The organism is Thiomicrorhabdus cannonii, from assembly GCF_013391695.1.
Lineage (GTDB): Bacteria > Pseudomonadota > Gammaproteobacteria > Thiomicrospirales > Thiomicrospiraceae > Thiomicrorhabdus > Thiomicrorhabdus cannonii.
In genome coordinates, this window is record NZ_JACBGH010000001.1 from 518,844 (window position 1) to 576,514 (window position 57,671).

At 52.2% G+C, this 57,671-nt stretch carries 51 protein-coding genes, 3 tRNA genes and 1 pseudogene (2 of these 55 cut by a window edge); 25 read left to right on the forward strand and 30 right to left on the reverse strand.

Annotation, left to right across the window (positions count from 1 at the left end; all coding sequences use genetic code 11):
• The 8 genes from HZ297_RS02525 to HZ297_RS02560 all read left to right on the forward strand — a co-directional run.
• Nucleotides 1-281: the 3' end of a calcium/sodium antiporter gene (locus HZ297_RS02525; protein ID WP_178861397.1), read on the forward strand. 706 nt of this gene lie to the left of the window's left edge; the window shows 281 of its 987 coding nt (coding positions 707-987); its start codon lies beyond the left edge, outside the window; it ends in the stop codon at nt 279-281.
• Between the two features lie 18 nt (nt 282-299).
• The gene (locus HZ297_RS02530) at nt 300-839 is read left to right on the forward strand and encodes a KdsC family phosphatase (protein WP_178861398.1); all 540 of its coding nucleotides are present in this window, start codon (nt 300-302) and stop codon (nt 837-839) included.
• Nucleotides 840-947: 108 nt separating this feature from the next.
• Entirely contained in the window at nt 948-1,544 is a 597-nt protein-coding gene (gene lptC, locus HZ297_RS02535) for an LPS export ABC transporter periplasmic protein LptC (RefSeq protein WP_178861399.1), read from the forward strand.
• 15 nt (nt 1,545-1,559) lie between these two features.
• Entirely contained in the window at nt 1,560-2,078 is a 519-nt protein-coding gene (lptA, locus tag HZ297_RS02540; RefSeq protein WP_178861400.1) for a lipopolysaccharide transport periplasmic protein LptA, read from the forward strand.
• Nucleotides 2,079-2,090: 12 nt separating this feature from the next.
• Nucleotides 2,091-2,813 carry an LPS export ABC transporter ATP-binding protein gene (gene lptB, locus HZ297_RS02545; RefSeq protein WP_178861401.1) on the forward strand — a complete coding sequence of 241 codons (723 nt, stop codon included), beginning with the start codon at nt 2,091-2,093 and terminating at the stop codon, nt 2,811-2,813.
• A 248-nt stretch (nt 2,814-3,061) separates the two neighbouring features.
• Nucleotides 3,062-3,382 (forward strand): ribosome hibernation-promoting factor, HPF/YfiA family, encoded by a 321-nt coding sequence (gene hpf, locus HZ297_RS02550; protein ID WP_178861402.1) that lies wholly within the window; start codon nt 3,062-3,064, stop codon nt 3,380-3,382.
• A 184-nt stretch (nt 3,383-3,566) separates the two neighbouring features.
• Nucleotides 3,567-4,925, forward strand: coding sequence for a magnesium transporter (mgtE, locus tag HZ297_RS02555; RefSeq protein WP_178861403.1), 1,359 nt, complete (start codon nt 3,567-3,569; stop codon nt 4,923-4,925).
• A gap of 209 nt (nt 4,926-5,134) precedes the next feature.
• Nucleotides 5,135-5,782, forward strand: coding sequence for an OmpA family protein (locus tag HZ297_RS02560; protein WP_178861404.1), 648 nt, complete (start codon nt 5,135-5,137; stop codon nt 5,780-5,782).
• 141 nt (nt 5,783-5,923) lie between these two features.
• On the opposite strand, the gene HZ297_RS02565 is transcribed toward HZ297_RS02560, so the two are convergent.
• A complete protein-coding gene (locus HZ297_RS02565) occupies nt 5,924-7,507 on the reverse strand; it encodes a peptide chain release factor 3 (protein WP_178861405.1) in 1,584 nt (527 codons plus the stop codon).
• Between the two features lie 294 nt (nt 7,508-7,801).
• Here HZ297_RS02565 and HZ297_RS02570 point away from each other — a divergent pair, with 294 nt between their 5' ends.
• From HZ297_RS02570 to HZ297_RS02580, 3 genes are read left to right on the forward strand one after another with little or no spacing between them, the layout of a single operon-like run.
• Nucleotides 7,802-8,683, forward strand: coding sequence for a PhnD/SsuA/transferrin family substrate-binding protein (locus tag HZ297_RS02570; RefSeq protein WP_178861406.1), 882 nt, complete (start codon nt 7,802-7,804; stop codon nt 8,681-8,683).
• Entirely contained in the window at nt 8,653-12,459 is a 3,807-nt protein-coding gene (locus HZ297_RS02575) for a response regulator (RefSeq protein ID WP_178861407.1), read from the forward strand. Before HZ297_RS02570 ends, HZ297_RS02575 begins: the two co-directional genes overlap by 31 nt.
• 25 nt (nt 12,460-12,484) lie before the next feature.
• A complete protein-coding gene (locus HZ297_RS02580) occupies nt 12,485-14,578 on the forward strand; it encodes an EAL domain-containing response regulator (protein ID WP_178861408.1) in 2,094 nt (697 codons plus the stop codon).
• Between the two features lie 146 nt (nt 14,579-14,724).
• On the opposite strand, the gene secF is transcribed toward HZ297_RS02580, so the two are convergent.
• The 6 genes from secF to HZ297_RS02610 form a co-directional block, all read right to left on the reverse strand.
• Nucleotides 14,725-15,780 (reverse strand): protein translocase subunit SecF, encoded by a 1,056-nt coding sequence (gene secF / locus HZ297_RS02585; protein WP_439333567.1) that lies wholly within the window; start codon nt 15,778-15,780, stop codon nt 14,725-14,727.
• 21 nt (nt 15,781-15,801) lie between these two features.
• Nucleotides 15,802-17,685: a protein translocase subunit SecD gene (gene secD / locus HZ297_RS02590; RefSeq protein ID WP_178861409.1), complete on the reverse strand. Its 1,884-nt coding sequence runs from the start codon at nt 17,683-17,685 to the stop codon at nt 15,802-15,804.
• Between the two features lie 130 nt (nt 17,686-17,815).
• A complete protein-coding gene (gene yajC / locus HZ297_RS02595) occupies nt 17,816-18,145 on the reverse strand; it encodes a preprotein translocase subunit YajC (protein ID WP_178861410.1) in 330 nt (109 codons plus the stop codon).
• 130 nt (nt 18,146-18,275) lie between these two features.
• Nucleotides 18,276-19,394 carry a tRNA guanosine(34) transglycosylase Tgt gene (gene tgt, locus HZ297_RS02600; RefSeq protein ID WP_178861411.1) on the reverse strand — a complete coding sequence of 373 codons (1,119 nt, stop codon included), beginning with the start codon at nt 19,392-19,394 and terminating at the stop codon, nt 18,276-18,278.
• Between the two features lie 56 nt (nt 19,395-19,450).
• A complete protein-coding gene (gene queA / locus HZ297_RS02605; protein WP_178861412.1) occupies nt 19,451-20,506 on the reverse strand; it encodes a tRNA preQ1(34) S-adenosylmethionine ribosyltransferase-isomerase QueA in 1,056 nt (351 codons plus the stop codon).
• Nucleotides 20,507-20,653: 147 nt separating this feature from the next.
• Nucleotides 20,654-22,582: an EAL domain-containing protein gene (locus HZ297_RS02610; RefSeq protein ID WP_178861413.1), complete on the reverse strand. Its 1,929-nt coding sequence runs from the start codon at nt 22,580-22,582 to the stop codon at nt 20,654-20,656.
• A 239-nt stretch (nt 22,583-22,821) separates the two neighbouring features.
• Here HZ297_RS02610 and HZ297_RS02615 point away from each other — a divergent pair.
• Nucleotides 22,822-22,908, forward strand: a tRNA-Leu gene (locus tag HZ297_RS02615).
• Between the two features lie 40 nt (nt 22,909-22,948).
• Nucleotides 22,949-23,025: transfer RNA gene (locus HZ297_RS02620), tRNA-Val, on the forward strand.
• Between the two features lie 666 nt (nt 23,026-23,691).
• On the opposite strand, the pseudogene HZ297_RS12230 reads toward HZ297_RS02620, so the two are convergent.
• Nucleotides 23,692-23,808 (reverse strand): annotated as a pseudogene (locus HZ297_RS12230) (IS3 family transposase); the annotation flags it as partial.
• Between the two features lie 119 nt (nt 23,809-23,927).
• Here HZ297_RS12230 and HZ297_RS02625 point away from each other — a divergent pair.
• The 6 genes from HZ297_RS02625 (at nt 23,928) to HZ297_RS02650 (ending at nt 33,219) form a co-directional block, all read left to right on the forward strand.
• The gene (locus tag HZ297_RS02625) at nt 23,928-26,288 is read left to right on the forward strand and encodes a DUF4062 domain-containing protein (RefSeq protein ID WP_178861414.1); all 2,361 of its coding nucleotides are present in this window, start codon (nt 23,928-23,930) and stop codon (nt 26,286-26,288) included.
• Nucleotides 26,289-26,305: 17 nt separating this feature from the next.
• Nucleotides 26,306-27,826: a hypothetical protein gene (locus HZ297_RS02630; RefSeq protein WP_178861415.1), complete on the forward strand. Its 1,521-nt coding sequence runs from the start codon at nt 26,306-26,308 to the stop codon at nt 27,824-27,826.
• Nucleotides 27,827-28,161: 335 nt separating this feature from the next.
• Nucleotides 28,162-28,476: a hypothetical protein gene (locus HZ297_RS02635; protein ID WP_178861416.1), complete on the forward strand. Its 315-nt coding sequence runs from the start codon at nt 28,162-28,164 to the stop codon at nt 28,474-28,476.
• 306 nt (nt 28,477-28,782) lie between these two features.
• Nucleotides 28,783-30,339 (forward strand): NADH-quinone oxidoreductase subunit L, encoded by a 1,557-nt coding sequence (locus HZ297_RS02640; protein WP_178861417.1) that lies wholly within the window; start codon nt 28,783-28,785, stop codon nt 30,337-30,339.
• Nucleotides 30,336-32,807, forward strand: a complete 2,472-nt coding sequence (locus tag HZ297_RS02645) for a YbcC family protein (protein WP_178861418.1) — start codon at nt 30,336-30,338, stop codon at nt 32,805-32,807. Before HZ297_RS02640 ends, HZ297_RS02645 begins: the two co-directional genes overlap by 4 nt.
• 112 nt (nt 32,808-32,919) lie before the next feature.
• Nucleotides 32,920-33,219: a hypothetical protein gene (locus tag HZ297_RS02650; protein WP_178861419.1), complete on the forward strand. Its 300-nt coding sequence runs from the start codon at nt 32,920-32,922 to the stop codon at nt 33,217-33,219.
• A 113-nt stretch (nt 33,220-33,332) separates the two neighbouring features.
• On the opposite strand, the gene HZ297_RS02655 is transcribed toward HZ297_RS02650, so the two are convergent.
• The 20 genes from HZ297_RS02655 to rfbA form a co-directional block, all read right to left on the reverse strand.
• Nucleotides 33,333-34,277, reverse strand: coding sequence for a LysR family transcriptional regulator (locus HZ297_RS02655; protein ID WP_178861420.1), 945 nt, complete (start codon nt 34,275-34,277; stop codon nt 33,333-33,335).
• A gap of 13 nt (nt 34,278-34,290) precedes the next feature.
• Nucleotides 34,291-34,914, reverse strand: coding sequence for a BMC domain-containing protein (locus HZ297_RS02660; protein WP_178861421.1), 624 nt, complete (start codon nt 34,912-34,914; stop codon nt 34,291-34,293).
• The gene (gene rdgB, locus HZ297_RS02665) at nt 34,911-35,516 is read right to left on the reverse strand and encodes an RdgB/HAM1 family non-canonical purine NTP pyrophosphatase (protein ID WP_246261573.1); all 606 of its coding nucleotides are present in this window, start codon (nt 35,514-35,516) and stop codon (nt 34,911-34,913) included. Before rdgB ends, HZ297_RS02660 begins: the two co-directional genes overlap by 4 nt.
• A 4-nt stretch (nt 35,517-35,520) precedes the next feature.
• Nucleotides 35,521-35,928 (reverse strand): hypothetical protein, encoded by a 408-nt coding sequence (locus HZ297_RS02670; protein WP_178861423.1) that lies wholly within the window; start codon nt 35,926-35,928, stop codon nt 35,521-35,523.
• 243 nt (nt 35,929-36,171) lie between these two features.
• The gene (locus HZ297_RS02675; protein ID WP_178861424.1) at nt 36,172-36,519 is read right to left on the reverse strand and encodes a hypothetical protein; all 348 of its coding nucleotides are present in this window, start codon (nt 36,517-36,519) and stop codon (nt 36,172-36,174) included.
• Between the two features lie 10 nt (nt 36,520-36,529).
• Nucleotides 36,530-36,790 carry a 4a-hydroxytetrahydrobiopterin dehydratase gene (locus HZ297_RS02680; protein WP_178861425.1) on the reverse strand — a complete coding sequence of 87 codons (261 nt, stop codon included), beginning with the start codon at nt 36,788-36,790 and terminating at the stop codon, nt 36,530-36,532.
• Nucleotides 36,787-37,335 (reverse strand): ferritin-like domain-containing protein, encoded by a 549-nt coding sequence (locus tag HZ297_RS02685; protein WP_178861426.1) that lies wholly within the window; start codon nt 37,333-37,335, stop codon nt 36,787-36,789. The genes HZ297_RS02680 and HZ297_RS02685 overlap by 4 nt, the downstream gene beginning before the upstream one ends.
• A 65-nt stretch (nt 37,336-37,400) precedes the next feature.
• Nucleotides 37,401-37,709: an alpha-carboxysome major shell protein CsoS1 gene (csoS1, locus tag HZ297_RS02690; RefSeq protein ID WP_343034755.1), complete on the reverse strand. Its 309-nt coding sequence runs from the start codon at nt 37,707-37,709 to the stop codon at nt 37,401-37,403.
• 62 nt (nt 37,710-37,771) lie between these two features.
• Nucleotides 37,772-38,065, reverse strand: a complete 294-nt coding sequence (gene csoS1 / locus HZ297_RS02695; protein ID WP_178861428.1) for an alpha-carboxysome major shell protein CsoS1 — start codon at nt 38,063-38,065, stop codon at nt 37,772-37,774.
• A gap of 26 nt (nt 38,066-38,091) precedes the next feature.
• Nucleotides 38,092-38,382, reverse strand: a complete 291-nt coding sequence (csoS1, locus tag HZ297_RS02700; protein ID WP_178861429.1) for an alpha-carboxysome major shell protein CsoS1 — start codon at nt 38,380-38,382, stop codon at nt 38,092-38,094.
• Nucleotides 38,383-38,413: 31 nt separating this feature from the next.
• On the reverse strand, nt 38,414-38,668 hold the full coding sequence (locus tag HZ297_RS02705) for a carboxysome peptide B (RefSeq protein WP_178861430.1): 255 nt from the start codon (nt 38,666-38,668) through the stop codon (nt 38,414-38,416).
• Nucleotides 38,649-38,921: an alpha-carboxysome shell vertex protein CsoS4 gene (gene csoS4 / locus HZ297_RS02710; protein ID WP_178861431.1), complete on the reverse strand. Its 273-nt coding sequence runs from the start codon at nt 38,919-38,921 to the stop codon at nt 38,649-38,651. Before csoS4 ends, HZ297_RS02705 begins: the two co-directional genes overlap by 20 nt.
• A 13-nt stretch (nt 38,922-38,934) precedes the next feature.
• A complete protein-coding gene (locus tag HZ297_RS02715) occupies nt 38,935-40,518 on the reverse strand; it encodes a carboxysome shell carbonic anhydrase (RefSeq protein ID WP_178861432.1) in 1,584 nt (527 codons plus the stop codon).
• Between the two features lie 28 nt (nt 40,519-40,546).
• Nucleotides 40,547-42,523, reverse strand: coding sequence for an alpha-carboxysome scaffolding protein CsoS2 (csoS2, locus tag HZ297_RS02720; protein WP_178861433.1), 1,977 nt, complete (start codon nt 42,521-42,523; stop codon nt 40,547-40,549).
• Between the two features lie 66 nt (nt 42,524-42,589).
• Entirely contained in the window at nt 42,590-42,931 is a 342-nt protein-coding gene (locus HZ297_RS02725) for a ribulose bisphosphate carboxylase small subunit (protein ID WP_178861434.1), read from the reverse strand.
• Between the two features lie 47 nt (nt 42,932-42,978).
• On the reverse strand, nt 42,979-44,394 hold the full coding sequence (locus tag HZ297_RS02730) for a form I ribulose bisphosphate carboxylase large subunit (RefSeq protein ID WP_178861435.1): 1,416 nt from the start codon (nt 44,392-44,394) through the stop codon (nt 42,979-42,981).
• A gap of 325 nt (nt 44,395-44,719) precedes the next feature.
• Nucleotides 44,720-45,757 carry a dTDP-glucose 4,6-dehydratase gene (gene rfbB, locus HZ297_RS02735; protein ID WP_178861436.1) on the reverse strand — a complete coding sequence of 346 codons (1,038 nt, stop codon included), beginning with the start codon at nt 45,755-45,757 and terminating at the stop codon, nt 44,720-44,722.
• Nucleotides 45,754-46,650 (reverse strand): dTDP-4-dehydrorhamnose reductase, encoded by an 897-nt coding sequence (rfbD, locus tag HZ297_RS02740; protein WP_178861437.1) that lies wholly within the window; start codon nt 46,648-46,650, stop codon nt 45,754-45,756. Before rfbD ends, rfbB begins: the two co-directional genes overlap by 4 nt.
• Nucleotides 46,643-47,218 (reverse strand): dTDP-4-dehydrorhamnose 3,5-epimerase, encoded by a 576-nt coding sequence (gene rfbC / locus HZ297_RS02745; RefSeq protein WP_178861438.1) that lies wholly within the window; start codon nt 47,216-47,218, stop codon nt 46,643-46,645. Before rfbC ends, rfbD begins: the two co-directional genes overlap by 8 nt.
• Nucleotides 47,218-48,102, reverse strand: a complete 885-nt coding sequence (gene rfbA / locus HZ297_RS02750) for a glucose-1-phosphate thymidylyltransferase RfbA (protein WP_178861439.1) — start codon at nt 48,100-48,102, stop codon at nt 47,218-47,220. Before rfbA ends, rfbC begins: the two co-directional genes overlap by 1 nt.
• A 178-nt stretch (nt 48,103-48,280) precedes the next feature.
• Between rfbA and HZ297_RS02755 the strand changes: the two genes are divergently transcribed.
• From HZ297_RS02755 to HZ297_RS02770, 4 genes are all read left to right on the forward strand, one after another.
• On the forward strand, nt 48,281-49,006 hold the full coding sequence (locus HZ297_RS02755) for an ABC transporter ATP-binding protein (protein ID WP_343034756.1): 726 nt from the start codon (nt 48,281-48,283) through the stop codon (nt 49,004-49,006).
• Nucleotides 49,007-49,011: 5 nt separating this feature from the next.
• Nucleotides 49,012-51,375, forward strand: coding sequence for an ABC transporter permease (locus HZ297_RS02760; RefSeq protein ID WP_178861440.1), 2,364 nt, complete (start codon nt 49,012-49,014; stop codon nt 51,373-51,375).
• A gap of 3 nt (nt 51,376-51,378) precedes the next feature.
• A complete protein-coding gene (locus tag HZ297_RS02765) occupies nt 51,379-52,590 on the forward strand; it encodes an efflux RND transporter periplasmic adaptor subunit (protein ID WP_178861441.1) in 1,212 nt (403 codons plus the stop codon).
• A 189-nt stretch (nt 52,591-52,779) separates the two neighbouring features.
• Nucleotides 52,780-52,855: transfer RNA gene (locus HZ297_RS02770), tRNA-Asn, on the forward strand.
• An 86-nt stretch (nt 52,856-52,941) separates the two neighbouring features.
• On the opposite strand, the gene HZ297_RS02775 is transcribed toward HZ297_RS02770, so the two are convergent.
• Together HZ297_RS02775 and HZ297_RS02780 are read right to left on the reverse strand one after the other, a co-directional pair.
• Complete coding sequence (locus HZ297_RS02775) at nt 52,942-53,967, reverse strand: LPP20 family lipoprotein (RefSeq protein ID WP_178861442.1); 1,026 nt, start codon at nt 53,965-53,967, stop codon at nt 52,942-52,944.
• Nucleotides 53,957-54,958 (reverse strand): CsgG/HfaB family protein, encoded by a 1,002-nt coding sequence (locus tag HZ297_RS02780; RefSeq protein WP_178861443.1) that lies wholly within the window; start codon nt 54,956-54,958, stop codon nt 53,957-53,959. Before HZ297_RS02780 ends, HZ297_RS02775 begins: the two co-directional genes overlap by 11 nt.
• A gap of 180 nt (nt 54,959-55,138) precedes the next feature.
• On the opposite strand from HZ297_RS02780, the gene HZ297_RS02785 reads away from it, so the two are divergent.
• Together HZ297_RS02785 and HZ297_RS02790 are read left to right on the forward strand one after the other, a co-directional pair.
• Complete coding sequence (locus HZ297_RS02785; protein WP_178861444.1) at nt 55,139-55,765, forward strand: hypothetical protein; 627 nt, start codon at nt 55,139-55,141, stop codon at nt 55,763-55,765.
• Between the two features lie 433 nt (nt 55,766-56,198).
• Nucleotides 56,199-57,671, forward strand: partial view of a bifunctional diguanylate cyclase/phosphodiesterase gene (locus tag HZ297_RS02790; protein WP_178861445.1) — the 5' portion only. 1,542 nt of this gene lie beyond the right edge of the window; 1,473 of the gene's 3,015 nt are visible here — the first part of the coding sequence; its start codon is at nt 56,199-56,201; the stop codon falls past the right edge of the window.

The following is a 57,671-nucleotide window of genomic DNA, read 5'->3' on the forward strand; positions in this document are numbered from 1 at the left end:
CCCGCAAGAACGAAGCGGATTTGATGATCGGCAACATCGTCGGATCCAACCTGTTCAACATCCTCGCCGTTCTGTCGGTTCCCGCTCTGCTCGCCCCCTCCGTGCTCGAACCGGCTACGCTGTATGAAGACCTGCCGGTAATGCTGGGCTTTACACTGGCCATGCTGCTGTTTGCCTTTTCCCGTAAAGGCGATGCCGTGATTCACACAGGCAAAGGATTGCTGCTCCTGGGGGCCTTCGCAGCCTATCTTGTGCTACTCTACTTCCGCACTCAAGCCTAACAGACCGGAGAGTCACGCATGTTTTCAGAAGAACTCGTAAACCGCGCCAAAAACATCAAATTGCTGCTGTTGGATGTCGACGGGGTATTGACCAACAATTACCTCTACTACAGTGATGACGGTCAGGAACACAAGTCGTTCTACACCCGCGACGGCCACGGCATGGTCATGCTGCAGAAGTCGGGCGTGGATATCGGCATTATCACCGGCAGAAAATCGCAACTGGTCAGCAACCGCATGCGCGATCTCAAGGTCAAACACGTCTACCAAGGTGTTCCCGACAAACTGCCGACCTTTCTGCAGCTTATGGGTGAACTGCAAATCGACTTTTCCGAAGTCGCCTATATCGGCGACGACATTCTCGACCTGCCGATTCTGGCCCGCGTCGGTCTCTCCGCCACGCCGGCCGACGGCGATCCGGAAGTCAAACAGCGCGTCAACCACATCTCCGCCTTCAAAGGCGGCCAGGGCTGCGTGCGCGAAATGTGCGAACTGATTATGAAAGCACAAGGCAGCTGGCAGAAACACATGGATTTTTATTTGCGCGAAAACCTCTGAAATAAACTCAACAGGCCGGGTCTGCCGGCCGTTGCAACGATGTCTCTTTTGCATTCAAAAAATAAGCCCTATAATGGGCTTTTATTTTGACCGGACTTGCACCCTGCCATGCTCAACAGCCGCTTTGTACTATTTGCGCTTCTGCTCGCCGCCCTGGCGCTGTGGTTCAGTTTCGAGCAAACCCGGCAACCCGCCGGCATACAAGACTCCAGCCTCAAAACTAGCGGCTACAGCTGGCAGCTTTTTAACGGCACCACCTGGCAATATGACAAACAGAACGAACATCGCCTGACCATCACCCAATCCAAAAGCGTTTTTTATCAGGACAGCAACAAGCAGGCCGATTTCGACTCCCCCAGGGTGACGGTCATCGAACCGCAACAAACCCTGACCCTGCACAGCGTGAAAGGCCAGAGTTTCGACGACAACCGTTTTGAACTCAACGGACAGGTCGACATCCGCCAGTTCAACCACCCTTTCAATGACATTGAAACAGACCACCCCGATAAAACCCTAAAGAGCGAACACATCGCGTATGATGTCCGCCAACAGCTTTTGTCAAGCGATGAGGACGTAACCATTACACACCAACAGGGCGTGACCAGCGGAACCGGCCTGATGGCCGATTTGAAAACCCGCCACATCCAACTGTTATCCAATGTCCGCGGCGACTATAATCCTACAAACAGCAACATCGGCAAATAAGTAACGAGGCCTTTCATGCTACGCACCCTCTCTTTCACCTGGCTTATGATGAGCTCTCTCCTGGCACTACCCGCTGCAGCCTCTGCCGCCGCGCCGGATGAAGAACAACCTATCCATATCACCGCGGACGCGCTCGACATTCAGGACAATCAAGGCATCAGCGTCTATACGGGCCATGTGGAAGTCACCCAAGGCTCGCTGACCCTGTTTGGCGATAAAATCACCATCCGCCACCCCAAGCGTCAGGTCGAGTCCATCAAAGTCGTCGGCACCCCGGCCAAATTCAAGCGCTTTGATGCCGTCGAGCAGCGCTGGATCAACGGCGAAGCCAAGCAGATCGACTATCAGGCCGGCGCCAAAACCGTTCTACTGACCGGCGACGCCAAGGTGGAACAGCCCGGCAAAAACCTGATTACCGGCCCACAACTGTTCTACGATCTGCAAAACAAAACCCTGCAGGCTCAAAGCACCCCACAGGAAAAGAAACGTATTTCGGTGACTTTGATGCCGGAAAAAGACGCCAAAAAACCGTAACAGGAAACCATCGTGTCCCACTTCTACGCCCGCAACCTTGCTAAAAGCTATAAAAAACGCACCGTGGTCACCTCCGTGGATCTGGACGTCTACGACGGTCAGGTCGTTGGCCTTCTCGGCCCCAACGGCGCCGGTAAAACCACCACCTTCTACATGATGACCGGCCTGATTGAAAACGACGGCGGCCAGATTTATCTGGGCAATGAAGAGATCAGCCAGTTGCCCATCCACGAACGGGCCAAGCGCGGCATCGGCTATCTGCCGCAAGAAGCCTCGGTTTTCCGCAAGCTCACCGTGGCCGAAAACATTCGCGCCATTTTGGAAATGCGCCCCGAACTTTCGGAAGACCAGCGCAACCGCCTGTTCGAACATCTGGTCGATGACCTGCAAATCGGCCATATCCTCGAACAGCCCGGCCAAGCCCTGTCCGGCGGCGAACGCCGCCGTGTCGAAATCGCCCGCGCCCTGGCAATGGAACCCAAATTCATTCTGCTTGACGAACCTTTTGCCGGTGTCGACCCGATTTCAGTCAAAGACATTCAGCACATTATTCTGCACCTCAAGCAAAAAGGCATCGGCGTGCTCATCACCGATCACAACGTACGCGAAACCCTCGGCGTCTGCGATCACGCCTATATTCTCTACTCCGGCACCATCCTCGCCTCCGGCAAACCGGACGAGGTGCTCAACCACCCGGAAGTCAAACGCGTCTACCTCGGCGAGGACTTCATTTAAGCCATCCAGCCCCGGTCGTTCGGCTTTGCGCTTGATGCCGATCAATTGCCTCGACGGTGCGCCAAATTTTGTTGCGGTCGCCCCGAGGGTTGGTGTTATACTGGAGGCGACTTATTGAAATAGCCTTGATCCTAAAATTGCCGAGATAGCGGCATAAAAATGCAACGGAAAAGCTGCACGCAAGGAATAAAAAGCCCCTATTTCAGACCGAATTCTTGATCGCATAACAGAAGAAAAGGAGCGACAAAATGCAAATCAACATCACTGGTCATCACATCGACATCACAGATCCACTGCGTGATTACGTTACTGAAAAAATGAGCAAATTGAAGCGTCATTTTGACCACGTTACCAACGTTCATGTTATTTTGACTGTTGAAAAACAGCTGCAAAAAGCGGAAGCCACTGTTCACGTTTCAGGTGCGGATCTGTTTGCACATCACGAATCTGATGACATGTATGCGTCAATTGACGGCCTGATCGACAAACTGGATCGTCAGATCATCAAGCACAAAGAAAAAATCAACGACCACAAGCAAAAATCCGGTGGCGTAAAAAACATGGCTTAATGGCATAATCATCGCGCCAGCAAGTTACCCAACGCCCGCTTCTGCGGGCGTTTTTATTGGGTAAACTTTCACCCCAAAAAAACACCTAAATATTCCCGCCCGGCAGCGTATTTTCATTTAATCGCCACATTAGCCTGCTACAATAAACAGCGTTTATCACTCTCACCGTACGAAAGGAGGCGCCATGGTTCAAAGCTCAACTGTCATTGACAAAGCCCAGCTCACCGCGCAACTCCTGGCTGCCGTACAAGAACAGAACGAAGCGCAAACCCACGAGCTTTGCGGCCAGCTATTTGCCGAAGATATTGCCGAACTGCTCGAATCCATGCCGCCCAAGGGGCGTCATTTCCTGTGGCAGCAGGTCGATGCGGAAATCCAAGGGGAGATACTGGCGCACACCAACGACGAAGTGCGCTCCAGCCTCTTGGAGCAACTCGCTCCGCACGAAATCACCGAAATCACCGAATACCTCGAAACCGACGATATCGCCGATATTGCCCAATCGTTGGATGAAGAAAACCAGCAAACCCTGCTGGAATCGCTGGATGAAGAGAGCCGTACCGCCGTTGAAATGGCGCTCTCCTACCCCGAAGACACCGCCGGCGGCTTGATGAGTACCGACTTTGTGGCGGTTCGCGCCGATGTCACGCTTGACGTTGTGCTGCGCTATCTGCGCAAACTCGGCGAACTGCCGCGCTCAACCGTGGCACTGTTTGTGCGCGACCGCGAAGAAAACTATGTGGGCACGCTCAAAATCGACGCCCTGTTAACGCATGACCCCGATACCCTGGTTTCCGACCTGGTGAATCACGAAACGCCGACCATTCGCCCGTTCACCCCCAAAAAGGAAGTGGCGCACCTCTTCGAGAAACAGGATTTGATCGCCATCGCCGTGGTCAACGACAGCCATAAGATTCTCGGCCGTATCACCATCGACGACGTCGTCGACATTATCCGTGAAGAAGGCGAACACGCCCAACTCGCCTCGGCCGGTCTGCACGAAGACGAAGATATTTTTGCGCCCGCCACACGCTCGGCCAAACGCCGCACCTTCTGGCTAGGCATCAACCTGCTCACCGCGATTTTCGCCTCTATCGTCATCGGCCTGTTTGACGCCTCCATTGAAAAAGTGGTGGCTCTCGCCGTGCTTATGCCGATTATTGCCAGCATGGGCGGCATTGCCGGCACCCAAACCGCCACTATCGTGATTCGCGCACTGGCCACCGGCAAGCTCGGCAGCCAGAACAGCCGCTCGCTGCTCATCAAGGAAACTACCGTCGGCGCTCTAAACGGCATGATCTGGGCCTTTTTGACCGGTATGGCCGTGCTGCTGTGGTTTCAGGACATGGCGTTAAGCCTGATCTTTGCCACGGCGATGCTGATCAACCTGATTGCGGCGGCCCTGGCCGGCGCCTCCATCCCGCTGGTGCTGCAGCGCATGCGCATTGACCCGGCATTGGCCTCCGGCCTGATGCTGACCACCGTCACCGACTCGCTAGGCTTCTTCGTGTTTTTGGGGCTGGCAACGGTGGTACTGCTTTAACCTCAAACACCTGCAAACATCGGCTACTGAATTCAGATAATAAACCCAACAGGCCGGCTTCCACAGCTCTGCGCACCCCAACGATAAACTATGCAAACAGTGTGAATCCGGCTACGGCGCACTTGCATCTGCGCGACAAAGGCTTATAGTTAAACCTATAACGCAGGCAAACTGCCTCAACGCCAGAACCTCAATATGGAGAGCGCCACATGAATAAGAAACTGATAAACGCCCTTATCGCCACCACCGCGCTGGGCGTACTCGCGGGCTGTAGCAGCACCCCCAAAACCGGCGCGGAACGCGAGCAGGAGAAAAATATCGTGACCGCCGCCGCCGCGATCGGCGGCATACTGGCCGCCAACGCATTGGGCGTTGACAACAATGTCGGCAAAGTCGCCGTCGGCGCCATTACCGGCTTGACCGCGCGCGCCGTCTACGATGAAGTTAACAAGGAAACCGCCAGCGATCCGAATACCACCGTAGAAGCGGTTAATATCGGCGGCCAGGAATACATTCAGGTGAATGTGCAGAACGTTAACTTCCGCTCCGGTTCGGCCGAACTGGATCCTTATGAGCTGTCGCGCCTGCAGCCGGTCATCAACGCCTTGCAGAATCACCCCAACACGGTGGTGCATGTGGAAGGCCATACCGACTCCGACGGTTCCACCGCGTTTAACCAGCAGCTCTCTGAAAACCGCGCCAAAACGGTGGCTTTGCACCTGATGAACAACGGCATCGCCAACTACCGCATTAAAACCTACGGTTACGGTGAAGACCGCCCCATCGCCTCCAACGATACCGCGGAAGGCAAACGCCAGAACCGCCGCGTGACCTTCCTGATTAGCGAAGTGCAATAATCCGCACGCAAATCAGCAAAAATAAACTCAACAGGCCGGGTGTGGCAATCCTACCCGGCCTGTTGAGTTTTTAAAGCGTCAAAAAACAAAAAGCCCGAACATGATGTGTCGGGCTTTTTGCTAAAAGGAAACCGCGCAGGATCAGTGTTCGCGCGTCGCCACAAACTTCAGGTTCGGCCAGCGCTCCTCGGTCAACGACAGATTCACGCGAGTCGGCGCAATATACACCAGCTGGTCGGCGGCATCGTACGCGACGTTTTCATGCACCTTGTTGAGGAACTTGTCGATCTCTGCCGGCTCGCCAATCACCCAGCGTGCCGTGGTGACATTCACCGGCTCGAAAATACAGCTGACGTTGTATTCGTCTTTGAGGCGCTGCGCCACCACTTCGAATTGCAGGATACCGACCGCGCCCAGAATCAGATCATTGTTGTTGATCGGGCGGAACAACTGGGTCGCCCCCTCTTCCGAAAGCTGCGTCAGCCCTTTCTGCAAGGCTTTCATCTTCATCGGGTCTTTCAACTGCGCACGACGGAACAGCTCCGGCGCGAAGTTGGGGATACCGGTGAATTTCAAGTCCTCGCCTTGCGTAAAGGTATCGCCGATTTTGATCGTGCCGTGGTTATGCAGACCGATAATATCGCCGGCAAACGCCTCTTCGGCATGCTCGCGCTTGTTGGCCAAAAACGTGATTGCCTTGGAAATCTTGACCTCTTTGCCGGTACGCACCTGCTTGAGTTTCATGCCCGCTTCATACTTACCGGACACGATGCGCATAAAGGCCACGCGGTCGCGGTGCGCCGGGTCCATATTCGCCTGGATTTTAAACACAAACCCCGTCATCTTGTCTTCATTGGCCTCGACAAAACGGCTTTCGGTTTCGCGGCCGTGCGGCGGCGGCGCATAAAGCGCAAAGCCGTCCAGCAGTTCCTGCAAACCAAAGTTGTTGACCGCCGAGCCGAAAAACACCGGCGTAATCTCGCCTTTCAGGAAAGCGTCCAAGTCAAACTCGTGGCTCGCGCCGCGCACCAACTCGATCTCTTCACGCAGCTCTTCCGCCTGAGCGCCTAACAGCTCGTCCAAACGCGGATTGTCCAGACCGGCAATCAACTCGCCTTCCGACGCACGCTGCCCGTCCGCCTTCTCGAACAGACGCACCGTATCGTTGTAAAGATGGTAAATCCCTTTGAAACGCTTGCCCATGCCGATCGGCCAGGTCATCGGCGCACAGGCGATTTTCAACACGTCTTCAACTTCATCCAGCAAGTCGATCGGCTCCTTGCCTTCGCGGTCGAGTTTGTTGATAAAGGTCAAAATCGGCGTGGTACGCAGACGGCACACTTCCATCAGCTTGATAGTACGCTCCTCGACCCCTTTGGCGACGTCGATGACCATCAACGCCGAATCCACCGCCGTCAATACGCGGTAGGTGTCTTCCGAGAAATCCTCGTGACCCGGCGTATCCAGCAGGTTCATCATCACGTCTTTGTAAGGGAACTGCATCACCGACGAGGCGACCGAGATACCGCGCTCCTGCTCCATCTTCATCCAGTCGGAGGTTGCGCCGCGATCGGTCTTGCGGCTTTTCACCGCGCCGGCCAGCTGAATGGCACCGCCGTACAGCAGCAGTTTTTCGGTGACCGTGGTTTTACCGGCATCCGGGTGCGAAATAATGGCAAAGGTGCGACGCTTGGCCACTTCCAAAAGGTTGACTGAATGAGACATGAAACTTAATCTTCTTGGTAACGTGCGCCACCGCCTAACGGGACTGGCAGACACACTCTATGAACGCGTTTAAAATGGGGGAATATTTTCGCCGAATTTCCCTTTAGAAACAATCAAAAGTCGGATAAATTGTCGGCATCGTCCGCTTATCTGAAAATACCGCAGCGGATTTGACATGAATCAGGCAAAAGTGCGCCGACTCAACGCCGAAATCATGCTATAGTTTAAGCTGCAAACCTGCCATATAAATAGACAGCTATTCGCCGAACAGCCATCGTGCGGATACCACCTGAAATGCTGCAACGGGACTTGTCGAGTTACATGATTTTACGCCGTTTAATCCTTACGTTTTTGCTGCTGGCTCAACTTGCTCCAAGTCAGGCCGAAGACAAAATCCGTTTTGCCCCCTTGCCGATGGAAAGCCTGGAAACCATGACGCGGGAATACCTGCCGTTTATGGACTATCTGGAAAAAGGCATGCAACGTCCTTTTGAAATGGTCTACCACAAATCCTATGAGGCGCTGCTCGAAGGCTTTATGGCAGGCAAAATCGATATCGCTTATCTCGGGCCGCTGCCCTACGTGGCGTTAAAAAGCAAATATGACGCAACCAAGCCCATTGTTGAATTCCTCGACGAAAACGCGCAGACCAGCTATACCTGCGCGCTGGTTAAATTTGCCGGAGACCCGCTCGATTTAAACGCCCCCGCAACCAAAAAGGTTGCCCTCACCCAAGCGCTGTCAACCTGCGGTTACCTGTCGGTGGAAAGCCTGCTGCAGAACCATCATCAATCTTTGGAATCCCCCAGTTTCAGCTACGACTATGTGGACAGTCACGACAAGGTGGCCTTAAAAGTCATTTTGGGAGAGTACCGGATAGGCGGCTTGAAAACCCAAATCGCCAAAAAATACCAGCATCTCGGCCTGCGCATTATAGAAGAGACCGGTCCCATGCCTGGTTTCCTGTTAGTGGGCAACAGTAAAACGCTCGACGAGGCGACACTGCAAAAAATCCGCGACCTGATCCTGCGGATGAATCCGCAATCGAATCCGCAAGCCAAGGAAATCACCAAAAGCTGGGGGCCTAAAATCAAAAACGGGGCCATCCCAGCACAAGACAGCGACTACGACAGCGTAAGAGAAAAATGCCAAGCTACCAAGATAAAGCTCCTGTAAGCCTGTTTAAACGCCGTTTATTCCGTCTAACCCTGCTTGTATTTGTGGTGTTGTCGGGCACGGCCATTTTTGCGGTCAACTTTTTTGTCGGACACGAACTGGAAGAGCAGTTGGAGTCCAAATTGAAGCAGCAGGACGTGGCCTATCACGCCGTCATCAAAGGCCTCTACCAATCCACCGAAACGCTCTTTGAAGAGACCCTCAACAAGCCGGATATTCTTGCGCTGTTTGCCGACGGGCTTTCCTGCTACGGCGAAGAACAGGATATTGCCCGGGGCTTGCTGCTGCGCGCGCTCTATCCCTCTTACGAACGTCTTTCCCAAAAAGGCATCCGCCAGCTGCACTTCCACACCGCCGAAGGAATCAGTTATCTGCGCTTTCACAGCCCGACCAAGTTCGGCGACCCGCTTTTCGAAGCCAGGGACTCTGTTAGGCTTGCCAATACAGAGCATCGTCCCGTCATGGGATTTGAATCGGGCCGCCTGTTTCATGGCTTTCGTTTTGTCTATCCATTATTTCTCAACGAGAAACATCTAGGCAGCGTTGAAACCAGCGTCGGTTTTCACACCATCGAGAAAAACCTCAACGAACTCGTTAAGGAAGAGCACTTTATTTTCGTGCTGCACAAGCAGTCCACTTTCTCAAAACTCTATCCCAGCGAGCGCTCCATCTATAAGGACTTTTCACTCAATAGTGATTTTGTGATTGAAGACGTCGGCGCCAAACTGGGCAACCCCGCACCGGTACCCGAAATTCAGCAAAAACTCGAAAAGGTGCTGCTCTCCCAAAGCGCCCAAATTCGCAGTAAAATGCTGCGAAGCGAAAGCTTTGGCATCAACGACAAAATAGACGGCAAAACCTATTCAGTCCTGTTTTTGCCGGTTGAAAACGTCAGTAAAAAAGTCGAAGCCTACATCATCGCCTACACGGCCGCCCCCGAAGCGGACGCCTTTGAGCTGGTTGGCAATATCATCCAAATCATCCTCGTCGCGCTGATCGGCATTCTGATGCTGGCATTTTATAAAAAGCGCGATAATGAACAGCTCATCTCCGAAGAGCGTCAAAAACTCAAAGCCATCACCCAAACCATGGCGGAAGGGATGTTTGTGCAGGATGCGGACGGTTACATTACCTTTATCAACGCGGCGGCCGAGCAAATGCTGCAGCTAAAACCCGGCGAAGCGCTCGGCAAAATCGCTCACGACCTGATTCATGTGCACTATAGTGCCGACGGCCATGCTGTGACCAAGGAGGAGTGCCCCATCCGCGTACAAACCCAGCAAGGCCGGGTGTACCATAGTGAAAACGAGTTTTTCCGCACCCGCAATGACCAACTGATACCGGTACAGGTCACCAGTGCCGCATTTCAAGTGAACGGCGGCGAACGTGGTTCCGTCACCATTTTCCGCGACATCACCCAGCGCAAAGCGGACGAACAGGAACTCAAACTGGCGGCCAACGTCTTTGAAAACAGTCTCTCCGGGATTGTGATTACCGACATCAATCTGACCATTTTGACCGTCAACCAGGCTTTTACAGCCATTACCGGCTTCGGCAAAGAAGAGGTCATCGGCCAAAATATCCGCGTGTTAAAGTCCGGACAGCATAGCAGAGAGTTCTACAAACAAATGTGGGATGACATCACCCAAAAAGGCCACTGGGAAGGTGAAATCTGGGATCGCCGCAAAAACGGTGAGATCTACCCGCAAATGCAGACCATCAGTGCCGTCTACGACGACCACCACAAAATATCGCACTATGTCGCCACCTTCAGCGACTTTACCGAGCGCAAACGCTACGAAGAAGACCTGCAACTGGCGCGCATCGAAGCACTGGAAAGCGCCCAGGCCAAATCCGAATTCCTGGCCAATATGAGCCATGAAATCCGCACACCGATGAATGGCGTGCTCGGCATGCTCGAACTGGCACTGGAAACCGACCTGACCGAAGAGCAGCGCGAACTGCTGCGCATTGCACATAGTTCGGGGGGAACCCTGCTGGCGCTGCTCAACAGCATTCTCGATCTGGCCAAAATCGAAGCCGGCAAAATCGAGCTGGAAACCCTGGATTTTGCCCCGCGCCAGGTGCTCGAGGATATCGTTAAATTGTTTGCGGCACAGGCACAGAGCAAATCGCTGGAGTTGGCCCTATTAGTGGACGAACACGTCCCTGACTACCTCAACGGCGACCCTACCCGCCTGCGGCAGATTGTATCCAACCTGCTCGGCAACGCCATTAAATTCACCGAAGAGGGTGAAGTCAGCGTCCGCGTTAAAACCCTTTCGCAAGAGGACGGTTGCCTGTTGCAGATTGCCGTCAAAGACAGCGGCATCGGCATTTCCGAAAGTGCGCAGCAACGTATTTTTGAAGCCTTCAGCCAGGCGGACGGCTCCACCACACGCAAATACGGCGGCACGGGACTGGGCCTGACCCTGAGCAAACAGATCGTCGAAACCATGGGCGGCGAAATCGGGGTTGAATCGGTTCCCGGTGAAGGCAGCACTTTCTGGTTCACCATCCGCTTAAGCCCTCCGCAGGAGGTGCATAGCGCATTCAATCACAACCCCGAACTGTCGGGACTGCGAGCCCTGATTGTCGATGACAATGCGACCAACCGCCTCATACTGGAACGTTACTGCGACATGTGGAAAATCTACCATCGCAGTGTCGACAATGGACTGACCGCATTGGAAGAATTGAAGCAAGCCGAACACAAAGGTCGCGCTTACGACCTGTTATTGAGCGATATGATGATGCCGGGCATCGACGGGCTGCAGCTGGCGCGTGAAATCCGCAAAATCCCCGCTTTGGACTCACTCAAAATGGTGCTGTTGACCTCCTATGCCGGCCGCACCTTGCGCGTGGATGCGATGGAAGCGCATTTTGACCTGCTTATCCCCAAACCCATCGGCATGCTGGAACTGCATGACGGTCTGGCACGGATTCTGACGACCTCCAAGCAAATGGTCAAAGCGCCTTCCCAGCAAGCCAAAGAGGCCGACCTGTCGGTTCTGCAAAACAAACGCGTCCTGCTGGCCGAGGACAACGAGGTCAACCGCAAGGTCGCCATTGCCAATCTCACCAAATTAGGGCTCAAGGTAGACTATGCCGAAAACGGCCTGCAGGCGGTTGAGGCCTACGAGAACAGCGATTACGACCTGATCCTGATGGATTGCCAGATGCCGATTATGGACGGTTCCAAAGCCACACGCGAAATTCGTAAATTTGAACAACAAACCCGGCACCGCCGCACCCCGATTATCGCCCTGACCGCGTTTGTGACCCCCAACGAAATCGATCACTGTATGAAGGCCGGCATGGACGGTCATCTGGGCAAACCTTTCACCCGCGATGCCCTGATTAATACACTGATGACCCATATCACACCGCAAACCGCCACAACCGACACCACACAGGCACCCACGGAGGAAGAGATGAACAGCCCTGCAACACTCGATACGACAGTACTAGACGGCCTTAAAGAGTTGCTGGACGGTGACTTAAGTGTCATATTGGAGCCGTTTATGGAGCAGCTGCCGACCATTATGAATGACATTCAAATGGGTCTGCACAAAGCCGATGTGCAACAGGTTTATCGCGCCGCGCATACACTCAAGAGCAGCGCCGCCAATGTCGGCGGGCTACAGGTTTCGGAAATCAGCAAACAGCTTGAGGCGCTGGCCAAACAGAACCAGCTGCCTCAGGTACAGGCGGAACTCGGCAAATTGGAGCACGCCATCAAGAACCTCACGCGCGCCTTAGAGCCTTATCTATGAGTGTTGAGAAAACAAGGACACCTGCATGGTTATGAACCAGCCCAACCTGCCAATGGACACCGATCAACCGACGGCGCATCCCATCAGAATCCTGGTGGTTGACGATGATATGAGCACGCGCCTGACGCTGGTCAAAATCCTGCAAAAATCCGGCTATGCGGTTGAACAGGCAGCCAATGGCGAAGCCGGCTTGGACTGCTTTAAACGCTTTAAGCCCGACCTGGTGCTGCTTGACGTTGTCATGCCGATTATGGACGGCTATGAAACCTGCCAGGCCATTCGCCAACTGCCCGGACAGGCCGCTACCCCGGTTTTGATGCTGACCGGACTGGATGATGTTGAAGCCATCGACAGCGCCTTTGCCGCCGGAGCGACCGACTTTATCACCAAACCGATAAACTGGCCGTTGTTGATCAGACGGGTGCGCTATGCTTTGCGTACCTTTGCAACCGCGCAGGCCCTGAATCGTGCGCAGCTCAGACAGCATCAGGCGCAAGAGATCGCCCGCCTCGGCTTCTGGGAGTGGCAGGTTGATGATGATCGCCTCTACTGGTCCAGCGAACTGCTCAAAATGTTCGGACTCCCGCCCAGCCCGCAGGAGGGGCATCTAAGCAATTACCTGGGGTTTATTCCGCAACACGAACATGCACGCATTACCGCCATCCTCAATGAGGTCTATAGCGGCAAACAAGCGCGGGCCGTTTTCCAGCACCCCTTCATGGTCGGTAAAAACGCCTTTATGTTGCGCGTTATCGCCGAACGCGATGGCAAAGAGACCGTTTTCGGCGTTATTCAGGACATTACCGACGTTTATGAAACCAAACGTAAACTCGAGTTCCAGCACTACCACGACGCGCTCACCAACCTTGCCAACCGCCGCATGTTTACCGAACAGCTGGAAGATGTGCTGGCACGCAACGAAGCCTTTGCGGTCATCTCGCTGGATATCGACCGCTTCAGCCTGATTAACGATACGCTCGGCCACAAGGAGGGCGACAAGCTGTTGCAGATGAGCGCTTCGCGCATCAGCGGCGCGCTTGAGGGGCAAGGTTTGGCGGCGCGCATGGGCACCGACGAATTCAGCATCCTCATCCCGCAACAAAACGACAGCACCCAGATCAGCCAGATCATTACCCAGGTTCAAGCGGCGCTGGCGCAGCCCTTCCGTCTGGGCGACCAGCAGATCCACATTGAAACCAGTGCCGGCATTGCGCTGGCCCCGCAGGACGGTCAAAGCGTAGCCGATCTGCTCAATGCCGCCGTCAAGGCCCGCCTCAACGCCAAAAAAATCGGCGGGATCCGTTTTGTGTTCTTCGATCCCGAACAGCAGCAGGACAACTCGCAGCGCCTCTATCTGGAAAGCGAATTGCGCAAGGCCTTGGGACTCAACCAGTTCCGTCTGTTCTATCAACCGCAGGTCGATGTGCAAAGCAATCGCATCATCGGCGTGGAGGCGCTGATCCGCTGGCTGCACCCGGAAATGGGCATGGTGCCGCCGGACCGCTTCATTCCGATTGTCGAGGAGCTCGAACTGGTACATGAGATCGGCGACTGGATCGCCGAAGAAGCGGTGCGCCAGGCCAAGGAGTGGCATGACAAAGGGCTCAATATCCGCGTCGGCGCGAATCTCTCGGCGCAACAGTTCACCAAAAACAATCTGGCGCAGACCCTGCACAACATCATTCTCAAGCACGAGCTGCCGCCCAGCTGCCTGGATTTGGAAATTACCGAAAGCATCGCCATGCAAAACCCGGAATCGGCATTGAGCACCCTCAACCAGCTCAAGAGCACCGGCGCCTCGCTGGCGATTGACGATTTCGGCACCGGCTACTCCTCGTTGGAATACCTGCAGAAGTTCCCGGTCGATCTCATCAAGATCGACCGCGCTTTCATCAAGAACATCCTTGTCAATCCGTCCGACCAGGCGATCGTGCGCGCCATTCTGGGGATTGCCGAAAGCATGGGCATGCGTGTCATTGCCGAAGGCGTTGAACAGGCCGAGGAGATGGCTTTGTTAAAGGAACTCGGCTGCCACGAAGTGCAAGGCTACTTTGTTTCGCGCCCTCTGGATGCCGAGGCGGCGGAAGCCTTTATTGTCGCCTATAACAACGCCCAATAAAGCCCAATAAGCGAGATACAACAACCAACCGTTCTTCTGCCCATAAAAAAACCGCGTTTGTCTGTAAAAACAAACGCGGTTTTTTGTGCTTTTCAAAACTGAACAGGCCGGGTACATACCCGGCCTGTTCAGTTTGACAAACTCGATCAGTCTGGCGAGTTCTGCGCTTCTTTCTGGGCGTGCTTGCTGGCCTGGGCGCGTTCTCGCGCCTCACGCTTGCTCTCCTGCTCCAGGAAAATCCGCTGCAGTTCCGCCTCTTCGGCTTCGCGATCCGGCCCCTCTTTCGGCGCTTTCATCAAGTCCTCCTTGGAGACGCCCATGTACAGCGCCACCGCACTGGCCACATAGGTAGAAGAGTAAGTCCCCACAACAACCCCCACAATCAAGGCCATCGCAAAACCGTGGATGATCTCCCCGCCGAGGAAGAACAGGGCGATCAACACCAGCAACGTCGTCAGCGAGGTCATAATGGTACGCGCCAGCATATCGTTGACCGCGTCGTTGACCACCTTGACCGGCGTGCCTTCACGCATGATGCGGAAGTTCTCGCGCACGCGGTCGAACACCACGATGGTATCGTTCAGCGAGTAACCGATGACGGCCAGTATCGCCGCCAGTACGGTCAGGTCAAACTGCGTCTGCGTCCAGGCAAACACCCCGATGGTGATCACCACGTCATGGATCAGCGCCACCACCGAACCGACCGCAAAGCGCCATTCAAAGCGCAAAGCCACATAGATCAGAATCCCGATCAAGGCATACACTACCGCCAAAGCGCCGTCCTCGGTCAGCTCGCTGCCCACCTGCGGGCCCACGAACTCGACACGGCGCAGGGTGATGTCACCCGCCGCACCGGCGTGCAAAGCCTCCATCACCTGATTGCTCAACTGCGCGGAGTTCATCCCCTCGCGCGGCGCAATGCGGATCAAGACATCGGTGGCCGAACCGAAGTGCTGCGCCACCGCTTCGTCATAACCGGCGCTCGCCAGCTGGCTACGCACCTCACCCAGATCCACCGCCTGCGGATAGGAGACCTCGATGATCGTCCCGCCGGTAAAGTCGATACCGAAGTTCAACCCTTTGACCCACAGCCCCAGCAGCGAGGCGACAATCATCAGAATCGAAAACGCCACCGCCAGATGGCGTTTACCCATGAAATCAATCTGTTTCGGCATGGCGGCCTGTTCAGTTTGCATTGTCATTTCACTCATTGCGCCATACTCCTAAATAGACAGTTTTTCGACACGCTTGTTGCCGTACATCAGGTTGATGATGGCGCGCGTGCCCAAAATCGCGGTAAACATCGACGTGGCGATACCGATCGACAAGGTGATCGCAAAGCCTTTAATCGCGCCGGTTCCAAAACTGAACAGTACAATCGCCGCCAGCAAGGTCGTGATATTGGCATCGGCAATGGTCACAAACGCCTTTTCATAACCGGCGTAGATGGCGCTTTGCACCGAACTGGTTTTCAGCTCCTCGCGGATACGCTCAAAAATCAGCACGTTGGCATCGACCGCCATCCCCACGGTAAGGACGATACCGGCAATCCCCGGCAACGTCAGTGTGGCCTGCAGCATCGAGAGCACCGCAACAATAATCACCAGGTTCAACGCCAAGGCCAAATTGGCCACCATGCCAAAGGTTTTGTAACGCCAGGCCATCAGCACCAATACCAGCAGGAAGCCGACCACCACCGACATAAAGCCCTGGTCAATATTATCCTGACCGAGACTCGGCCCGACGGTGCGCTCCTCGACAATCTCCATCGGTGCGGCCAAGGCACCGGCACGCAGCAACAGCGCCAAATCCTGCGCTTCCTGCGGCGAATCCAGACCGGTGATCTGGAAGCGGTTGGCAAACTGGCCACGAATCACCGCCGCGTTGATGACATCGCGGGTGGTGATGCGTTTCTTGACCTTCTCGCCGTTGACTTCAACGGTTTCCACGCGGTTCTCGATATAGACCACCGCCATGCGGTTGCCGACATTCTCTTTGGTGGTCGCCAGCATCTTGCGTCCGCCCGCGCCGTCCAGCGTCACGCTCACCATCGACGAGCCCTGCTGCGGGTCGATGCCCGACTGCGCGTTGATGACGTTCTCACCGCTGACAATCACACTGCGCTGCAGCAGAATCGGCGTGCCGTCACGGAAGTGGTACAACTTGGCGCCGTGTGGCGCATAACCGGTTTTCTCGGCCTGCAGCGCATCGCCGCGCTCTTCCACCAAACGGAATTCCAGCGTGGCGGTCGCCCCCAGAATCTCCTTGGCACGGGCCGTATCCTGCACACCCGGCAACTGCACCACAATTCGGCGCTCACCCTGCTGCTGGATCACCGGCTCGGCAACCCCCAGCTCGTTGATACGGTTACGCAAGGTGGTGATGTTCTGCTGCAACGCAAACTTCTTGGTATCGGCAATCGCCTTGGGCGACAACGTCATCGCCAGCATCGGCGCGGCGCTTTCGGTATTGGGGAGAATGTTCAGATCTTCGCCAAAATTTTCGCTGAGAACGCCCTGCGCCTGCTGCATGGATTCAACATCGCGGAATTTAACCAACAGCTCTTCCGACTCGTACTCCACGCCCAGATAACGTACCTTGCTTTCACGCAGACGGCCTTTGATCTCGTCGACATAACGCAGATACGCTTTTTCGACCGCCGCGTCCATATCGACGTCCATCAAAAAGTGCACCCCGCCGCGCAAATCCAGGCCCAGATACATCGGCTGGGCGCCCAGATCACTCAGAAAGGCCGGTGTCGCCGGCGCCAGGTTCAACGCCACCACCGCCGAACGGCCCAGCGCATCCTTCAGCAGCGACTTGGCCTTGAGCTGGTCTTCGGTGTTGTCAAAACGGATGAGGAAACGGCCGTTCTCAAATTCCGTGGATTTAACCGCCAACTGGGCTTCACTGAGGATTTTATTCACCTCCTGCTCGGTCGCCGTATTGAAAGTCACCGACTTGGCCGGCGAAATCTGCACCGCCGGATCATCACCGAACAGATTCGGCGCGGCGTAGATCAGACCAATCACCGTGACCACCACCAACAACAGGTATTTCCAGGCGGGATAACGGTTTGCTATCACTTTTTGTTGTGTTTGAAACATAGTTGCATGTCCATTTCTAGGAAGACCCCGGGAAACCTCTTTTGTAAAAGCCGCAAACACTTTTAGGGTCATTACACAGGGTATTTAAACAACAAAAGGGGCAAAAGCCCCTTTTATTAACGTTTGACGATCATTCGCCTTTTAGCGTGCCTTTTGGCAACAAGCGCGCAATGTTCTGACGCTCGATTTTCACCACGACGTTATCGGCGATTTCCACATCGCAGAAAGTGTCGCTCAAGTCGCGGATTTTTCCGCCCATACCGCCGTAAGTCACGACTTCATCGCCTTTTTTCAAGGCTTCAACCAGGGCTTTGTGTTCTTTGACCTTTTTCTGTTGTGGGCGAATCAACAAGAAGTAGAACACCACAAACAACAGGATCAACGGAATCAATCCTTCCCATCCGCCGCCTTGGGCCGCTGCAGTTCCTTCTGCCATTGCATCGCTGATAAAAAAGCTCATAGTTTTCTCCTAATCGTATAAAACGTGTCTATTAAATCCCGCCTATTGTGGCACAGCTTTTGGCAAAAATCTGCTAAAAATGCCGCAAAAAAATCTCAACAGGCCACCCCTGCCAGGGCTTTAGGCGCCGTCAGCCTTCCAACGCTGGCATGGGCTGACCGATTCCCTCGTAGAATTCGGCCACAAACGCCTCCAGACGGTGCTCGGCAATCGCGTCGCGCAAGCCTTTCATCAGCGTCTGATAATAGTGCAGATTGTGGATCGTATTCAGTCGCGCCCCCTGAATTTCGTGACACTTGTCCAGATGGTGCAGATAGGCGCGCGTATAGTTCTGACAGGTGTAGCAGTCGCATTTGGGATCGAGCGGCAGCAGACTGGTCTTGTGTTTGGCGTTGCGGATTTTAACCACCCCTTCGGAGGTGAACAGAAAACCGTTTCGCGCATTGCGCGTCGGGATCACGCAGTCGAACATATCGATACCGCGACGCACCGCCTCCACAATGTCTTCCGGCTTGCCGACACCCATCAGATAGCGCGGTTTGTCCTTGGGCATATGCGGCTCGGTATAGTCCAGCGTCGCCATCATCTCCTCTTTGGGCTCACCCACCGACAGGCCGCCGATGGCGTAGCCGTCAAAACCGATGGCCTTGAGTTTGTCGATCGATTCGCGACGCAAATCCTCGTACATGCCGCCTTGGACAATGCCAAACAAAGCCGCCGGACTGTCGCCGTGGGCGTCTTTGGAGCGCTTGGCCCAACGCAGCGACAGCTCCATCGACATCTTGGCCACTTCGTGGCTGGCCGGATACGGGGTACACTCGTCAAAAATCATCACGATGTCCGACCCGAGTTTGCGCTGCACCTCCATCGACTCTTCCGGCCCCATGAAGATTTTGGCGCCGTCTACCGGGCTGCTGAAGGTCACGCCCTCTTCCTTGATTTTGCGCATTTTGCCGAGGCTGAACACCTGAAACCCGCCGGAATCCGTCAGGATCGGACCGTCCCAATGGGTAAAGTCGTGCAGGTCACCATGCAATTCGATAATGTCGGTGCCCGGACGCAGCGCCAGATGGAAGGTGTTACCCAAAATAATCTGCGCGCCGGTCGCCTTGATCTCCTCCGGCGTCATCCCTTTGACCGAACCGTAGGTGCCCACCGGCATAAACGCGGGCGTTTCCACATTACCGCGGGCGAATTTCAAGCGGCCGCGGCGCGCACGGCCGTCAGTTGTATCTAATTCAAATTCCATCTGTGTTCCTTAAGGGCGTTTGCAGACCGGCGCTTATGCACCCGGCCTGCTGAGTTTTAATCGGGCTGTTTCGGCAAAATCAACATGGCATCGCCGTAACTGAAAAAACGGTACTCTTGGGCCACGGCGTGGGCATAAGCGTGCATGGTGTGCTCGTAACCCGCCAGCGCGGACACCAGCATAATCAGCGTCGATTCCGGCAGGTGGAAGTTGGTGATCAGCCCGTCCACTTCCTTGAACTGATAGCCCGGCGTGATAAAAATGTCGGTTTCCCCCTGATAGGGTTCAATTTCGCCGGAAGCGCTGAAGCTGGCAGCACTCTCCAGACAGCGCACACTGGTGGTGCCCACGGCAAATACGCGTCCACCTTTGGCACGCGTCTGTCTGATCTGCTCCACCACTTCGGCGCTGACTTCCAGATATTCGGAGTGCATTTTGTGTGCGGCGATATCGTCCACCTGTACCGGCTTGAAGGTGCCGGCGCCGACATGCAAGGTCACAAAACCGAGCGTAACCCCTTTGGCCTTGATCTCGTCCAGCAAGGCTTCATCAAAATGCAGTCCGGCGGTCGGCGCGGCGACCGCACCGGGCTTGGCAGAATAGACCGTCTGGTAGCGTTCCATGTCCTCCGCCTGGTCTTCGGCGCGTTCAATATAAGGCGGCAACGGCATGTGGCCGTATTGCTCGATCAGACTCAAAGCGGGCGTATCGCTTAGCACCTTGAGCACAAACAGCGCGTCTTCCCGTCCGAGCACTTCCACCTCAAAGGCATCCTCGATCCTCAGCACGGCACCCGCCTTGGGCGACTTGCTCGAACGCACATGGCTTAACAGCGTATGTTCGTCGAGCACGCGCTCGATCAGCAGCTCGACCTTGCCGCCGGTCGCCTTCTGCCCGAACAGGCGCGCCGGAATGACCTTGGTATTGTTAAACACCAGCATATCGTTGGGCTGCAGGTAATCCAGCAGATCGGGAAACTGGCGATCGTTGAGGCTTTGAGGGAGAGGCAGGTTCGGATCGAGCACCAGCAAACGGCTGCCGCGTCGCTGAGCGGTGGGCTGCTGGGCAATCAGATGTTCGGGTAGATCAAAGAAAAAGTCTTGTCGTTTCACGCGGAAGCAGCGCCAGGGACTGCAAAACTGCAATCCGAAAGCGTCCATACAATAAAACGCGCTATTTTCGCTTAAAAAGCACTTGCATTCAAGCGCTTAGACAAAGGGAATAAAGAGAGCATCGCGCCGATGAAAACGGCAGCGGCGCTATTGCAGGCAGGCCCCGTTGGGAATACAACTGCCGGCTCCGAGTTTTGACAACGAAATATGTTCCGGCCCAACCGGACGGCTGAAAAGGTAGCCTTGGCCGATATCGCACCCCAAGTCCATCAACAACTGACGCTGCTCTTCGGTTTCGATGCCTTCCGCCACCACCACCAAATCCAGATCGTGCGCCAGGTTGATAATGGATTTGGCAATCGCATACTGACGTGAATCCTCCAGAATATTGACCACAAACGCACGGTCGACCTTGATGGTATCCAGCGGGAACATCGTCAGATAGTGCAACGAGGCAAAGCCCGTGCCGAAATCGTCCAACGCAATCGAAAAACCTTCCGCCTTGAGGAGTTGAATCTTTTCGATACTGCGTTCGATATTGTTCAACAGCACCGTTTCGGTCAGTTCGATCTGCACAGAAGCCGGGTTGACCCCCAAGCGTTTGAACTGGTTGATGGCCTGGTCGCAGAAGTTATCGTCCGCGAACTGGCGCGCCGACACATTGATGGAGTATTTCAGTTCAATCCCTTGGTGCTGCCATTTGGCGATTTGTCGTCCTGCCTGCGAAATCATGGATTCACTCAACATCCAGATCAGCCCGGTTTCTTCGGAAACCGGAATAAACACCGCCGGAGACGGCGCCAATTCGCCATCCGGCGAAATCCAGCGGGCCAATACCTCCAGGCCGATTGTCTGGCCGCTCTTCAAATCCACCAGCGGCTGATAGTGCGGCTGAATCAAACCGTCATGCAAGGCGTGTTTGAGCCTAGTCTGCAACCCGATCATCTGCGAGGCATGATCGGCCATCTCCTGAGAGAAAAATTTGAAATTCAACCCCTGATTTTTCGCCTGAAACATCGCCGCATCGGCGCTCTTGATCAAGGTTTCCGGTTCAAGCCCATCTTGAGGATAAATCGCAACTCCGGCACTGACGCCTACACTCAAATGGTGCCCGCTAACCACAAACGGCTCCTCCAGCAAGCGGTTAAACTGGGACACGCATCCCTGAATGGCTGCGGCTGAAACATCGCCCTTTTTAACAATGACAAACTCATCCCCGCCAAAACGGCTGATAAGGCCCTTGCTACTGTCCAAACAACTTTGCTGAAAACGCAGCGCCACCTGTCTGAGCAACTCATCCCCCATGGTATGGCCGTAGGCATCGTTGACATATTTGAAGCGGTTTAAATCCAAAAACATCACCGCAAACTTCTGCCCCCCTTCAGCGCCGCGATCCTTTTCAATCAGCTCATTCATATAATCGGCGATATAGCGGCGATTCGGCAATTCGGTCAGCGGGTCGTAAAACCCCATTTTTTTCAGTTTGTCCTCGGTCAAATGACGTTCAGTCACATCGATATTGGTGGAGCGCACCCCGATGATCTGCCCTTTTTCATCGTGGATAGGGCCGCATAAATGTTGCAGCCAGCGCACCGACCCCGATTTGGTGACAATGCGAAACTCAATATGCTCCGGATGACCGTTGCCGTTAACGTGGTGCAAATGCCCGTTCCATAACTCACGATCATCCGGATGAATAATACGATCCATAAAATTCGGCTGTGCATAGAACACGTCCGGTTCATAACCGGTCATTTCGAGCACCGCCGGCGAGACATACTCGTACTGCCCGGAAATGCTGCGGATGTAGGTGAACTCCAATGCAAAATCGACCGCCGCCTTGAAAAGCGAACTGTCACGCGCGGCCTTCGCCTTAAGCAGGTTAAGCTTGGTCAATAAAAAAGCCACCAAAAGGGCCGCCAACGCAGGCATGACAAAATACGAAAGCTTCATGTCGGCCTGCACCTGGCTGAACTGGATATAGGCAAATGGCATAATCAACAACAAACCGATGGCCACGGACTTTAAATAGATCAGCCACTTGTCTTTTGGATTAATGGTTTTGAATACGACCACTTATTACCCCTTGCTAGTGTTTCTTATTATCGGTCATAAAATTTTTAGAACTCGCATTATTAACAATTCCTATAAATGCGTCAAAACACTTAATTTTATCTGCACCCTAATTTTGTAAATACCGTGGTTGCGCGCCCAACGCAATAACAGATGACTATTTTGGGATTTTTTTAAATCAAATTGCATAAGCCGCTTGACACTTCCTAAAACCCTCTCTATAATCCGCATCCACAAACAGTGCCAGTGTGGTGAAATTGGTAGACACGACGGATTCAAAATCCGTTGCCCTTAAAAGCGTGGCGGTTCGAGTCCGCCCACTGGTACCATCCTTTAAGCTCCGCTTAATTGACACCCAACCCCTTATATACGACCGTAGCTCAGCTGGTTAGAGCATCACCTTGACATGGTGGGGGTCGGTGGTTCGAGTCCACTCGGTCGTACCAATTTTTACTTCAAAATCAATAAGTTACAAACTTGTTAATTCTCTTGATTCATAGCATACTCGACCTAGGAACCTGTATAAAAATAGGTTAGTAGCTCATATCCTCTTACATACTATCTTCTAAATATTTTTCAAAATCACAAAGCACTGGCTTATTACTCGAAAATTCGTCAGCCTCAGTTGAGACTACAGACCTTTTTGAATTTTTTATTGAGACCTGAAAACATATTCATCAGCGGTGTTGTGGATATTCAAGTCCCTTATCCAAACTTGAGGCAGCTTCAACGGGTTTTGCCCCCTTAAACTCTTTAGACCCCTTTGTAAGAATCCTCTTAATAAGATTTTGGAGGCCAACTCCAATTCCATTCGGTTGCCCCCCACAGAACTTATTCCCAGCGTTACTCCCACGTTTAGCTGTACGTAAGATCATAGGCTACCGCACTTAGGACAACTAGGAGAAATGTTTATAGGCTCTTCTTGCCTTACAACCCTCAGATTCTCGACATATTCTCTAGTCGTCTGCAATGAGCGCTCAAGCTTCCCTGACCCTATCGCCCCTGTGATTCTTCTAATGTCCTATTCAGACAGCACAGGCGTTTTCTTTGATTTGAGATATCTTACATAGCCCATGCCGTAAATCACATTAGGAGGCATATCAGTCACCTATATGCACCTTTCGTTTAATCCGCCATCGCTTGAGAAGTTGAGAGAAGCACTCAGCGATTGAATTGTCATTACAAGTGCTACAACTACTCATACTAACTTCTAGTCCATGATGTTTTAAGCGTTAGTTTTTATATACGTACAACAAACAATTAGATAAGATTGTTGGCCATAAAATCATTGCAGTGAGTGCCCTTGGATAAGGTGCCTTGTATTTTTTATTTTTTATACGGGTTGTGTATGGCGTTATTAAAAACAGCGGTATTTTTAGCATCAAGATTTTCAGAGTTTGAGTCCTTACGGTCAAAGTTGAATTTACTAATAACTAATTACCCCCATTTGCAGATGACTGCGTTAGATTTAAATAATGGAAGTGTTAGCCATCGTCCGCCATTAAAAGAGTGTTTAGGCTATGTGAAACAATCTGAGTTTATGATCTTGCTGATTGGAGACTCTTACGGAACCTTAGCACCAGACTCTAATGAATCATTTACCCATCTTGAATATCTTGAAGCAATTAAGGAAGAAAATAACACGCGTGTATTGGTATTCGGAATCGGGAGTTGCTATTCCGGTAACCGCATGCATTATTCGGATGATCCAAAGTTAGCCGCATGGCAAAGGCAAGTTGAAGAAAATCACACTATTGGCTTTTTTGAGCAAGGTATTTGCGAGAATGAAATCGCAGAAGAAATATTCAGAAAACTATTGGCCGCCATATATGAAAAACATTTTGGAGCACTCAGTTTAGCTGAAACAAGTGGCGAGTTTTCTTCTTTAGATGAGGACTTGGCTGAGTTTGTTTTGGACGATGCCGATATTGAGAAATTGGAAGAACGAAATTTTATAGAACCTCTTCTTGTAGATGATCCAATAGAGTTAAGGGATACTTTATCGGCAATCTCAAATCCTGCTTACGTCACTGCAATTGAGCAGAGAAAAGAGGCAAAAAATGCTATGGATATTGGAGAGTATGCTATAGCCGTTAAACACTTGAAAAAGGCACTAGATGTAAGGCCTTTAGACTTAATTTCTAATTATTGGTTGGCACAGTTATACATTGCTATGGATAAAAAATCTTTGGCAAATGAGTCAATAGACCTATCTCTTCGTGCGGCCAAAATTGCTAATCAAAATAACTTGCCATATAGAGCATCTGCATCATATATGGTTGCAGCTAAGGCAGCCAACTTAGCGGGACGTAACCAAGATGCAATTGAATTTGCTAAATCCGCTGTTGAGGTGGCGCCTAAGTTTTCTAGGGCTTACATAGGTCTAGCGAGGCAATATGTTTTGTCTGGGGCTTTCAATGAGGCCGTAGATAGCATTAAAAAAGCATTTGACATTTACCCCAGAAGCTTATCTGAGGCCAGCGGAGATCCTGTTTTCCAGCTGATTCGACCTCAAATCAAACAAATGGTTGAATCATTAAAAGAAAGACTTGGTTCTGATTTGATTAGTCTAAATCAAGTTGGAAAGCAATTAGCTGGGATTGAAAACTCTAAATGGGCTGAGCAACGTTCTGGTTCCAGCTCATTACCTTCCATTATCCGAGCCTGTAAAAATACAATAAAAGCACAACAGGAAATCGTTAAGAGACTTGCTGTCAAAGCTAATCGAGATCTTGCTGCTGTGGATGAAACGGCACAAGAACTACCTATTGAGCATGAGAAATTTGTCTTCCACAGTGTTAAAGCTGAGGCCTATATTTCAGAATGGTATATTCATGAAGGAGATGTCGTAAGACCAGGAGATAAAATTTGTACCATCTCATTTGTTCGATCCACAAAAAAAATCGATTGGTTCCATCGAGGAAGGGACAGTAGAAGGGTCATTAAATTAGCAGGGAGGGAGGATAAGCTCTCTGTTGCATCTCCAACGATTTATTCATTTGTACCTGCTAAATTACAAATAAAACCATTGTCAGGTGTTTTGAATTTTGAAAAAAAAATACAAGAAATTAATGGAAAGATATCTCAATTGCAGAGAGATAAAGAACAAATTCTTCAGAAAAAAGAAAATATTCCACAGAACATATTCTTGACCCTTCCTCCTTTACTATGGTTTGTGTTGTTAGGCGTAGTTTTGATTATCAGCATGAAATATGGGGTGTTTGGGTCGATTATATTCACCATTCTTATTATTGTTACCCTTATTGGGGTCGGTAAGCACTTAGACGGTAAAAGGGAAGAACGCATTGGGAAACAATTAAGCCCGCTGAATGAAGAAGAACGAATGCTTAGACTCGAAGTAATCGGCTATGAGAACCAGATTGTTGCACTGCATAATCAGGCAGAAATTTCGGCACAAAATGCTCAGAAAGCTTTAAAGATTTTTGAAACTACTTCACTTGCAAAACAATTTAATCTGAGTCCATTCAAAAGCTTGGCTAGTGGAGAGGCAGGGGATGTAATTCGACTGTTCAAAAAAACCTCCCAAAGCTTGAGTGATATTAAACTTCGTGAAGTTATTATTGTAGAGGATTTACCAGCATGGTTACGATACAGAGGATATGAGCAGAGCTTAACACATTTGTACAAAATTGAAAAAGTTGAAGGACGGAAAGTATTTTTATCACCTTTGGCTGTATATATCGATTAATCAGAGGTGAAACTTTAATGGCAATCCCACTACTTGTTGGTGTCGTTGGACATCGAAAGGTTTTGAAGGAATATCAGGGGCCAATCAAACAAGAGATATCAACTCAAATTGATCAATTGGTCGAGTTGGCCTCAAAACAGCATACTGAGGTTTTCATTGTTACTTCTTTAGCTGAGGGTTCTGATCGTTTAGCTGCAGAACTAGCGATAGAAAAAAAATTGAAGCTAGTGGTTCCGCTTCCAAAAGATGAGCACGATTACAAGAGAGATTTTCCATCTTCTGTTGAGGAGTATGAGTTCCTTGCCAGTGCTTCTATAAAAAAGTTTGTGACAGAAGGGAGTGGAGTGAATTCTTATGACAACTCCTCTCGCTGGATAGCAAAGCATTGTCAAATTGTCATTGCTGTTTGGGATGGCTCTTTTGATGATGTTAAACCAGGAGGTACTAGCCATACCGTAGACTTAAGAGTGAGTTTAAATAAACAAGAACATTCTCTTGAAAATATTGCTGGTTATTTGGGGCCTGTACTGCATATTTCATGCCCTAAACAATCAGGTGAAGTTTTGCAAAAAACAGTCTGGATATGGCCTGAAGGCGCATCTAAACTATCTATTTCTGAATATTTGCAACCCGTTTTTTATTTCAATACAGGCGTGTTGAATCTTGATAGTGAGAAGCTAATTACGTCTTTAAATTATTTGTCTGTAGAGAATCATCTTAATTCTATGATTGCAACTACATTCGCTCAAGCCGATGTGTATGCAATGGACTTACAGAAAAAATATATTGTTAATTTGGCATTAACTATTTTGACTGCTTTAAGTGGATATGCAATTCAGCAAACTGTTTCAAATTGGGTTGGTGCATTGTCTTCTTCACTATTAATAACGTTTGCATTAGTAATGATCGTATTTGCAAATAGAAGACGGTATCTGACAACGTATTTGGAATATCGCGGTCTCGCGGAAGTTTTAAGAATTTCTTATTTTTGGAAAGTATCAGGAATTAAGCATGTTCCGACGGATCGATTCTTGAATCATCATTGGGGTCACCTGTCATGGATCAGAAACACAATTAATGCACTTTGGATAGATGATAATATTCGGAATGACATAGAGTTGGCTAAAAAAGACTGGATTGATGATCAGCTGAATTACTATCAAGAACAACAAAGCAAGCTGCAGGAAACTGCAGGAAAGTGGAACACTTTTTCACTTATTATGTTCATAGCAAGTATGTTTTTAGCTTGGTTAAGTTTCCTTATTCCTAATTATTCCGATAGTCTTATTAGCTGGTCTGGAGTGTTTCTTCTTTTGTCGGCAGCAGTGAATCATTACGTACATGTCAGGGCTTTTGAAGCGCACGCTTTAAGATACAAAGCGATAACAACACCATTTCGGTGGGCAAAAGACATGTGGAACTATTCATCTTATCAGGAGAAGCAAAAAATAGTTAACGAACTTGGAAGTGAAGCGGCGGCAGAAATTTCAAACTGGTTAGAAACACACCGGACACGTCCGAATAAGTTACTTCGTTAATTTTTCTCTAATCACTAACGTGGAAATAAAATATCGTAAGTTTTAACTGAAAAAGTCACGACTTAATCTGATACTGCTCTTGGAAAGGAACGCATTCCTCGTTTTGATAATAGGTGTGAATTGAAGTGGTAAACAGCTTCACATCGCATCTAATTCGTCGATGCCGATTTATTAGGAAAAAGATCACGGAACCTCAGCATCCCGTCATTGCAAAAGACTTTGCCTCTCCCTGTATTAAGGCGCTAAAATGAAAAAATTGACGCGGGTGTACTTTATTCTTTTTTTTGTAAAAGCACCGGATAATAAATTGCGCGATTTATTGAGGAGATTGGGCAATGAGATTTTACATCGATCAATTTGGCAAGCCGTATATCCTGCAAGACAATCAATCCCACCTTGCCCTTCCCCACTGGGAGGAAATCACCTATGAAAGATGGGAGTTGGTTTATAAAAAAGGCAAGCCCAATAATTCCACAGCGTCCAAAACGGCAGAAGCCATAATAGATCGACTCAATCAGATCGATCACGAATCCATTCGGCCATTACGCGCTGTGGTTCTTAATCGAGCATCAGAAGAGGATTATCAAAAACTTGAGGCGCTTGATAATGAACGGACAAACCTAGTTGAAGAACTGGGAAGGCTTCTATAACCGCCATTCATTCTTTCTGGCAACAGCCACGGCTCTCATCTAACAGCTTTACCAAACCGTTAGCAAAACCACCGGAACTTGCCCGCTTACCTCTGCTCCCTGCCAGCCTTTGCATCCCCGTCCGACTTGCACCTCTTGTTGCAATCATTCTTCATAGTCTATGGGTTGTATTCGATTTCCCAATTTTTCATCAATAACAACATCTCCTAATATTGAATCAGTTTTTCAGCCGGCGTTTTAATCGCGCATACAGCGATTCAACAGAGCGCTGCGTCGAAATCAAATATCAGATAAAAGGAGTTTAGTATGAGCTTGCAATGGATCATACCCCTAATGGCATGGTTTATCCCATTCAGCTTATTTTTTGCCGCTATCACCAATGAAAGACGTGCCAGCTGGGGGGTTGCCAGAGGGGTCACCTTACTGGGCTTTGTTCTCGCAGTATTACTGGGACTGGGCCTCTCTTTAGATTGGTTAACGCTCGACAAAGAAGCGCGTTGGACATTGGCATCGGAAGCCAGCGCGATTATTCTCGGCCTGGTGACATTTATAGGCTTTATCAATGTCGGTTTTTCGCGGAGTTACATGTCCGGCAACAGCGAAGATGAAAAGCGCTATTTACGTTGGCTATTGGTCACCCTGGGCAGTGTTGCGATCGTGATTGCAACCAACCATATGCTGATTTTGGTATTGGGTTGGCTTGCGATTACGTTAAGCCTGCATCGCTTGTTGATTTTTTATCCGAACCGCCCCCGAGCAGTGTTGGCAGCCTACAAAAAATTCATCTTCGCCAAATTTGCCGAAGTCTGTCTATTAAGTGCTGTTCTGATTCTGCACTACGTACATGACACTTGGTTTATCAGTGAAATCTATCAACAAGTGAAGGCATCGGAAAGCCTTAATAGCTGGGAACAGCTGGCCGCTTTGCTATTGGCTTTGGCTGCATTGGTTAAATGCGCCCAGCTACCGCTGCATGGCTGGTTAATCCAGGTGGTAGAGGCGCCCACACCGGTTTCGGCCTTATTGCATGCAGGGATTATCAACCTTGGCGGCTATCTTTTGATCGTGTTCGCTCCGTTGATTGTGATGTCCGATATTGCACAGTGGATGCTGTTAGTGGTGGGCGGAATCACCACTGTTCTGGCGGCGCTGGTCATGATGACACGTGCATCGGTCAAGGTTCGTCTGGCCTGGTCGACCATGTCGCAAATGGGACTGTTGATGGTCGAATGCGGCCTGGGGCTGTTCGAATTGGCGCTGCTGCACCTGATTGCCCACTCCTGTTACAAGGCTTATGCATTCCTGAACTCTGGATCGGAGGTCGAGTCCAGCATTAGCCGAAGACTCTCTCAAGCCGAAGCGCCCAGAAAATCAGACTGGCTCATTGCAGGCACCTTTTCTCTCTCTTTGGTAGGAGGAATGGTGTGGCTGTTTGACGCCACACCGCCTTACAGCCCCTGGTTGCTTTTTGCAATCGCTTTGACGCTGTTAGTGGCTGAAAGACGCGGACGTTTGTCGGTAACGGGGATGTCTGAAATGGTATGGCTGAGTGCTTTTTTACTCATCGTATACAGCCTGCAAAAATCCGGTTTAGGTCTGGTTATCGACAATCAACAAACCAGCGTAGGCTGGCCTGGAGACCTTTGGATCAGCCTGTTATTGCTGCTGTTGATGACCGGCTACCTGCTGCTGCGTTATCACCATAATCTACCTTGGATGATGAAAGTCAGACGGGTTTTTTATGCGGGATTTTATTTGGATGAACTGGTCACCCGTTTGAACTTGAGAGTCTATCCAACCCGTTTACCTATCCGATTCAAGCCGAAAAAATTACAGATTCCCAAAGAGGAGTTGTACCAATGATGAGATCAACACAAAAATCATCAGCGAGCCTGGCCTCCATTCAGGCTCAGCCATTGGCGCCAAATTTATCTGAAATCCAGAGGGAAAAGCTCTCGGCCGCGTGCGCCAGAATTGCCCCTACCTGGCCTTTGGATGAGTTGGTTGCGGTGAATCCCTGGTGGGAAATGCGTGATGAACACTTTTCAACGGTTTCAGCAAAACTCACCGCGCTCAGTCAGGCTCAATGCCTGATGCCCAAGTCCTATTTTCAGGAAATCTGGATTGAAAATCTTTCGCCCAAGCATTTGCAGCAGGCCATCGACGAGTCTGGGACGGAATTTACGATAGAAAACCTTGAGCGTTTCCTTATCGAAGATGACGAGCATACTCATTGGCACAATATCAGCGATTTTGTGGATAGCGGAAGGGATCGCAAATACAAGATGGCCTGGCGTGACGAAATCACCCATCAAATCAGCCAGTTCTGCGCGGACTTTTTTCGTTTCCGCGAACATAAGTCCTCGTACGCCGAAACCTACCAGGGACTATACAGCGAATGGCTCGCCACAACCCGTCAGGACAAAGGGATCGAGATTCTGATGGCCGAAGACGGCTTGACAGAGCAGTTTATGAGCTTGCCCGAATCGGCAGAAGGTCTGCTGGCGGAAGCCTTGACGGTATTGCGGGTAACCGAAGAGCGGATTAGCGATTATGCCCATGCGCTGCTGCTGGACATCAATGGCTGGGCTTCCTGGGTGGCCTACCTGCGTTGGCAGGATAAATTGGATGGGGTTGAAAATCATCTGATGCTCGACCTGCTGGCCATCCGCATCGCCTGGGAACGGGTCTTGTGGCGCCATCAGAAATTCCACGACAGAGCGGTATTCAATGAGCTGAAGGTGATGTGGCGCCATCAGATGAATATTCTTCCGGAACTGATTGAAACGCATCGAGCAGCCCAGGCCAAACGATGGATTTGGCAAAGAGCAGCGGAGATCGCCCATCAATCGGCAACCCATCAGCAGTTAAAACACGCCCATGAAATGAATACCGGCAAAGAACAGATACAGCCGAAACTTCAGGCGGCATTCTGCATCGATGTGCGTTCGGAGGTCATACGTCGTGCCCTTGAAGCCCAAGACCCCGGCATTGAAACCATCGGTTTTGCAGGGTTCTTCGGCTTGCCGATTGAATACCAGCCGATCGGCACCGAGTTTACCCGTCCTCAGCTGCCGGCCCTGCTAAAACCGCAGATGCGGGTCAAGGCGATTCCATCCTGCAAGCAGGACGCTGTCACTCAGAAAGCGCTTAACAAAAAAGCCCGCTGGATCGAGTGGGGCAATGCCGCTCCGGCGACGTTCAGCATGGTTGAGGCAACCGGTTTGATATATGCGTTCAAAATGCTACGCAACAGTCTGTTCCCGCACGAGCATCAACACCCGATCAACCATCTGCCAACCACAGATGAATTTGAGTTGCTGCAAAATGAATCACCGTTGACGCTCGCACAAAAAGCAGATCTGGCAGCGGGAATTCTGCACGGCATGGGGCTTGAACGAAATATCGCCGAGACCGTCATACTTATCGGTCATGGCAGCAGCAGTTGCAACAATCCGCATGCGGCAAGCTACGACTGCGGTGCCTGCGGCGGTCAAACCGGTGAAATCAATGTCCGCGTGTTGAGTTTCCTGCTGAATGACAGCGAGGTACGTGAGGCTCTGCATGAACGCGGCATCAACATCCCCAAAAGCACGCTTTTTGTCGCGGCCATGCACAACACCACCACCGACGCCTTTACCTTTTATGGCCCCGAAGTACTGGATGAGCAAATCAAAAACTGGTTCTTCCGGGCTTCGGAGCTGGCCATGCAGGAACGGGCGATGCGGTTGGGACTTGAACATTTGCAGGGCAAGGAGGTGTATGCGTCGATTCAGCGTCGCGCCAAAGACTGGTCTCAGGTCAGACCCGAATGGGGGCTTTCCGGCAACTCCTCGTTTATCGTTGCGCAGCGCAAACGCACGCGTGGACAACATTTTGATGGCCGGGCCTTTCTGCATGATTACGATTGGCAGCAGGACCCGGACGTATCGCTACTCACGCTGATTATGACCGCCCCCATGGTCGTCACCAACTGGATCAATCTGCAATACTACGCCTCGGTATGCGATAACCATGTTTATGGCAGCGGCAACAAGGTACTGCATAATGTCGTTGACGGCTCCATCGGCGTCTTCGAGGGCAATGGCGGTGATCTGAGAATCGGCCTGCCGTTGCAGTCGCTGCATGACGGCAATCAATGGATGCATGAACCTCTAAGGCTCAGTGTGTATATCGATGCACCAAGAAACTACATCGAAAAAGTCGTTAACGAGCAAGAGGTCGTACGGCAGCTGATCGACAACGAATGGCTCTACTGTTTCCGCTGGGATCGGGACGGCTCGCTGGAACGTTTCCTCAAACAAGAGTGGATCGATCAAACCGCCATTTAAGCAGCGGGAAAAGAAACCGTAGGGTTTCTTTTCCCGTTTTTATCACGCAAACGTATACTTTTAATCACGATATCCTCAGCGGATAACCGTAAGGAATGAATAGGAGAAAAGGATGGTACAGACATACGAAGACCTGCATGAACAGGTGTCATCTGTTTTAGGTCGATTTTTAGCGTCTGACAACCAGGCCGCCATTACGTTTAATATCGAAGAGAGCGGATTGTGCGCGCTGAAAAACCAAAGCAACGGCAATCAATTCAAGTTTATGTTGGCCCGCTTTGGCGACGAATATAAGGTTGGATTTGCCTTTTTCGAGGCACATCAACCCCAGCCCGTCTGGATTGACGATGTGCTGAACGCCAACTTCGATGAAGGGTTTATCAACACCCTCATTACAGAGCATCTGATCTAGGTAAGCTGGCTGAAATTCAGCCTAAAAAAAAGCCAAAACCGGAAAGTTTTGGCTAATCTAGACATTCTAAATGGTCAAAATAACAGGCCTATCTAAGGGAATTATTCAGGGAATTATGGCAATTGGATATAATCCGTTCCCTTCTCTTTCAGGAAAGCTAAAAATTCTCTTGCCAGCAACGAGAGTTCTTTTCCGGCCGGAAAAACGATATTCCACTCCTTTTCAATCGGAAACCCTTCAACCTCCAGTTCGACGATCGGCCCCTCTTTCTGCTCCAGATAAAGCGCGTGTTTTGAAACGCAGGCAACGCCAAGCTCCCCGACCACGCAGTGCTTAATGGCCTCATTGGTCGCCAACGTCAAACGTTCGTTAACGCTTAACCCCTGTTCCTGAAAAAGCTGTTCCACCGCCATACGGATACCCGAACCCTCCTCGCGCATAATGAAAGGTTCTTTGGCAAGGCGTTTCAGACTGACTTTTTTGCCCACCAGGGGATGATTGCGGTTTGCGATCATCACCAGCGGATTGGGCACAAAAGGGTGGATGTCCAAGGCATAGTTGCTATTCGGGATTTGCCCGACAATATAGATGTCATCCATATTGTGCTCAATACGTTTCAATAATCCTTCACGATTGGTGATGGTCAAGCCCAGATCGATGTCCGGATATTTTTTGCAGAACTTGCCCAGGGCAATCGGCATGAAATATTTTGCCGTGGATATCACCGCCACTCTTAACTTCCCGCGTTTCATACCGCGGAAATCGTCCAACATGATTTCCAAATTGGAAAAGTGATTCAAAACCTCGCGGCAGCTGCACGCCACCTGCTCTCCGACTTCGGTGAGGTAAATACTCCGGCCGATCTGTTCGTACAAAGGCATCTCAATCGCTTCAACCAGACTTTTTACCTGAGCCGAAACGGTCGGCTGCGTCAGATGCAGCTCTTCCGCTGCCCGCGTAAAACTCAAATTGCGCGCGACCGATTCAAAAACCTGAATCTGTCGCAAAGTGGCATGCCGGATTAAAAAGTTTTTCTGTAGCGGCAAAGCATCGCTCATAAAAGCCTCCATTTTACTGGTTTCCTCGGCAGGTCAATTTTGACAACGCCGCATTGGCAGCTCTGGCTGCTTCATTAATATCGTCTTCTTTCCCGCTCATCAGCAGACGTCCGTAAGCACCGACCGCACGGGCTTCCACCAAGGTGACATTGGCCGCTTTCTCGGCCTCATTGGCGGCATAAATGATGTATCCCGCCGGCTCGGTTTCCATAATAAACATACTTTGCCCCGGCATAATCATCGAACCTTTGCGGTTGTCGCGATTAATCAGGGTAGCATGGTCGGCCGTCACCCCCCTAATCACCTCACTCCACATCACCACACATTGCTGGCGATCAAATTCATGGGTATTGAGATGTTTGAGAATATGCCGACCGCTTTCCAAAACATCACTCTGATCGCGGTGATGAATCACGGTTGAACCGTAGGCGCGCTCAACAATCTGCTGCGCCAAACGCACATTAGACGCCTTCAGCGCAATATCCGACAAGCGATGAACCGCCATCCCCGGGGCCACCTCAACCCACAGGCAAGAATCCCCCGGAACGGGCAAGAAACCCATCGAGGCGGTAGCCATATAGGAAGCCAGCTGCGGCTGCAGCGAATCCAGAAACACATAGGTTCGCAACTCAATCATAACGACACCCTCTGTTGTAACTGATTCAAGACAGACTGTACAGCCTGTGCCCGGTGGCTAATTTTGTTTTTAACCTCTGGCGGAATCTCAGAAACCGCTTTGACCAATCTTGGAATCCACATAACGTCATCATAACCGATCCCCTGACCGGTCCTTCTTTCCATTAAAACTTCACCATACAGATGCCCAACGCCAACCAGCGGCATGGGATCCTCGGCGTGCTCCACATACACCACCGCACACGAATAACGGGCCTGACGCTGCGAATAGGGAACCCCCCGCAGATCGGCGAGCAATTTCTGCAGGTTGCGCTCGTCGGAGGTACCGCCAGCGCTGCCCGCGGCATAACGCGCCGAAAAGATGCCCGGCTTGCCTGCCAGCGCAGAAACCTCGATGCCGGAATCATCCGCCAGCGCCGGCAAGCCCGTTCTCTGGCTGGCAAAGCGGGCCTTTTTGAGCGCATTTTCAATAAAACTCAAACCGTCCTCCACCGCCTCTTCCTTGAAAAAGCGCGTTTGTGGTACCGCCTCTAAACCGGCGCGCGCCAGAATCGGCGCAATTTCTGCCATCTTGTTGGGGTTGGCTGTTGCTAAAACGATCATGCGATTACCTGTCATTTAACGGATTGTCTACATCGCCAGCTGACGAAAACATCAGCACCGCGATGCCGTCTTCACTGAACTCGTTGATCTTTTTTTTCAGCAAGGCATGCTCATCCTCGTTTACCGACACCATCAACATCATATTCTTTTCCAGTAACGGCTGAATCATCTCAAAGTCGGGCGAACTATCGCCAATCACCTCGCTGAGAGGACTGACCTTGAGTCCGAGTTTTTTCAACTCCAGCAGGACTTCGCGCTCCATTAACCGGCTGGCCAGTATTTGAATCATTTTGTCCGGGCCGTGTGATTGAGCCGTATCGTTTATGCGCTGCAATAAAGAGAGATCGGGGAGAACAACATCCCTATTAAAACTCCAGCTTTCCGTTTCGCTATTGTCTTCAATCCATTCCATAGCGTTCCCTTCCATGTGCTCTATCTATAACCTGTCAACCATCATATTGAATTTACAGATATTTTATAAATTGAAATTTCTGGCAACTTCTATAGATTCAAGTGAATGGATCAAAACAGATTCAATCTCCACTGCATCAGGCAAACAAAACACACAGATAAAAAAAAGGGGCAGAACCGGTACTACCCCTAATTGGCTAAGACTATTTTCCGGTTAACGGCCTCTTTGCAGGCAGATCAATCACTAATCAGGCCACACTCTTCTTCGGGGAAAGACTTTGATCTGATCGGCGATATGATCGGAAACAGGCTCCATTTTCGGCTCCATGACTTTGTTATTGCCAACAGAGCTCGGCGCGCCGGTTTTCTGCGCCGCGCCGCTAGTTTCTGCCGCCGGCTTGCTAGCGGTTTTAGCCGCAGGCTTAACCGTAGTTTTAACCGCTTCTGGCGCGGCCGTTTTTTCTGCTATGGCCTCGCTGGCTGGCCCTTCACCGGCCTGTTCAGTTTTGGCCGTGTCCGCTTTGGCCGTGCTGTTCGCAACGGCTTTTGGCGCCGCCATACCCGGCCTGTTTGAATTTTTGGACGTCGTCATGCTGTGCTCCTTATGGCTGCTGAGTGACACGCTGGAAACTCTTATCAATCCCGTCAGCCAGGTCAAAATCACTCTTTCCGAGCGTGCCTGTTTTGGCGTAAATAATCACCGCCACATGCTCTCTGCCAAAGCTGATATTGGCATGGTGGTCCAAGCGTTCTGACTCCTCGGCAATCTGGTCTAAAAAGCTTCTCAGCTTCTCAAAACTGTCAAATTCAAAGCGGGATTCCAGACTGCCCGGTTTATCCTTTTGTTTCCATCGTTCATTCATATAAAGCTCCTAGCTGGCTGATACGCCTGTGTCAGGTTATGGAAATACTCCTCCAACCAAGACTGTACCCTCATCAACTGAGACTGCTCTTCCTCCAACAGACGGCTGAAAAGCGCATGGTCTTCATAGGCACTGAAATTGGCACAATATTGCGCCGCTTCGGAATACAGCTGAATCAACGCGATTTCACGTTCTTCGCAACTTCTCAAGGCTTCGGCAATATTCGTCGCCGGACCGGCCGGACGTAAAACACTCCCGGCAGGCAAAGCGCCCTGCGCCACCATACGATCGGTGATCAGGTTCGCATGCTGGAACTCTTCATTAGCCAAGGTGACAAAGGCTTCCGCATACGGAATCTCCTGACGGAATTTTGCCAACGAAGCCTGTGCGAGATAATGCTGACCGGCTGAAAACTCCAGGCTCAATGCCCGTCCCAAATACCCCAGAATCTGACTATTTGCAGTCGCGGTCTGTGCTTGCGGTACTTGAGGATAAGAACCAAAACCCGGCATTACACTGCCCGGCATTCGTCCAGAATAGCGCATGTCTTTCTCCTCACATCTCAAATCGGAGGCCAATAATGCATCAGCCTCCGGACCTTAATCATCGGTTAGCTGCGACTGGCGGAATTGCCGTTTGCAACCAAAACCGGCTCAACCTCTTTATGCGGACGGGCGATGATGTGCGCGGCCACCAGACCGTCGCCGACGCGTTCACACGCATCCGCTCCGGCACGTACCGCCGCATTCACCGCACCGGTTTCACCACGCACCATGACCGTAACGTAACCGCCGCCTACAAATTCGCGGCTCACCAGACGTACTTCCGCCGCTTTTGTCATTGCATCCGCCGCTTCAATCGCAGGCACCAAACCGCGGGTTTCGATCATACCCAACGCAATACCGTATTCACTCATCACTTTCTCCTTAATACCAATCAGAATGCATTTTGCTGCCCCAGCTCACTGAGGCAGGCATTGAATTACTTTTGTTCAACGGTTAAAACCGGCTCGACTTCCTTGTGCGGGCGAGCGATGATGTGCGCGGCCACCAGACCGTCACCCACGCGTTCACACGCATCCGCGCCAGCACGCACCGCTGCGTTGACCGCACCGGTTTCGCCGCGCACCATGACGGTGACATAACCGCCACCCACAAATTCACGGCTGATCAAGCGTACTTCCGCTGCTTTTGTCATCGCATCCGCGGCCTCAATGGCCGGTACCAAACCGCGCGTTTCAATCATTCCCAATGCAATACCATATTCCGTACTCATTTCCTTTCTCCTTGTCAGTCACTCAATTACTTCTGCTCAATTGCCAAAACGGGTTCAACTTCTTTGTGCGGGCGGGCAATGATGTGCGCCGCCACCAGACCGTCACCGACGCGTTCACACGCATCCGCGCCGGCACGTACCGCTGCGTTGACCGCCCCGGTTTCGCCACGCACCATGACCGTGACATAACCGCCGCCGACAAACTCCCGGCTCACCAGGCGCACCTCGGCTGCTTTTGTCATCGCATCCGCCGCTTCAATAGCTGGTACCAAACCACGAGTCTCGATCATGCCTAATGCAATACCGTATTCACTCATAACGCTCTCCTTTCAGTTGCTTACTTAAAACTTACTTCTGTTCCGGCTGCCAGTCATCAATAATGCCGCCAACCGTCAAATCCGTTAATAACCGCGGGTCACCTGCCGCATCCCTGGCCGCTGAATTGGCGATGGTAAACACCCAATCGCCCGTTTTCGTGCCAATCGGATCCATCGCTACAAAGAGCTCGCCCGATTCTGCTGCCAGCGCCTTCAGGGGTAAATGACCTAATCCTTCCAGGCGGCAAGTCAGAACCAACTGCTTTTTAACTTGTAGTATCTGCATCCTGTGGTACTTCCCATTTGTCGATAATGCCAACGATCGTCAAATCGCTGGGGTAACCCTTAACGCCGGTCGCATCGCGTGCCGCCGAACTGCCACAACACAACACCCAGTCCCCCGGTTTGCACCCTACCGGATCCACCGCCACCTGAGGGCTTCCGCCCTCCTTCTCTCTGACGACCAGCAAAGGCTTATGCTCCATCGTCGGAATGCGGCTTGTCGAAACGAGGGTTTTATCGACTCTATACACTTTCATTCGTCACCTCCTTTCATGCACTTTTAAAGGCAGCCGGTGTATCCGCCAGACCGGCTAATCTTTCAGCAGGCCGGCAACCGGTATAATCCCTGAGCGTCGGCATGGTCTGTAGCAACCCTGCCGCGGCCAACTCCTGATAACGGTTATGCAAGGCCTTTTCGATACGTAACGCCTTGGCTTGTGCACGCTCTCTGGACTCCGGCACTCGGCCATCGTAATCACAGCGGATAATGATCGGGATCGGCAAGCCCTGTTTCACATTCAGGCCCTTGAAAATCTTGATGCCGACATCCACGTCATTCACCCCTTCCTCAACCGTATCGAGAAAGCTGTAATAACTCAGGTTACGCAGCTGCACCTCTTCAAAACCATTGCCGACGCCGATAAAGCGTTCTGCATGTCCAATATCGCTGTAGCAGCCGTTCTCGTAACGGTTCACATAAGCAATCTGCGAAAAATTATTCGCAATCAACCAACCGAGCAGCGTCACCATTTCTTCCTGTGGCGCTGTCGCCCCCTTGTCCTGATTGCAGCTATTCAACGCCGCCGCCAGAGTTTGCTTCGCCTCGTTCTCAGGCAAGTTCAAGGTCGCCTGATAGAGCTGTGCGGTCTCCACATAACGGCTTAAGCACACCTCGCCTCTGCCATTCGGAACATGTACCTTCAGACTGTCGTCATCCGTATTCAATCCGAGCAGCAGCGTTTGTACCGTCGAGCCGCAACCGAAGCGGTTCTCGATCGCCTGTTTAAAATCGTTGAGTTTCTGTAAAGCCGCTTGCGCCGCTTTCTGGTCATCACTGCCATGTGCCGCACAGCCCTGATGGGACGGATCGGCTTTTGAAAAGTGATAGACCGCAATTTTCAGATAACGTGTCGGTTCATCTGCCGCATTGGGCTTACCTTCACGAAATCGTGTGTGTTCTATAAATACCCAATTACGCACGCTTTCACTCACGTCGAACAGTGCGCCGGCGTGTGCCTTGCGTCTTGCCAGGGCATAAGGCAAGCGCAGCACGTAACTTAGAATGTGCGCCAAACGTCCGTCTGCACAAGGAGCAACCCCCACGGCGTGGAACCCGGCCTGTCTAAAAATACGTTCCGCCTCATGTTTTTTCTGACCCTCCAACGGGTCTTTAATAAAAAACTCTTCCGACATTCTCATAAACTGGGCAAAGAGGGTCTTTGCATACAGAACCTGAAAACCTATCTGCGACGGCATCTTCAATGCCGATAGCCAATCCTGTTCCGCCAAGCGCACACCCAACTTTGCAAACAGCTGTTGGTTAGCCCAACCGACAAAACCGCTCTGACTCTGCTGGGATAAAATCGCCTTCAAAACCGGTCCGATATCATCAAAACGCGATTTGACGGCCACTTCATACTGGCGCAGCCATTCGTTCTGTCGTTCATTCACCAAAACATGGGTGCCGGTCATTGACCAAGCCGTCTGCATGCTTTGCATTCCACCGTTCGCATCCACGTCCGCAGCGCCAGCCTGACTTCCATGAGCAGTTGAATCCTGCTGCCACTGCGGTTTGAACTCGATCGGCTTCCAAAACAATGACTTTTGACGATAATTACTTTTTGAACGATTCATCAAAACACCCAATTATTCAGTTACTTGTTTACGCTCTCGCGCCACCGGACAGAGTGACTTTCGCCCCCGTATCCGTGTTGCCGGATGACCCCGTAATCGGACTCATCGGCAATTCAAAATTGGCGCGTTTGAACTGACCGGCTCCCATCGGGGCCTGTCCTTTAGCGCCTCTGATCGAGGCGTTGCGCTGTGCCGCCCAAGGGCCGTCCGTACCGGTGACTTTGGAACCGCGATCCCATCCGTCACCGGTAATTTTTGCTCCCTGATCCGCCACCGCTTCGGTCATGGCCACCGGCATCGTCGCTTGTCCGATGAGCGTCGGAAAATCCGACTCCCCCGGCATCGCGGCATTGCCCGTTTCACACACCATGGCCGTCTGGTCCGCACCCAGGTAAGGGTTGCCCGTTACCAGTTTGCAAGCGCCTTTCTGCGCACCGGTCAAGCCTTGCAGCCCCGGTTGAACCCCCGATATCGCAGGGTTTGCGCCTTGACGGCGACGTTGCTGCATTTCCGCTTGTCGCGGCGCGCTGCAACTTGCTGCCTGCTCAACCCCCACATAGGGCGTGCCCGTGACCGTCTGACAGGAACCAGCCTGACCGCCCGTCATATTCGACGTGCCGCCGCTGCGGTCACCGGTGATCTTCTGCCCCTTCTGGGTGCCGGAAGCCACCACCTTGGTCGCGGTTTCCACCGCCGGCATTTGACACAGCACTTCGGCTTCTTCCGCACTTTGGTAACCCGTACCGGTCACCGCTTTGCAGCTGCCGCGCTCCGTGCCTGTCACCGCCTGTAGGCGTCCAACCTGCGTGCCCGTGGTATTGGTGCCTTTGGCGGTCTGCGAAGACACCACCTTTTGCGGCGTCTTGGCAGGTGTTTTCGGCTTGATCGTAATCGACTGCGATTGACGGCTCTCGCCTCCGGTCACCTTGCTCGCTTTCTGCTGGGACGGCTGCGACATGACCGAAAACCCCATCGGTTTCGACTTGGGAGCGGTCGCCCCGCAAAACATCTCGCTTTGATCGGCCGGCAAATACTCGGTGCCGGTGATCGCCGAGCAGCTGCCCGGTTCGTTTCCTGTCATCTTCTCGCTACGCCCGACCCCGGTTGAGCCGCTCACCACCAGACCACGCGTGGTCTGGGTTTGCGTTACCTTGGCCGGCATCGCGGAGGGTTTTGAGGCGCAACGCCCTGCAAACTCCTCGGACCCCAGATATTCGGTACCGCTCACCAACTGACAAGCGCCCGTTTCAGCCCCGGTCATTTTCTGCTTGCCTTGACCGACCAGCGTTCCCGACACAGTCTGACCGCTTAAAGTCTGCGATTCGCCGACCTTTTGCGGTGCCGTCTCATTGCTTCTCGCCTGTCGGCTGGGACGCTTCATCCCGGTCGAACAGGTCTTGCCGCGGCTGCAGCGTTCGGCGCGCACCTGTTTGGCAATCTCGCGTGTCGAGGCATCCGGATTGGCCAGTTTGGCTTTGGCGCCCGACTGGCTCGACCCTTTGGACTTGTACGCCTCCTGGGCGATTTTGCCTTTGGCCTGCGCCTGGCGATACGCCTTCGACTGAAGACGACCGCTCGGCTGAACGGCTGCCACCTCGGGCTTCACGGCGATACGGCGATCCTGGCGGCTTGCCGGTTTCTCCGTCTTAACCTGACGAACCTCGATAATCGGCTCTTCCGGCTTCTGCTTCGCTTTTGCCTTAGGGTGAGGCATGGGCTTGGCCGACTCGACGCCACCCTTGCCGTTCTTCTGCTGCTGTCTTTTCAATCTCGCCGCTTCACGTCCGGCTGCCGACGCCACCGGGGCGGCAACAACCGAAACCTGACGACGAGCGGACGGTTCAGAAGGCTCGAAAGAAGAAGCCACGACAACAGGTTCAGCGACGGCTGCAGCGCTTCTTGGCACTGTAGGCGCTGCCGTGGGCTGCGCACCTTTTCCGTTCACCTGAGCTTTACGGCGCGCAATGGCCGCTGCTCGACCGCTTTGAGCATTGTTTGCACTCATGCTAAAGCCTCCTATAGTCTTTCTAACTCGTTAATCACTCGTGGATTCGTGTACTACGCGGCACTATCACATGCCGCGCGGACGGTAAACCACGAAGTTGTGACCTTGACACTGGGTGTAGTTGTCATAGCCGATCAGACGGATCAAGTGGTTTGGATACGCCGAACGGCAGGCATCCAGCTCTCTCAATACTTCATTCGGGTCACGCGTACCGAACATCGGCAATTTCCACATTCCCCAGTAATGCGCCGATGCGCTTTCCGGTGCTTCGTGCTCAAGAGCCGGTGTCCAACCCTGGTTGATGATGTAGACGATCTGGTCGTAGATCTCATCCGCGCTCAATTCAGGAAGGAAAGAGAAAGTCTCTAACGTGTGCTTTGTACGATAGTCATCAGATTGAATTGACATCTTTATCTCCTTATCATTTTTAGGATTCTGTTAGTACGGAAGTGCGATTACTTCACATCCAATTTGTCAACCGTGTCGAACTCAAACTTGATCTCTTTCCAAGTTTCAAGAGCAACCGCCAGTTCTTTGCTGTGACGGGCCGCATCTCGCAAGATGTCCCCACCTTCTCTTTCCAGATCACGTCCTTCGTTACGCGCCTTAACACAGGCTTCCAACGCCACACGGTTAGCTGCGGCACCGGCGGCGTTACCGCCCGGGTGACCTTGTGTACCGCCACCGAACTGCAGCACCGAATCATCGCCGAAGATATTCACCAGCGCCGGCATGTGCCATACGTGGATACCACCGGAAGCAACCGCCATCACGCCCGGCATGGAGCCCCAATCCTGATCGAAGAATACGCCGCGTGAACGGTCTTCCGGAACAAACGATTCGCGCAGCTGATCAACGAAACCTAAGGTCGAGGCGCGATCGCCTTCCAACTTGCCCACAACCGTCCCCGTATGCAGGTGGTCACCGCCCGACAGACGCAGACACTTCGCCAAGACGCGGAAGTGGATACCGTGCATCGGGTTACGGTCGATTACGGCGTGCATGGCGCGGTGAATGTGCAGCAACATGCCATTGTCACGACACCAGTTGGCCAGTGTGGTGTTGGCGGTAAAACCGGCAGTCAAGAAGTCGTGCATGATGATCGGCTGACCCAGATCTTTCGCAAACTGCGCACGCTTGAGCATCTCTTCCACCGTACCGGCGGTCACGTTCAGGTAGTGGCCCTTACGCTCGCCCGTTTCGCGGGTTGCCTTGTCGACGGCTTCTGCCACGAACTCAAAGCGGTTCTGCCAGCGCTGGAAAGGCTGGGAGTTGATGTTCTCGTCATCCTTGGTCAAATCCAGACCGCCGCGAAGACACTCATAAACCGCACGACCATAGTTCTTGGCAGACAGACCGAGTTTCGGCTTGATGGTACAACCCAGCATCGGACGGCCGTATTTGTTCAGCTTGTCACGCTCAACCTGAATCCCCGATGGCGGACCGCCGCAGGTTTTGATGAACGCGATCGGGAAGCGGATGTCCTCCAGACGCAGCGAACGCACCGCCTTGAATCCAAAAACGTTACCCACCAGAGAGGTCAGAACGTTAACGACCGAACCTTCTTCAAAAAGATCCAGCGGATAGGCGATAAACGCGTAGAATGCTTTGCTGTCCCCCGGCACGTCTTCGATGCGGTAGGCGCGACCTTTGTAGAATTCCATGTCGGTCAACAAATCGGTCCAAACCGTCGTCCAGGTTCCGGTTGACGATTCGGCGGCGACGGCGGCGGCGGCTTCTTCACGCGGCACCCCTTCCTGAGGAACCACCTTGAAACACGCCAATAAATCTGTATCCAGCGGGGTGTAGTCTGGAGTCCAATAAGTCAGCTGGTAATCTTGTACACCAGCGTTAAACGTTTTACTTGCCATAGATGCTCTCCTTGTTTGTGGAGTTGAAATAAATTCAAGTGCAATGTTATGGACAGGCAAAGCTATTGACTAATTGAAAGAGATGATAGAAAAGATTGAGCAATCTCTATATATATGGCTGTTCAGGCCTGAACAATTAAAAGATAAGATATTGAAATACAAGATAAAAATAAAACCATAGGGTTTTATTAAAAAACCCCGATCCGGGAGTCGATCGGGGCTGATTTTCTGCAAAAATTTGCGGTTTTAATGAAACTTGACAGGCTAAAACGTCAAAAATCAGCGGCTGCCGGATTGCATTAACATCCGAAAAACATACTGACTATTACGCAATACTCTGGCACCAGTCGAGATGGTTCAGATACCATTGCACCGTTTTGCGGAGTCCCGATTCAAAACTTTCGTCTGGCGTCCACCCCAGTTCGTTTTGCATTTTGCGAGCATCAATCGCATAACGTCGGTCATGCCCGGGTCGGTCGGCCACATGGGTGATGAGGTTGGCGTAAGATTCGGCCTGTGGCTTCAGCTCATCCAGAATGGCACAAATGCTTTTAACCACCTCGATATTCTGTTTTTCATTGTGCCCGCCGATATTGTAGGTTTCGCCGACCTTGCCCTGCATGGCCACCAACAGCAGCGCCCGCGCATGGTCTTCCACATAGAGCCAGTCGCGGATTTGATCGCCCTTGCCGTAAACCGGCAAAGGCTTGCCTTGCAACGCATTCAAAATCATCAACGGAATCAGTTTTTCGGGGAAATGATAGGGGCCGTAGTTATTGGAACAGTGAGTGACAAGTATCGGCAAACCGTAGGTTCGATGCCAGGCGCGCACCAGATGGTCGGACGCGGCTTTACTCGCCGAATAAGGCGAGCTTGGCGCATAGGCGGCGTGTTCGTCGAACAGCGGCAATTCAGCGGTATTTTCGATCTCATCCGGGTGCGGCAAATCGCCGTAGACTTCGTCGGTGGAAACGTGATGAAAGCGGAAATTGGCTTTTGCTTCGCCCTCCAAGCCCGCCCAGTACGCCCGTGCCTGCTCCAACAACGTATAAGTACCGACGATATTGGTTTGAATAAACTCGGCAGGCCGGGTAATCGATCGGTCCACATGCGACTCCGCCGCCAGGTGCATCACGATGTCGGGCCGATAATGGTTGAACACGCGCTTCATCTCCGCCGCATCGCAGATATCGACCTGCTCAAACGCATAACGCGCACTGCCGCTGACCGAATTTAACGATTCGAGATTGCCGGCATAGGTGAGTTTGTCCACATTGACCACAGCATGCTCGGTGTCATGAATCAGATGACGTACCAGCGCACTACCGATAAAGCCGGCACCGCCGGTCACCAGAATCTTCATACCCGCTCTCCCAAAGTCATTTCTCCCAGAGCTTGCAAACACATTTTCAGAGAATCGCGCCAATACGGAATCTGCAAATCAAAATCGCACTTGATTTTCGCTTTGTCGAGCACGCTGTAATGCGGGCGTTTGGCGGGCGTGGGATACTCCGTGGATGCAATCGGCTTCACCGCAACCGCCAACCCGGCCTGTTCAAAAACCGCCTGCGCAAAATCAAACCATGAAGCCACACCTTCATTGCTGTAATGGTAGATTTGCGAGAGCCTTTCCGCCTCGCCGAAACGGGCTTTTTCAATCATCTGCAAAACGGCACAGGCCAGATCCCGCGCATAGGTGGGCGAACCGATCTGATCGCACACCACTTGCACCGCGCCTTGCGCTCTGCCCAGACGCAGCATTGTTTTTACAAAATTGCTACCGTATTCCGAATAGAGCCAGCCGGTGCGAACCACCCAGGCATTTTGCGGCATCTGCTTCAATACCAGCTGCTCGGCTTTCAACTTGGTGAAGCCGTAGTGATTCAGCGGGTCGGTTTTGGCGTTCTCATCATAAGGCTGGCCGGCTTTGCCGTTAAACACGTAATCGGTCGAAATCTGGATGAGGCTGGCGTGTTTCTGTTTGACCGCCCTCACAATAAACTTCAGAGCGCGGTAATTCACATCGGAGGCCTGTTCGACCTCGCTTTCGGCGCGGTCTACCACCGTATAGGCCGCACAATTGATCACCACATCAAAGTCATAGCGCAACAACGTCGCTTCGATGCTACCCGGCCTGCTCAAATCCAACGCATCGCGCCCCACAAAGGTCAGCGATAAATCCGCAAACTGCGGCGCCACGGCTTGCAGACTGCGCCCCAACTGGCCGTTTTTACCGATCACCAGCACCTTAAGCATGGGATTTCGCACCGTATTCAAACGCCTTTGGCAAACTCAACAGGCCGGGTTGATGGCGATCCTTGGCGGACAATATCAGAGCGTTTGCGGGAAGTCGCCAATCAATCTGCAAAGCCGGATCATCGTAAGCCAAGCCGCGCTCGTGCTCGGGTGCATAGTAGTGATCAACCTTATAAGCGACAATGGCCGTTTCGCTCAACACCACAAAGCCATGCGCAAACCCTTCCGGCACAAACAGCTGCTGTTTGTTTTCGCCGCTCAACTCGGTGGACACATGCTGCCCGAACGTCGGGCTGCCGTGGCGAATGTCCACCGCAATGTCCAGCACCTTGCCTGCCACCACCCGCACCAGTTTATTTTGGGCATAGGGCGGCAGTTGATAATGCAAACCGCGCAACACGCCATAGGACGACTTGGATTCATTGTCCTGACAGAAATTCACCTGATAACCGATCGCCTCTGCCAACCGGTCCTGACGGAAGGTTTCCACAAAATAGCCGCGTGCGTCGCCCAATACCTGCGGCTTAATCAATACGACCTCGGGAATGGCCTGTCTGATAAACTCCACTAAAGCCTCCCTTCCTGCGCCCTTTTTAACAGATATTGGCCGTACTGGTTTTTGGCCAACGGCTCGGCTAGCGCCATCAACTGCGCCTGGCTGATATAGCCCATTTCAAAAGCGATCTCTTCCAAACAGGCCACTTTCAGCCCCTGACGTTTTTCAATCACCTCGATAAACATCGAGGCCTCCAGCAGACTCTCATGCGTGCCCGTATCCAGCCAGGCAAAGCCGCGCCCCAGGGTTTCAAGCTGCAAACGCCCTTCCGCCAGATAGCGCTGATTGACATCGGTGATCTCCAGTTCACCCCGTTTGGACGGCTTGACGGCGGCGGCTTTCTGCAACACATCGTTGGGGTAAAAATACAGTCCGGTCACCGCATAACCCGACTTGGGCTGCAACGGCTTTTCTTCGATCGACACCACCTTACCGGCGGCGTCAAACTCCGCCACACCGTAACGCTCGGGGTTCTGCACGTGATAGCCGAAAATGGTCGCCTGGTTTTGGGTTTTGACACCTTGCACGGCACGCTGCAAGAGCTTGCGCAATTCGTGTCCGTAATAGATATTGTCGCCCAGAATCAGGCAGACATCGTCCTCCCCCACAAACTCCCTGCCCAGAATAAAGGCCTGCGCAATGCCGTCCGCCGACGGCTGCACCACATACTCAAACCGAAGCCCCAGCTCCGAGCCGTCGCCCAGCAGACGCTGAAAACCGGCCTGGTCTTCCGGCGTGGTGATAATCAGAATATCGCGAATCCCGGCCAGCATCAGCACCGACAGCGGATAGTAGATCATCGGCTTGTCGTAAATCGGCACCAACTGCTTCGACACGCCTCTAGTCAACGGATACAAGCGCGTTCCGGTGCCGCCGGCTAAAACAATTCCTTTCACGCTAACCTCTCCTGCACAGCGTCCATCCCGGTTGGATAATGCATGAATTATAAAAGGTTGTGGCCGTTTTCATCCAAAAATCAACCCGTTCGCGACAAGCCGGTTTCAAAACCACAAACAACCAGCGGCATGGCCGATAAAAATTGCTATACTCAATTTGCAATAGAAGGACAACCCCGTGAATCCATCAAGCACCAGCCAATCCGTTGTATTTCATGTTCATGACGTCACCAAAACTTACCAGATGGGCGAGGTTCAGGTGCATGCGCTGCGCGGTATCGAGCTTGATCTCTATCAGGGCGAGTTGGCGGTTTTACTGGGCGCGTCCGGCAGCGGCAAATCCACCTTATTGAACATTCTCGGCGGGCTCGACACGCCGACAAGCGGTCAGGTGTTATATGGTGCGCATGACCTGACGCAAGCCAGCGAAAGCCAGCTGACCGAATACCGCCGCTACCATGTCGGTTTCGTCTTCCAGTTTTACAACCTCATTCCGAGTCTCACGGCACGCGAAAACGTCGCCGTGGTGACCGAAATTGCCAGAAATCCCATGCCGCCCGAAGAGGCGCTGGCGCTGGTGGGTCTGGGCGAACGCCTCAACCACTTTCCCGCCCAGCTCTCCGGCGGCGAGCAGCAGCGCGTGGCCATCGCCCGCGCCATCGCCAAAAATCCCGACGTATTGCTGTGCGACGAACCCACCGGCGCGCTCGATTCGCAAACCGGCATTCTGGTGCTCGAAGCCCTGCAGCAAGTCAACAAAACGCTGGGCACCACCACCGCCATCATTACCCATAACGCTGGCATTGCGCAGATGGCCGACCGGGTCATCCACCTGGCAGACGGCCGCATTACCGACATTCACCGCAATGCATCGCGCGTTGATCCGCGTGAATTGAGCTGGTAGCCGTCATGCTGGCCATCGACATCAAACTCTGGCGCGAACTCTGGCGGATGCGGATGCAGGCCATTGCCATCGCCATGGTCATTGTCAGCGGCGTCGCCATTTTCATCATGTCGTTGAGCACCTATGATTCGCTCTACGAGACCCGCGAAAGCTACTACCGCGAACACCATTTCGCCGAGGTATTCGCGTCGCTGAAACGCGCCCCGCTGTCCGTCGCCAAACGCATCGAGGCCATTCCCGGCGTCGACAAGGTCGAAACCCGCGTGGTCGCCTACGTCAATATCGACGTCGAAGACTACCTCGACCCGATCAGCGGCCATCTGATCTCCCTGCCCGAAAACAGCCTGGGGCTGCTCAACCGCCTTTATCTGCGCGACGGCCGCATGCTGGAACCGGGCCGTGACAATGAGATCATCATCAGCCAGGAATTTGCCGATGCGCACCACCTGCAACTCGGCGACAAGCTGCGCGCGGTCATCAACGGACGCAGTAAAACCCTGACGATTGTCGGCTCCGGCTTTTCACCCGAATATATCTCGCAGATCGCCCCCGGCGCCATGTTTCCCGACTATAAAAGCTACGGCGTGATGTGGATGGCGCGCGCGCCTTTGGCCAGCGCCTTCGATATGGCCGGGGCCTTCAACAATGTCACCTTGACCCTCAGCCAGGACGCCAACGAGCAGGATGTGATCGACCGTCTCGACGACATCCTCAAACCCTATGGCGGCACGGGGGCTTACGCGCGCAAGGACCAACTCTCCAACCGTTTCATTGCCGAAGAGCTCAAGGGTCTGCAAAACATGGCGACCATGTTTCCGATTATCTTTTTCGGGGTGGCGGCGTTTCTGCTCAATGTGGTCATCAGCCGCCTGATCTCATTGGAGCGCGAACAGATTTCGATTTTGAAGGCCTTTGGTTACAGCAACCTTGACGTCGGCCTGCACTACAGCAAACTGGTGCTGATGATTGTGGCCCTGGGGATCGTTATCGGTATTTTCCTCGGCATCTGGATGGGCGTCGGCTTGAGCCATCTTTATATGGATATTTACAGTTTCCCCTTCATGCACTACGTGCTCGAACCGCATGTGATCGCGTTTGCCGCGCTGGTGAGCATTCTGGTGGCGATGATCGGCACGCTCTATGCCGTGCAAAAAGCCATCAAACTCCCGCCGGCGCAGGGAATGCGCCCCGAGCAGCCGACGGTCTACCGCATAACACTGATTGAGCGACTCGGCTTGCAGAAACGCTTCTCGCAACCCTCGCGCATGATTCTGCGCCACATTGAACGCCGCCCGCTTAAATCGTTTTTGACGACACTCGGCATCGCCATGTCGTGCGGCATTATGATGGTAGGCAGTTTTCAGGAAAGCGCCATCAACGAGATGGTGGATGTGCAATACAACTTGAGCCAGCGTGAAGATTTTATGGCGCTGTTTTCGGAACCCACCGCGCACCGCGCGCTGCATTCGCTCGAAAGCCTGCAAGGTGTGGAACATGCCGAAGGCTTTCGCAATGCCAGCGTCCGCCTCAAGTTCGAACACCGCAGCTATCGCACCAGCATCAGCGGTATCGAACCCGGCAGCCAGCTGGTCAGACTGCTGGATCAGGAGCTTAAAGAGATCAAACTGCCCGAAGAAGGCGTCATCATCACCGATTATCTTGCCCAACAACTCCATATCCAACCGGGAGATATGCTCACGGTAGAGGTGCTGGAGGGCAACCGTCCGACGTTGCAAATCCCCGTCGTCGGCACCGCCAAACAATATCTGGGCATGAACGTCTATATGCAGCGCAGCACGCTTAACCGCCTGCTGAAAGAGGGCGACGCCATCTCCGGCGCCTATCTCAAGGTCGATGAACACTACCGCAAACAGGTGTACGCCAAACTCAAGGAGATGCCGCGCGTGATCGGTGCGGTCGAGCAGCGCTCCTCCGTTGAAGGGTTTTACGAGATGATGGACGACACCATCCTGTTTTTCACCTTTATCAGTACGCTGCTGGGCGGCAGCATCGCCTTTGGCGTCATCTACAACAGCATACGCATCGCCCTTTCCGAACGCAACCGCGAACTCGCCAGCTTGCGCGTGCTCGGCTTCACCCAAGGCGAAGTCGCCTATATCCTGCTTGGCGAACTCGGCCTGCTGACTTTGGCGGCCATTCCCATCGGCTTTCTATTCGGCATTGGATTATGCGCCTATCTCGCCCTTAAATTCGAAAGCGACCTCTACCGCATTCCGCTGGTATTGGAACCCGATGTCTATGCCTTTGCCGCCAGCGTGGTCATCGTTTCCAGTCTGCTGTCGGCCATTCTCATCTGGCGAAATATAACGCAGCTTGATATGGTAGCGGTATTAAAAACCAAGGAGTAATCCATGCAAAATCCCGTGCGCAACCATCCAGGGATCCTGATCACCGGCCTGCTCATTACCGGCCTGCTCATTTGGGGCTTTTGGCCGCAAGCCGTGCTGGTGGAAAGCGCCATCGTCAAACGCGCACCGCTCACCGTCACCATTGAAGAAGAAGGCCGCACGCGTGTTATCGACCGCTATGTGATTTCCGCCCCCATCAACGGCATGACCTGCCGCATGCATCTCAAGGTGGGGGATGACGTAGCGCGCGGGCATGAACTGCTCGGCATCACTCCATTGGAATCCCCGGTACTCGATGCCCGCAGCCGTGCGCAGGCCGAAGCCCAGGTGCAAGCTGCCAGCGCCGCCTTGCTGGCTGCCAAGGAACAGGCGCGTGCCGCCGCTGCTTCCGCCCAACTCGCTGAAGACAAATACCGCCGCTACGGCCCTTTAATCGAAAAAGGCCTGGTATCGCAGGAAGTGTTTGATCAAGCCAAAACCGCTGCTCTGACCGCTGCCGCCTCCAAACGTTCTGCCGACTTTGCCGTTAAGGTTGCACAATACGAACTGCAAGCCGCGCAGACCGCCTTGAGCTACTCCGGTGCCGACAGCAAACAAACCAAGGCCCTTTCGCTGGAGCGCGTTGCCATCACCTCGCCTATTGACGGCAAAATTCTAAAGGTATCTCGTGAATGCGAAGGCCCCGTCACCGTCGGTGAATCCTTACTCGAAGTGGGCGACCCGACCGCACTGGAAGTCGAAGTGGACGTGCTCTCGCCGGATGCCGTCAAAATCAAACCCGGCATGAAGGTGCTGTTTGACCGCTGGGGCGGCGATGAGCCGTTGGAAGGCCGCGTCAGAAGAATCGAACCGGTTGGCTTCACCAAAGTGTCCGCACTCGGTGTTGAAGAACAGCGTGTCCTGGTGATTTCCGACTTTGTTTCCCCGGCAGAAAAATGGCAGCGTTTGGGCGATGGCTACCGAGTGGAGGCCAAATTTATTCTCTGGCATGAAGACCAAGTGTTACAGATTCCTTCCAGCGCGCTTTTCCGCTATGAAAACGGTTGGGCGGTGTTTACCATTGAAAACGGCCTGGCCAAACGTCAAATGGTGACCTTGGGACAGCGCAACGGCCTGACCGCACAGGTGCTTACCGGCCTGTCCGAAAAGCAAATCATCATTAACCATCCGAGCGATGCGGTGGAAGATGGCGTGCGCATTAAAATACGCCCATAAAAGCCCATTTTGAGAATAAAAACCGGGCATTTATGGGCTTTAACAAAAAAATCAACCAGTTATTAAAACCCGGCTGCAAGCCTTGCTAGGCATCGTTTTCTATCTCAAAAAAAATTATAAAAAACGCTTGCAAAGCATTTTCAACTCTCTATAATACGCACTCATCAAGCGATAGCTTGGTTCTACCACTCCCCAATAGTTCAGTCGGTAGAACACCGGACTGTTAATCCGTATGTCCCTGGTTCGAGTCCAGGTTGGGGAGCCAAATTATAAAGCCAGGTATTTCAACCACTTAGAGTGGATTTGAAGCCTGGCTTTTTTATTACCCGTAAAAAACAGACGCAGCCGCTATTACTGGTGTATTCCCAATGATACCTCAAGACTGGACTGCTCAAAGCGTGTGTTTAAAGCGCTAAACAACTGCTGCCTGGCCTGCTTAGTGGTCAGCCCTTGGCCTTTAACCACAAATAAAACGCCGCCAATTAGGGTTCCATCCTCCGCCGTATTCATTTCGATTGTTTCTCGTAGCACCACAAAATCATAAGCCCAATCCTGATTAAGATTTGTCTTAACCGTTATTTGATCAGTCGCCTCTGAAGGTGATTGCGTCACCATAAATCCGGCTTGCAGTAGCTTATTGGTCAGTGCTTTGCGAACATAATCGGGGATTTCCGGACCTTGGATTGAAAAGATTGTCTGCTGTCTTGATGCCTCCAGGGAGGCTCGCACCTCATGCAGATAATCCTGATAAAGCCCTACCTCACGCAACGGTTCGAGAGTCACCAACGCCGCAAGATTGTTGCTGAACGTCGCCAGACCCTGCTGTTCTTTCTCAAAAAACAGAACGCGTCGAAAGCCTATGGACGAAAGCGCTTTTAGCGCCGTACGATATTGGCGAAGCTGTTGATCCAATTCGCGCTGCAAGGAGTGCGCCAGAAGCGCCTTGTCTGAGCGAACCAAGGCGGCAAAACGCTGGTATCCCAACGCTTGCAACGCCACCAGTTCATATTGATTCAAGGTGATTTTACGAATACTCGATTCAATGGTTTGCTGCGTTTCTTCTTGAGTATAACGATAGGCCGAGGAGGCATGAATGGTGGTGAGCTTTGTGGTGGCTTGAATCTCCGTTCCCAACTTGGCGGCCACATCACTCAACGCGGCTTCAATCGCCTCCTCTCTGGTTTTGCCGACACCCGAGCCATACAAACTGTTGCCATCCTGTGAAGGCGGCGCAGTTAACCATGCAGGTGTCACCACTGCGGGCTTGACCTCCGCGACCTTGTGCTGGCAACCACTCGCCAGCACCCCGCTTAACAAAATCAAAACGAATGCGGAGGTTTTTTCCTGCACCCTTTGCAGCGCGAGATTAGTGTTCAATTTGTTTCATTGCCTGTTGATGATTAGCCATCGCCGCGTCAATTCTTATCAGGGCCTGATTGATTTCGTCCACCGGCTCTTTTTGCAATCGGTCGGCAAGCACATATAAACGCTTGGCTTCTTGGTATTCACCTTGGGCTTCCTTGACCACCCCCAGATTATAGTTGGCGGTAGCGGAGTTTGATTGCGTTTCAAACACCAGCTGGCTAAACAGTGCTTCTGCCTTATCGAGACGATTAGCTTCCACAAACGCAATACCTTGTTCCAGATCGCTCTGTTGCGATGCCGTATAGGAAATATCCGGTTCGTCTAGCAGCTTGATTTGTTTATACACATATCTGGGTGCGATCTTGTTCACAAACTCCTCGGCAATGCTGTCCGCATAAGACTGCCAGACTTCAGCGGACATCGGAAACTGATAATTCCTGTCGGAACAAGTGCTCCAATCACCGGAACGGTTCAAATCCCCGCTGTAGATGATTTGCGCGGTTTCGACCGAGATCATTTTAATGTGTGCGCTCAAGGTGAAGGTACGACTCTTACAAGGAACCTTATACCTGCGTAACTCTTTGCATTTTTTATCGGCACATTCGGAGCGCTCCTCCGTGTACCATTTATCCTGATACCCCTTGGATGTCACCTCCCCCATCACAAAGGCCTGGGCGCCGATCAACTCGCCCAAGCGGACCGATTTCTGTTCGGGTGTGAGTCCGGAATATTGGAGTTTTTGTTCCGCAATCAACTGCTCGATATTTTGGCGACTTAGCACCTTGAAATAGGGCTGATTATTCAAAACCGTTTCATGGAGTTTGGTTTCGACCCTGCCTGCCAATCCAACGCTGTCGTTGTCAAAATCATTTACCGCAATCTGTTTTAATGCCGCGGCCATCGGAACTTCAGCCGGTTCCAAATACTGAATCTGAGTGGTCGTCGAACAGCCGGCCAACAAACCAACCAGCGCAACACAGAAGGTGACTTTCAGAAAATACATAACGCTACCTAATCATGAATGAAATCGAACCGCCGCCTGAACGATGGCGGGAACACAATGCAAAATTACACCATTCCCGATTTCATTCAAGCCCCAATACGACATATTCACCATCAAATCATTTTTTTTGCATAATTCCGTACTATTATTGAAACAACTATTCAAACAAGGAGGTGCACCATGCTATTTAAATTTAAACCGAAACCTATCCATCTACAGTTATTCGCCGGCCTGTTCGCCGCTACGCTGGTAACAAGTCTCAGCGGCTGTTCAAGCACACCCACCGCAGCTGACATTGCCGAAGACCAGGCCGAAGCCGAACAAATCAGAGCAGAAGCCCGCCAGGAGCAGGCGGAAAAAACCCAAGCCGCCATGGAAAAAGAGATGGAGTCATTGCCTGACTGGGTGATTGAACCACCCAAAGCCGATGCCACAGGATTTTATGGCGTGGGCCTGGCCTCTGATACCGATCTGGTGAACGCCATGCGTAAAGCCAAACTCCAAGCCTCTTATGAGCTGGCGCAAACCATGAAATCGGAACTCTCAGGGGAAGACACCATGACGGGTTCGGGTGAAGGCCAATATCGCTACGTCATCAATAACTTTATCGACAAGGTCAATCTGTCGGGTGCGGAACTGGTCAAGCAGAAAGTGGAACCGATTGGGGGCGTCTACAAGGCATACGTGATGATGAAATACCCCTATACGGATTTTAACCAGGTACTCAAAGATCAAAACGCCAACCAAGCCGACCAGCAGACGCTTGACCAGGCCTATCAACGTCTGATGTCCAAAATCGGCAATTAACAGCGCCCTCCATCTAAAAACGCTCATAGTCAAAAGCCTCGCATTTCGCATCACCACACTATGAGCGACGCCATTTGCAGATTCACACCTTAAGACCACATGAATCTTATCCACTCCTCACCCACTTTAAGGTAAGATGCCGTTAGGCAATTTACGCCCCCACAGGAACGCAGGAAAAGCATAAGCCCCCCTATGTTTCTGACAATACAAAACATTTAGATTAATTTTTTCCGATTGCGCCATGCGAAATTCCCTCTATCTGATACAAACGATACTGATTCTTATCCTTTCCTTTTCACTCTATGCGGACAATACGACCGCTTCGTCCGATTGGATGGTATGGGCTCTGTTGCTGTCCATTCTTGTTTTGGCGGCTATCTTTATTAAACGAGAAAATTTCATCCAGGCACGCCCTTTAAGCGCAACCCCGCATATGTCGCAACACATGTTGCTAAAATCGCTGTTTAAAACCATCCCCGATTTGGTCTGGTTAAAAGACGCTGATGGCATTTATTTGAGCTGCAATCCGCAATTCGAAAAACTCTACAACACCCCAGAAGAGAATATCCTCGGCAAAAGCGATTACGATTTTGTGGACAAAGACCTTGCGGACTTTTTCCGCAAACACGACCTCAATGCCATGCTGCAGGACAAACCCACCGAAAACGAAGAGTGGCTGACGTTTGCAGCCAACGGTTATACCGGGCTGTTTTCCACCATCAAAACGCCGCTGCGTGACGAAAACGGGCAAGTGATTGGCGTGTTGGGCGTCGCGCGCGACATTACCGAACGCAAAAATGCGGAGTTAAAACTGGAACGCCTGGCCAACCTCTATTCGGCCATGAGCCAGACCAATGAAGCGATTGTGCACTGCCAGTCAGAAGAGGAATTGTTCCACCAGGTCTGTCAGATAGCCGTGCAATATGGCGGCATGAAAATGGCCTGGATCGGGATGCTCGACGAGGCCACGCAGTCCGTTCAACCCGTCGCCAATTTTGCAGAACGTGACGAGTACTGCCAATATCTGGAGCAGATTCAGATTTCCATCGACGCCGATGCCCCCAGCGGCCAAGGCCCAACGGGCATCGCCGTGCGCGAAAACCACCCCTACTGGTGCCAGGATTTTCAGCACGACCCCAGAACAGCCGCCTGGCATGAACGCGCCCAACGTTTTGGCTGGCAGTCTTCGGCCTCATTGCCGCTGCACCGTCATGGCCGCGTGGTGGGCGCGCTGAATATCTATTCCGACACCCGCGACGCTTTCGACCAACCGGCTCAGGAACTGTTGCTTGAAATGGCCACCGACATCGGTTTTGCGCTTAACGAATTCGCGCACAAACGAGAACATCAACGTATTGAAGCCGAGCGTCAGGAAGCCCTGGACCGACTGCAAAAAATCGCCGCTCATCTGCCCGGTGTTATCTACCAGTTCAAACTCACCCCCGACGGAAAAACCTATTTTCCGTTTGCGAGCGAGGCCATCCGCGACATCTATCGCCTTAGCCCTGAGGAAGCCCAAAGCAGTGCAGCCAAAGTCTTCGGTATTATCCACCCGGATGATTTTGAGAACGTCGGCCGCTCGATCGAACACTCCGCCCTGACACTCTCGCTTTGGCATCTGGAATACCGCGTCAAGTTCGATGACGGCACAGTTCGCTGGCTGCAGGGAAATGCCATGCCGCAAAAAGAAGCCGACGGCTCGGTTCTCTGGCACGGTTTCATTACCGACGTGACCGAACGCAAAGAGAAGGACGCCAAAATCCAACTCGCCTCCAAGGTGTTTGAACAGAGTCAGGAAGGCATCATGATTACCGATCCTGACCAGAAAATCCTGATGGTCAACCAGGCCTTCACGCAAATCAGCGGCTATACCCTCGAGGAAATCCAGGGCAAAACCCCGCATCTA

Bases quoted from the DNA above. Each gene is read 5' to 3' on its own strand.
- HZ297_RS02530 (WP_178861398.1), top strand. From the start codon at position 300: ATGTTTTCAGAAGAACTCGTAAACCGCGCCAAAAACATCAAATTGCTG.
- lptC (WP_178861399.1), top strand. From the start codon at position 948: ATGCTCAACAGCCGCTTTGTACTATTTGCGCTTCTGCTCGCCGCCCTG.
- lptA (WP_178861400.1), top strand. From the start codon at position 1,560: ATGCTACGCACCCTCTCTTTCACCTGGCTTATGATGAGCTCTCTCCTG.
- hpf (WP_178861402.1), top strand. From the start codon at position 3,062: ATGCAAATCAACATCACTGGTCATCACATCGACATCACAGATCCACTG.
- mgtE (WP_178861403.1), top strand. From the start codon at position 3,567: ATGGTTCAAAGCTCAACTGTCATTGACAAAGCCCAGCTCACCGCGCAA.
- HZ297_RS02560 (WP_178861404.1), top strand. From the start codon at position 5,135: ATGAATAAGAAACTGATAAACGCCCTTATCGCCACCACCGCGCTGGGC.
- HZ297_RS02565 (WP_178861405.1), bottom strand. From the start codon at position 7,507: ATGTCTCATTCAGTCAACCTTTTGGAAGTGGCCAAGCGTCGCACCTTT.
- HZ297_RS02570 (WP_178861406.1), top strand. From the start codon at position 7,802: ATGCTGCAACGGGACTTGTCGAGTTACATGATTTTACGCCGTTTAATC.
- HZ297_RS02575 (WP_178861407.1), top strand. From the start codon at position 8,653: ATGCCAAGCTACCAAGATAAAGCTCCTGTAAGCCTGTTTAAACGCCGT.
- HZ297_RS02580 (WP_178861408.1), top strand. From the start codon at position 12,485: ATGGTTATGAACCAGCCCAACCTGCCAATGGACACCGATCAACCGACG.
- secF (WP_439333567.1), bottom strand. From the start codon at position 15,780: ATGACAATGCAAACTGAACAGGCCGCCATGCCGAAACAGATTGATTTC.
- secD (WP_178861409.1), bottom strand. From the start codon at position 17,685: ATGTTTCAAACACAACAAAAAGTGATAGCAAACCGTTATCCCGCCTGG.
- yajC (WP_178861410.1), bottom strand. From the start codon at position 18,145: ATGAGCTTTTTTATCAGCGATGCAATGGCAGAAGGAACTGCAGCGGCC.
- tgt (WP_178861411.1), bottom strand. From the start codon at position 19,394: ATGGAATTTGAATTAGATACAACTGACGGCCGTGCGCGCCGCGGCCGC.
- HZ297_RS02625 (WP_178861414.1), top strand. From the start codon at position 23,928: ATGGCGTTATTAAAAACAGCGGTATTTTTAGCATCAAGATTTTCAGAG.
- HZ297_RS02630 (WP_178861415.1), top strand. From the start codon at position 26,306: ATGGCAATCCCACTACTTGTTGGTGTCGTTGGACATCGAAAGGTTTTG.
- HZ297_RS02635 (WP_178861416.1), top strand. From the start codon at position 28,162: ATGAGATTTTACATCGATCAATTTGGCAAGCCGTATATCCTGCAAGAC.
- HZ297_RS02640 (WP_178861417.1), top strand. From the start codon at position 28,783: ATGAGCTTGCAATGGATCATACCCCTAATGGCATGGTTTATCCCATTC.
- HZ297_RS02645 (WP_178861418.1), top strand. From the start codon at position 30,336: ATGATGAGATCAACACAAAAATCATCAGCGAGCCTGGCCTCCATTCAG.
- HZ297_RS02650 (WP_178861419.1), top strand. From the start codon at position 32,920: ATGGTACAGACATACGAAGACCTGCATGAACAGGTGTCATCTGTTTTA.
- HZ297_RS02655 (WP_178861420.1), bottom strand. From the start codon at position 34,277: ATGAGCGATGCTTTGCCGCTACAGAAAAACTTTTTAATCCGGCATGCC.
- HZ297_RS02660 (WP_178861421.1), bottom strand. From the start codon at position 34,914: ATGATTGAGTTGCGAACCTATGTGTTTCTGGATTCGCTGCAGCCGCAG.
- rdgB (WP_246261573.1), bottom strand. From the start codon at position 35,516: ATGATCGTTTTAGCAACAGCCAACCCCAACAAGATGGCAGAAATTGCG.
- HZ297_RS02670 (WP_178861423.1), bottom strand. From the start codon at position 35,928: ATGGAATGGATTGAAGACAATAGCGAAACGGAAAGCTGGAGTTTTAAT.
- HZ297_RS02675 (WP_178861424.1), bottom strand. From the start codon at position 36,519: ATGACGACGTCCAAAAATTCAAACAGGCCGGGTATGGCGGCGCCAAAA.
- HZ297_RS02680 (WP_178861425.1), bottom strand. From the start codon at position 36,790: ATGAATGAACGATGGAAACAAAAGGATAAACCGGGCAGTCTGGAATCC.
- HZ297_RS02685 (WP_178861426.1), bottom strand. From the start codon at position 37,335: ATGCGCTATTCTGGACGAATGCCGGGCAGTGTAATGCCGGGTTTTGGT.
- csoS1 (WP_178861428.1), bottom strand. From the start codon at position 38,065: ATGAGTACGGAATATGGTATTGCATTGGGAATGATTGAAACGCGCGGT.
- csoS1 (WP_178861429.1), bottom strand. From the start codon at position 38,382: ATGAGTGAATACGGTATTGCATTAGGCATGATCGAGACTCGTGGTTTG.
- HZ297_RS02705 (WP_178861430.1), bottom strand. From the start codon at position 38,668: ATGCAGATACTACAAGTTAAAAAGCAGTTGGTTCTGACTTGCCGCCTG.
- csoS4 (WP_178861431.1), bottom strand. From the start codon at position 38,921: ATGAAAGTGTATAGAGTCGATAAAACCCTCGTTTCGACAAGCCGCATT.
- HZ297_RS02715 (WP_178861432.1), bottom strand. From the start codon at position 40,518: ATGAATCGTTCAAAAAGTAATTATCGTCAAAAGTCATTGTTTTGGAAG.
- csoS2 (WP_178861433.1), bottom strand. From the start codon at position 42,523: ATGAGTGCAAACAATGCTCAAAGCGGTCGAGCAGCGGCCATTGCGCGC.
- HZ297_RS02725 (WP_178861434.1), bottom strand. From the start codon at position 42,931: ATGTCAATTCAATCTGATGACTATCGTACAAAGCACACGTTAGAGACT.
- HZ297_RS02730 (WP_178861435.1), bottom strand. From the start codon at position 44,394: ATGGCAAGTAAAACGTTTAACGCTGGTGTACAAGATTACCAGCTGACT.
- rfbB (WP_178861436.1), bottom strand. From the start codon at position 45,757: ATGAAGATTCTGGTGACCGGCGGTGCCGGCTTTATCGGTAGTGCGCTG.
- rfbD (WP_178861437.1), bottom strand. From the start codon at position 46,650: ATGCTTAAGGTGCTGGTGATCGGTAAAAACGGCCAGTTGGGGCGCAGT.
- HZ297_RS02760 (WP_178861440.1), top strand. From the start codon at position 49,012: ATGCTGGCCATCGACATCAAACTCTGGCGCGAACTCTGGCGGATGCGG.
- HZ297_RS02765 (WP_178861441.1), top strand. From the start codon at position 51,379: ATGCAAAATCCCGTGCGCAACCATCCAGGGATCCTGATCACCGGCCTG.
- HZ297_RS02780 (WP_178861443.1), bottom strand. From the start codon at position 54,958: ATGTATTTTCTGAAAGTCACCTTCTGTGTTGCGCTGGTTGGTTTGTTG.
- HZ297_RS02785 (WP_178861444.1), top strand. From the start codon at position 55,139: ATGCTATTTAAATTTAAACCGAAACCTATCCATCTACAGTTATTCGCC.